The sequence below is a fragment of the Nostoc sp. genome, assembly GCF_036917355.1.
In the GTDB taxonomy this organism is placed as follows: domain Bacteria; phylum Cyanobacteriota; class Cyanobacteriia; order Cyanobacteriales; family Nostocaceae; genus Nostoc.
In genome coordinates, this window is sequence record NZ_JBALDP010000012.1 from 1 (window position 1) to 57,671 (window position 57,671).

General features: G+C 41.3%; 46 protein-coding genes and 1 pseudogene (1 of these 47 running past the window's edge). 25 read left to right on the forward strand and 22 right to left on the reverse strand.

The genetic code is table 11. The features are described 5' to 3' along the window. Nucleotides 1-72: 72 nt before the first annotated feature. The 5 genes from V7K53_RS03165 to V7K53_RS03185 all read right to left on the reverse strand — a co-directional run bounded on the left by V7K53_RS03165 (nucleotide 73) and on the right by V7K53_RS03185 (nucleotide 4,514). Nucleotides 73-627, reverse strand: a complete 555-nt coding sequence (locus V7K53_RS03165; protein ID WP_335196200.1) for a hypothetical protein — start codon at nucleotides 625-627, stop codon at nucleotides 73-75. 3 nt (nucleotides 628-630) lie between these two features. Continuing rightward, a complete protein-coding gene (locus tag V7K53_RS03170) occupies nucleotides 631-1,839 on the reverse strand; it encodes a DNA methyltransferase (protein ID WP_335196201.1) in 1,209 nt (402 codons plus the stop codon). A gap of 235 nt (nucleotides 1,840-2,074) precedes the next feature. Then, nucleotides 2,075-2,425, reverse strand: a complete 351-nt coding sequence (locus tag V7K53_RS03175) for a DUF1257 domain-containing protein (protein WP_094350625.1) — start codon at nucleotides 2,423-2,425, stop codon at nucleotides 2,075-2,077. Nucleotides 2,426-2,566: 141 nt separating this feature from the next. After that, nucleotides 2,567-4,078 (reverse strand): stress-responsive protein Ycf46, encoded by a 1,512-nt coding sequence (ycf46, locus tag V7K53_RS03180; RefSeq protein WP_104906609.1) that lies wholly within the window; start codon nucleotides 4,076-4,078, stop codon nucleotides 2,567-2,569. 82 nt (nucleotides 4,079-4,160) lie between these two features. Then, nucleotides 4,161-4,514: a hypothetical protein gene (locus V7K53_RS03185; RefSeq protein WP_335196202.1), complete on the reverse strand. Its 354-nt coding sequence runs from the start codon at nucleotides 4,512-4,514 to the stop codon at nucleotides 4,161-4,163. A gap of 314 nt (nucleotides 4,515-4,828) precedes the next feature. Between V7K53_RS03185 and V7K53_RS03190 the strand changes: the two genes are divergently transcribed. From V7K53_RS03190 to V7K53_RS03205, 4 genes are all read left to right on the forward strand, one after another. Further along, entirely contained in the window at nucleotides 4,829-5,347 is a 519-nt protein-coding gene (locus V7K53_RS03190) for a hypothetical protein (protein WP_335196203.1), read from the forward strand. 195 nt (nucleotides 5,348-5,542) lie between these two features. After that, nucleotides 5,543-6,697: an NAD-dependent epimerase/dehydratase family protein gene (locus V7K53_RS03195; protein WP_335184941.1), complete on the forward strand. Its 1,155-nt coding sequence runs from the start codon at nucleotides 5,543-5,545 to the stop codon at nucleotides 6,695-6,697. Nucleotides 6,698-6,938: 241 nt separating this feature from the next. After that, nucleotides 6,939-8,069, forward strand: a complete 1,131-nt coding sequence (locus V7K53_RS03200) for a glycosyltransferase family 4 protein (protein ID WP_335196204.1) — start codon at nucleotides 6,939-6,941, stop codon at nucleotides 8,067-8,069. A 198-nt stretch (nucleotides 8,070-8,267) separates the two neighbouring features. Further along, nucleotides 8,268-10,868 carry a GAF domain-containing protein gene (locus V7K53_RS03205; RefSeq protein WP_335196205.1) on the forward strand — a complete coding sequence of 867 codons (2,601 nt, stop codon included), beginning with the start codon at nucleotides 8,268-8,270 and terminating at the stop codon, nucleotides 10,866-10,868. Between the two features lie 68 nt (nucleotides 10,869-10,936). On the opposite strand, the gene V7K53_RS03210 is transcribed toward V7K53_RS03205, so the two are convergent. Further along, entirely contained in the window at nucleotides 10,937-11,212 is a 276-nt protein-coding gene (locus V7K53_RS03210; RefSeq protein ID WP_335196206.1) for a DUF7219 family protein, read from the reverse strand. A gap of 636 nt (nucleotides 11,213-11,848) precedes the next feature. Here V7K53_RS03210 and purC point away from each other — a divergent pair. The 7 genes from purC to V7K53_RS03245 all read left to right on the forward strand — a co-directional run bounded on the left by purC (nucleotide 11,849) and on the right by V7K53_RS03245 (nucleotide 20,949). After that, on the forward strand, nucleotides 11,849-12,586 hold the full coding sequence (purC, locus tag V7K53_RS03215; RefSeq protein ID WP_335196207.1) for a phosphoribosylaminoimidazolesuccinocarboxamide synthase: 738 nt from the start codon (nucleotides 11,849-11,851) through the stop codon (nucleotides 12,584-12,586). 176 nt (nucleotides 12,587-12,762) lie between these two features. Beyond that, a complete protein-coding gene (locus V7K53_RS03220; protein ID WP_335196208.1) occupies nucleotides 12,763-15,306 on the forward strand; it encodes a BamA/TamA family outer membrane protein in 2,544 nt (847 codons plus the stop codon). A gap of 251 nt (nucleotides 15,307-15,557) precedes the next feature. Further along, complete coding sequence (gene lpxC, locus V7K53_RS03225; protein ID WP_335196209.1) at nucleotides 15,558-16,430, forward strand: UDP-3-O-acyl-N-acetylglucosamine deacetylase; 873 nt, start codon at nucleotides 15,558-15,560, stop codon at nucleotides 16,428-16,430. A gap of 98 nt (nucleotides 16,431-16,528) precedes the next feature. Further along, the gene (gene fabZ, locus V7K53_RS03230) at nucleotides 16,529-17,059 is read left to right on the forward strand and encodes a 3-hydroxyacyl-ACP dehydratase FabZ (RefSeq protein WP_335196210.1); all 531 of its coding nucleotides are present in this window, start codon (nucleotides 16,529-16,531) and stop codon (nucleotides 17,057-17,059) included. A gap of 311 nt (nucleotides 17,060-17,370) precedes the next feature. Then, nucleotides 17,371-18,189, forward strand: coding sequence for an acyl-ACP--UDP-N-acetylglucosamine O-acyltransferase (gene lpxA / locus V7K53_RS03235; protein ID WP_194046773.1), 819 nt, complete (start codon nucleotides 17,371-17,373; stop codon nucleotides 18,187-18,189). Between the two features lie 133 nt (nucleotides 18,190-18,322). Next, nucleotides 18,323-19,489, forward strand: coding sequence for a lipid-A-disaccharide synthase (gene lpxB, locus V7K53_RS03240; protein WP_335196212.1), 1,167 nt, complete (start codon nucleotides 18,323-18,325; stop codon nucleotides 19,487-19,489). Between the two features lie 185 nt (nucleotides 19,490-19,674). Then, the gene (locus V7K53_RS03245; protein ID WP_335196213.1) at nucleotides 19,675-20,949 is read left to right on the forward strand and encodes a DNA cytosine methyltransferase; all 1,275 of its coding nucleotides are present in this window, start codon (nucleotides 19,675-19,677) and stop codon (nucleotides 20,947-20,949) included. A 48-nt stretch (nucleotides 20,950-20,997) separates the two neighbouring features. On the opposite strand, the gene V7K53_RS03250 is transcribed toward V7K53_RS03245, so the two are convergent. The 4 genes from V7K53_RS03250 to V7K53_RS03265 all read right to left on the reverse strand — a co-directional run bounded on the left by V7K53_RS03250 (nucleotide 20,998) and on the right by V7K53_RS03265 (nucleotide 24,329). After that, nucleotides 20,998-21,258, reverse strand: a complete 261-nt coding sequence (locus V7K53_RS03250) for a DUF6887 family protein (protein ID WP_335196214.1) — start codon at nucleotides 21,256-21,258, stop codon at nucleotides 20,998-21,000. 35 nt (nucleotides 21,259-21,293) lie between these two features. Beyond that, complete coding sequence (locus V7K53_RS03255; RefSeq protein ID WP_335196215.1) at nucleotides 21,294-22,259, reverse strand: aldo/keto reductase; 966 nt, start codon at nucleotides 22,257-22,259, stop codon at nucleotides 21,294-21,296. Between the two features lie 204 nt (nucleotides 22,260-22,463). After that, nucleotides 22,464-23,627 (reverse strand): hypothetical protein, encoded by a 1,164-nt coding sequence (locus V7K53_RS03260; protein ID WP_335196216.1) that lies wholly within the window; start codon nucleotides 23,625-23,627, stop codon nucleotides 22,464-22,466. Nucleotides 23,628-23,807: 180 nt separating this feature from the next. Further along, the gene (locus V7K53_RS03265) at nucleotides 23,808-24,329 is read right to left on the reverse strand and encodes a hypothetical protein (RefSeq protein WP_335196217.1); all 522 of its coding nucleotides are present in this window, start codon (nucleotides 24,327-24,329) and stop codon (nucleotides 23,808-23,810) included. Between the two features lie 242 nt (nucleotides 24,330-24,571). Here V7K53_RS03265 and nfi point away from each other — a divergent pair, with 242 nt between their 5' ends. The 3 genes from nfi to V7K53_RS03280 all read left to right on the forward strand — a co-directional run bounded on the left by nfi (nucleotide 24,572) and on the right by V7K53_RS03280 (nucleotide 27,958). Continuing rightward, nucleotides 24,572-25,237 (forward strand): deoxyribonuclease V, encoded by a 666-nt coding sequence (nfi, locus tag V7K53_RS03270; protein ID WP_335196218.1) that lies wholly within the window; start codon nucleotides 24,572-24,574, stop codon nucleotides 25,235-25,237. Nucleotides 25,238-25,344: 107 nt separating this feature from the next. Beyond that, on the forward strand, nucleotides 25,345-25,893 hold the full coding sequence (locus V7K53_RS03275; protein WP_335196219.1) for an FHA domain-containing protein: 549 nt from the start codon (nucleotides 25,345-25,347) through the stop codon (nucleotides 25,891-25,893). Between the two features lie 106 nt (nucleotides 25,894-25,999). Continuing rightward, complete coding sequence (locus V7K53_RS03280) at nucleotides 26,000-27,958, forward strand: FHA domain-containing protein (protein ID WP_335196220.1); 1,959 nt, start codon at nucleotides 26,000-26,002, stop codon at nucleotides 27,956-27,958. 42 nt (nucleotides 27,959-28,000) lie between these two features. On the opposite strand, the gene V7K53_RS03285 is transcribed toward V7K53_RS03280, so the two are convergent. Together V7K53_RS03285 and V7K53_RS03290 are read right to left on the reverse strand one after the other, a co-directional pair. Then, on the reverse strand, nucleotides 28,001-28,267 hold the full coding sequence (locus tag V7K53_RS03285; protein ID WP_335196221.1) for a hypothetical protein: 267 nt from the start codon (nucleotides 28,265-28,267) through the stop codon (nucleotides 28,001-28,003). Nucleotides 28,268-28,464: 197 nt separating this feature from the next. Next, nucleotides 28,465-28,713 carry a hypothetical protein gene (locus tag V7K53_RS03290; protein ID WP_335196222.1) on the reverse strand — a complete coding sequence of 83 codons (249 nt, stop codon included), beginning with the start codon at nucleotides 28,711-28,713 and terminating at the stop codon, nucleotides 28,465-28,467. Between the two features lie 134 nt (nucleotides 28,714-28,847). Here V7K53_RS03290 and V7K53_RS03295 point away from each other — a divergent pair, with 134 nt between their 5' ends. The 5 genes and pseudogenes from V7K53_RS03295 (at nucleotide 28,848) to V7K53_RS03315 (ending at nucleotide 35,046) form a co-directional block, all read left to right on the forward strand. After that, entirely contained in the window at nucleotides 28,848-31,232 is a 2,385-nt protein-coding gene (locus V7K53_RS03295) for a tetratricopeptide repeat protein (protein WP_335196223.1), read from the forward strand. 392 nt (nucleotides 31,233-31,624) lie between these two features. Then, a complete protein-coding gene (locus V7K53_RS03300) occupies nucleotides 31,625-32,155 on the forward strand; it encodes a hypothetical protein (RefSeq protein WP_335196224.1) in 531 nt (176 codons plus the stop codon). Nucleotides 32,156-32,256: 101 nt separating this feature from the next. Beyond that, nucleotides 32,257-32,496, forward strand: a pseudogene (locus V7K53_RS03305) (UPF0175 family protein). Continuing rightward, on the forward strand, nucleotides 32,486-32,998 hold the full coding sequence (locus V7K53_RS03310; RefSeq protein WP_335196225.1) for a DUF3368 domain-containing protein: 513 nt from the start codon (nucleotides 32,486-32,488) through the stop codon (nucleotides 32,996-32,998). Before V7K53_RS03305 ends, V7K53_RS03310 begins: the two are co-directional and overlap by 11 nt. Before the next feature lie 281 nt (nucleotides 32,999-33,279). Beyond that, nucleotides 33,280-35,046 carry a tetratricopeptide repeat protein gene (locus tag V7K53_RS03315; RefSeq protein ID WP_335196226.1) on the forward strand — a complete coding sequence of 589 codons (1,767 nt, stop codon included), beginning with the start codon at nucleotides 33,280-33,282 and terminating at the stop codon, nucleotides 35,044-35,046. Between the two features lie 195 nt (nucleotides 35,047-35,241). Here the strand turns inward: V7K53_RS03315 and V7K53_RS03320 are convergent, their stop codons facing one another. Further along, complete coding sequence (locus V7K53_RS03320; RefSeq protein WP_335196227.1) at nucleotides 35,242-35,739, reverse strand: pentapeptide repeat-containing protein; 498 nt, start codon at nucleotides 35,737-35,739, stop codon at nucleotides 35,242-35,244. 321 nt (nucleotides 35,740-36,060) lie between these two features. Between V7K53_RS03320 and gcvT the strand changes: the two genes are divergently transcribed. The 3 genes from gcvT (at nucleotide 36,061) to gcvP (ending at nucleotide 40,792) form a co-directional block, all read left to right on the forward strand. Continuing rightward, nucleotides 36,061-37,197, forward strand: coding sequence for a glycine cleavage system aminomethyltransferase GcvT (gene gcvT, locus V7K53_RS03325; protein WP_335196228.1), 1,137 nt, complete (start codon nucleotides 36,061-36,063; stop codon nucleotides 37,195-37,197). A 125-nt stretch (nucleotides 37,198-37,322) separates the two neighbouring features. Then, the gene (gcvH, locus tag V7K53_RS03330; RefSeq protein WP_289797706.1) at nucleotides 37,323-37,712 is read left to right on the forward strand and encodes a glycine cleavage system protein GcvH; all 390 of its coding nucleotides are present in this window, start codon (nucleotides 37,323-37,325) and stop codon (nucleotides 37,710-37,712) included. A gap of 167 nt (nucleotides 37,713-37,879) precedes the next feature. Further along, nucleotides 37,880-40,792: an aminomethyl-transferring glycine dehydrogenase gene (gcvP, locus tag V7K53_RS03335; protein WP_335196229.1), complete on the forward strand. Its 2,913-nt coding sequence runs from the start codon at nucleotides 37,880-37,882 to the stop codon at nucleotides 40,790-40,792. 152 nt (nucleotides 40,793-40,944) lie between these two features. Here the strand turns inward: gcvP and V7K53_RS03340 are convergent, their stop codons facing one another. Further along, nucleotides 40,945-42,531, reverse strand: coding sequence for an alkaline phosphatase D family protein (locus V7K53_RS03340; protein ID WP_335196230.1), 1,587 nt, complete (start codon nucleotides 42,529-42,531; stop codon nucleotides 40,945-40,947). Nucleotides 42,532-42,858: 327 nt separating this feature from the next. After that, on the reverse strand, nucleotides 42,859-43,407 hold the full coding sequence (locus V7K53_RS03345; RefSeq protein WP_335196231.1) for a PEP-CTERM sorting domain-containing protein: 549 nt from the start codon (nucleotides 43,405-43,407) through the stop codon (nucleotides 42,859-42,861). 302 nt (nucleotides 43,408-43,709) lie between these two features. Between V7K53_RS03345 and V7K53_RS03350 the strand changes: the two genes are divergently transcribed. After that, nucleotides 43,710-43,871: a hypothetical protein gene (locus tag V7K53_RS03350; RefSeq protein ID WP_335196232.1), complete on the forward strand. Its 162-nt coding sequence runs from the start codon at nucleotides 43,710-43,712 to the stop codon at nucleotides 43,869-43,871. A 126-nt stretch (nucleotides 43,872-43,997) separates the two neighbouring features. Here the strand turns inward: V7K53_RS03350 and V7K53_RS03355 are convergent, their stop codons facing one another. After that, nucleotides 43,998-44,870 (reverse strand): SDR family oxidoreductase, encoded by an 873-nt coding sequence (locus V7K53_RS03355; RefSeq protein WP_335196233.1) that lies wholly within the window; start codon nucleotides 44,868-44,870, stop codon nucleotides 43,998-44,000. Nucleotides 44,871-44,948: 78 nt separating this feature from the next. Beyond that, complete coding sequence (locus V7K53_RS03360) at nucleotides 44,949-45,692, reverse strand: tetratricopeptide repeat protein (protein WP_335196234.1); 744 nt, start codon at nucleotides 45,690-45,692, stop codon at nucleotides 44,949-44,951. 642 nt (nucleotides 45,693-46,334) lie between these two features. Here V7K53_RS03360 and V7K53_RS03365 point away from each other — a divergent pair. Further along, the gene (locus tag V7K53_RS03365) at nucleotides 46,335-48,053 is read left to right on the forward strand and encodes a trypsin-like serine protease (RefSeq protein WP_335196235.1); all 1,719 of its coding nucleotides are present in this window, start codon (nucleotides 46,335-46,337) and stop codon (nucleotides 48,051-48,053) included. Nucleotides 48,054-48,137: 84 nt separating this feature from the next. Here the strand turns inward: V7K53_RS03365 and crtO are convergent, their stop codons facing one another. The 3 genes from crtO to V7K53_RS03380 all read right to left on the reverse strand — a co-directional run bounded on the left by crtO (nucleotide 48,138) and on the right by V7K53_RS03380 (nucleotide 52,441). Then, a complete protein-coding gene (gene crtO, locus V7K53_RS03370; RefSeq protein WP_335196236.1) occupies nucleotides 48,138-49,832 on the reverse strand; it encodes a beta-carotene ketolase CrtO in 1,695 nt (564 codons plus the stop codon). A gap of 107 nt (nucleotides 49,833-49,939) precedes the next feature. Further along, entirely contained in the window at nucleotides 49,940-50,695 is a 756-nt protein-coding gene (locus V7K53_RS03375; protein ID WP_335196237.1) for an LmeA family phospholipid-binding protein, read from the reverse strand. Nucleotides 50,696-51,058: 363 nt separating this feature from the next. After that, nucleotides 51,059-52,441: a cytochrome P450 gene (locus V7K53_RS03380; protein ID WP_335196238.1), complete on the reverse strand. Its 1,383-nt coding sequence runs from the start codon at nucleotides 52,439-52,441 to the stop codon at nucleotides 51,059-51,061. A gap of 186 nt (nucleotides 52,442-52,627) precedes the next feature. Here V7K53_RS03380 and V7K53_RS03385 point away from each other — a divergent pair, with 186 nt between their 5' ends. Continuing rightward, nucleotides 52,628-54,841, forward strand: coding sequence for a phosphoketolase (locus V7K53_RS03385; RefSeq protein WP_335196239.1), 2,214 nt, complete (start codon nucleotides 52,628-52,630; stop codon nucleotides 54,839-54,841). A gap of 66 nt (nucleotides 54,842-54,907) precedes the next feature. Here V7K53_RS03385 and V7K53_RS03390 read toward each other — a convergent pair whose 3' ends face one another. Continuing rightward, nucleotides 54,908-55,648, reverse strand: coding sequence for a type I restriction enzyme HsdR N-terminal domain-containing protein (locus V7K53_RS03390; RefSeq protein WP_335196240.1), 741 nt, complete (start codon nucleotides 55,646-55,648; stop codon nucleotides 54,908-54,910). Between the two features lie 100 nt (nucleotides 55,649-55,748). After that, nucleotides 55,749-57,671, reverse strand: partial view of a hypothetical protein gene (locus V7K53_RS03395; protein WP_335196241.1) — the 3' portion only. The gene runs 117 nt beyond the window's last position; the window shows 1,923 of its 2,040 coding nt (coding positions 118-2,040); its start codon lies beyond the right edge, outside the window; the stop codon is at nucleotides 55,749-55,751.

The following is a 57,671-nucleotide window of genomic DNA, read 5'->3' on the forward strand; positions in this document are numbered from 1 at the left end:
CTTTTTTGGCTAATGATGTCTATTTTGATTCTCACTTTACTTTTTTCTCTCCGTAATTTCCCTTTGTGACAGTTAGGGGTGCGGAAAGTAGGCTGTAGTATAGCTTTCATCAGGAGTATCTTCATCAAAAGCAACATCAAAATCAATTACTTGAAATGCTGATATTACACCTTTATATGGAATATAAATAACTGCAAAGCCATTATTTTTTAGTTGTTCTAACGCTGGCTTTGTGAAATCTCCAGCTAATACTACCCCATAAAAGGGTGCAGATAGATGATGAAGCTCAATAATTGGTAATATCGCCCCTTGAATTTCCTGAGCTTTATTCTTTGAGTGTTTTGTATATCTACGCCATGCAGATTCAATAAATGCAACAGGTCTGCCAAGCTTATTATCCGTACCATCGACTTCAATTACAAAATCTAGATCGTGCTTATTTCCATATTTATCCTCCCAAGTAACCTTTTTACCACTTCTAGCAGGACGCGATCGCTGCCAGTCAAGATAGTAGTTTTTGACTTGGGCAAATTGCTCTAGTCGAGGTTTCAGAATATCGTAAAGTACGATATCTTCAAGAAGTTTGCCTAGTTGCTGACCAAACTTGTGTGATGGTGACTGCGCCATAATCTAACTTTCTATCCAAAGCCTTCCTTCATGTAAAGGAATATTATGTTTTCTGTTTTTCCACTTGACATTACGTTCTCTAATTTTCTCAAAAGACCATAAGCAAAACCCTGCCTCATTTGCTAATTTTCCCAACCACTGCTCAACTGGAACATACACCCCATAAGGGGCTGAATCTCCAACTACAAAGCAAATCTTGCAATCAGATGTTGTAACTCGACGAAGGGCATGGAATACAGACCCCATATCAATAAAGTATGCGGCGATCATTGTGTGATAAGCTTTGTTGCCGGCTTTAGTCTCTCGGACTTTTTCTAGCTCTTTACAAACAGGAATTAGCTCATCTCGAATTGGCTCAAGGATAGGATCAGTTATTAAAGCATCCAATTGCAATCGATCCTTTGACACATGTTGCGAACTTGAACGAATTAGAAACTTGCGAACTATATCATGTAAATCCCCCCAAGAGTTAACCTCACCCCAAAAGGTCATTTCGAGACGCGTGGCATCAGCATAATCATAGTTATTTGCATACGGTGGAGAGGTTATTACTAAATCTATTAACTTATCGGGAATGCTTTCTAAAATCCTTGCATCTTCTCTAAGAAAAGTAGCTTGGCTTGCTGCTCTAAGGCACTGCATACAATGCATATCTTCTAACATCAAAGCGACTTGCATATCTAGTGCATTAAGTGGTTTAGAAATCTTGGCTTTTCGTTTGTTTGGAAGAATATATTGCCACTGCGCCGTACCTACATAGCTTGACAATCGTAAAGTAGCAGAGATTGCTAGAAAAGTGAGATATTGTAACTCTTCAGATAGGGTTGGAGCTAGCTCTAAATAGGCTTGCCTGATTTTGAAGAGATATATTAATACATCCTCGGTGTAGCATTTATTTAGTAACAGTGGCATTTTGTCTGGAAACTTTGGCTGAAGACTAGCAGCAAGGTTTTTAATCTCAGCGATCGCTTCCAAAAACTCATCAGTATTTATCTCCCATGAGAGCTTCCCTTGTGCAAGCCGATAAACAAAAGGGTGCGCTTCAATGCCGTAGGAATTCACACCAAGTTTATCAGCAGCAATACAAACAGTGCCCGATCCTGCAAATGGATCGAGGACAATTTTCGGTTTCAGTTCTGCGATTACTCCTTCAACCCAAGTTGCTGAAAATCCAGCAGAATACCTAAACCATCTATGAATAGGTAATTTCATATTGTCAGTAAATGTGCCTGTTCTTTCTGTAATAGCTCTTGATTGAAAATCATTGCAAAGTTCAGGCATCAAATTTAAAAGCTGAAGTTAATAGGGCTTACTTATTTTAAATTAGTATTGACTAGACTCATAAAAAATCGGGACTGAGAAATAAATCTCAGCCCCGATAAAAAAGCGGGCTAACCGCTATTTATATGGTTAACCCGTGCAGCTTTGGGAACGCGCAGAGAAATTGTTATTGCAATACCAACTTCACATTGGCGTTTTGCAGACCGCGCTGTTTCACTTCAGCCAAAGTTTTGTTAACGGCATACTTTTGGTTGATTGAGTTGATCAACTCGGTTTGGTTGTGCTTCTTAGCAACGCCCCACAGGTCAGCGATTAGGTCAAAAGAACCATCGCCATTGCGAGACCAGCCGAGGTCATATTCGCCTTCCAACACGGCAACGATGTCAGAACGGACACGCTGACCGTTATAACCACGGACATCAGCTTCAGTCTTTACGCTGATACCGAGGTCGCGCAAGGAAGCCTTGAGGATTTCGGCATCGGTGATTTTGGTACGCAGGGTGCTAAAGTGAGACATTTGGGTTTCCTCCAATGAGAAGATTGAGAAAAACGACAACGGTTTGTTTTGGGCGAAGCCGCGCTTAACAGGATGCGGCTTTTCTTATAACTGCTAGCATTTTCAGCTAGCCTTTCCCCCTGGGATGGCAGAGGAAAGCTTTTAAAACTCCATTCGCTGATATTCAGCTACGGAGGATGCTGCGGGGCGTGCGCGCTGTCTGGCCCAATCTCTCAGAGCCGTTACTTGTTCTTGCATCGTTCGAGACAGCGGCAATGTTGCCTTCAGTGCAGCAATAATATCTAGTTGGGTGAACTCCCGATCTTGGGCAAAAGCTTCATACATTGCCGCAACGATCGCTTGCTCAACTTCTGCTCCAGAAAAGCCATCAGACATCTTGGCTAATTGCTCAAGATCGAATCGAGAGATGTCTTCACGGCGCTTGGTCAGATGAATATTGAAAATATCCTGCCGTTCTTCCGGTGTTGGCAGATCGACAAAGAAAATTTCATCAAAGCGTCCTTTCCTCAAGAACTCGCCAGGTAAGCGTTCTACTCGGTTGGCGGTTGCCATCACGAACACTGGTGATTTCTTATCTTGCATCCATGTGAGGAAGGAGCCGAAGATTCTACTTGAAGTACCCCCATCAGAATCAGATGAACCTCCGCTACCAGCAAAGGATTTATCTAATTCGTCGATAAACAATATCGCTGGGGAAATAGATTCTGCTGTTTTCAGGGCGTTTCGCAGATTTGCCTCACTTCGTCCCACCATTGAGCCGTCGTAGACTCGCCCCATATCTAACCGCAACAGTGGTAAACCCCACAGCCGGGAAGTAGTTTTAGCAATTAATGACTTACCGCAACCAGGAACTCCTAAAATTAGCATCCCCTTTGGTTGAGGCAAACCATACTCTCTCGCTCTTTCTGTGAAAGCGTTAGAGCGTTGCTTGAGCCATCTTTTTAACTCTTCTAAGCCACCTACAGCATCAATAGTTTCATCTTCTTCAATGTATTCTAAGATGCCATTGCGCCGAATTAGTTGCTTTTTCTCAGATAAAACGATGTCTACTTCATCTTCCGTCAAACGCTCTTTAGTTACCTGTGCCTTACGGTAGACTTTCTCAGCTTCGTCTTTAGTTAGACCCAAAGCAGCTCTGAGAAGTTTTTCTCTGGCTTCTGTTGTCAGTCGCCGACCACGATTTTGCTCTATATGGTGAGTTAAGACTTTATTCAACTCAGCCATATCTGGCAATGTAAAGTCGAGAACAACAACTTCTTTTTCCAGTTCTATAGGTACTTGCTGCATTGGGGACATCAAAATGATGTTCTTTTGCATACCTTTAAAACTAGCGATCGCATCACGCAGCGATCGGTTAGTTGCAGGCGCATCTATAAAGGGATGTAAATCTTTAAGAATAAATATACTTGGTTCTTTCTGCCGGATGATCCACTCAATCGCCGCCTCTGGAGATACAGTATTATGTTGGGTAACATTGCGGGGTTGACCATACTCAACAATTCCGTGTGTTACTGTCCAAACAAATACTCGACGCTGGGGCTTTAATAACTGGGCGATTGTGGAAATTGCTTGCTCGGCCCGCTCTTCCTCGGAGGTCACAAGGTAGATTAAAGGGTATTGAGCTTGAATTAGGATTTTGAGCTCTTCGTTCATACTTCGACCTACTTGAGACCTTATAGAGACAGTAGAGACATTGCTTCTGGTAAAGACAACCGAATCATGAATATCTATTTATTTAGCAAGGAACTAACTCTTCCTCACCCTTGGGATTGGTTTCATCTTCATCAATCTCATTAAGAGAAAGATGCTCTTGACCAACTACTCCTGGTTGATTGCCTAAAGTAACCAGTTCCCCATCACGTAAGACTAGTGAGCTATCACAAGTTGGGCATGAATAAACTCTATGAGTCCGCCCATAAGTAGAATTTTCTAACTCGTCAACTAACTCTTGATTAGATAGGTAAAAACCAAGGGCACGTTCGGCAAGTTCTGACATTGGCTCGGAATCAACTGCTGAACGAATCTTCAGTTTTCTGTGCAACTCTGGCGATAAATACAAAGTGACCTTTTGCTTAGTTTGCGTTTGCATATAACTCTTTAACGGTCTTACCCGGGTATGTATATCAAGTTATCTGTTCTTTTATTGGTTGTCAAGACAGTAAAACGTTTTAACGTCTATTTCGTTACATTTATTTATATTTGGGTTTGCTGGCATCATCACATTTGATGGGTTGTACTTGATTATTAGTGGCTCTAGTCCTTGAAATTGAGCGATAAATCGCTCACTACGAATCTCTTAAAATTGATGTGGCAGACTACTAGTTAGCTGATTGAGAATAGTGCAATATCAGAGTTTCTGGTATTTCTATAGAATCAGTAACTTTGGCAAAATGTGTGATGTAAATGGCTACTGCTAATACAATCTGTAGTTTGGGGCGAAGAATTTATCGGTTTGCCGCCAGCGTTAGCGGAGTCATTGCCCTGTTAATCATGCTGTGGGGTTGTACTGCAAATGATTTTAACGCCGGGGCGATCGCCTGGAAAACTTATAGTAACTCTCGTTATGGCTTTGAATTTCCATATCCGAGTAATTGGACTTCTTTAGTAGCCTCAGAAAATGGTGATGGAATTGCGTTGATTCCAGCACAGGATAACTCAGTGGAAATTCGCGGGTGGGCAAGTCATCAGCTGCCAAACGATCCAGAGTCCATGAAAAAGAGCAAATCCAACTTTCAGACCGCTCAAGGAGTACCTGGGGTACTGCTTGTAGAAGTCGAACAAGGAGTAAGTTCGATGACACTGACGCTAACTCAGAATCAAGTGAAATACCATTTACAGGGACGGAGTAAGAGCCAAGAATTTCAAAATTACTATCGTTTGTTTTATTACATTGCCCAGCAGTATCGGATTTCAAAGTTTTAATGGAGCATTGGGCATTGGGCATAGGAAGAGGCAGAGGTGCAAAGGGTCAGAGGGGAAAGGCTTACTCCTACTTCTCCCCTGCCTTCATCTCCCGACTTCCCACTCCCCCTAAAATCCACATCTCTCCCAGAATAATGATTGAGAGGGTACAGAAACCTGATAGATTTAGCTATCAGCGAGTAAAAACTGGTGAAGATGAAAGTCCTGGTTATTGGTGGTGATGGATATTGCGGTTGGGCAACTGCTCTTTACCTTTCCAATCGAGGTTATGAAGTTGGAATTCTAGATAGTTTGGTGCGGCGGCATTGGGATAATGAACTTGGTGTCGAAACTCTCACTCCGATCGCACTAATTCAACAACGTCTCCAGCGCTGGCAAGATTTGACGGGTAAATCTATCGATTTGTTCATCGGCGATATTACAAATTACGAATTTCTCCATAAAACATTACAGCAATTTCAGCCAAATGCTCTGGTGCATTTTGGCGAACAGCGTTCGGCTCCATTTTCCATGATTGACCGAGAACATGCAGTTGTTACCCAGGTCAATAATGTAGTTGGGACGTTGAACTTGCTGTACGCCATGCGGGAAGATTTCCCCGACTGTCATTTGGTGAAGCTGGGGACGATGGGCGAATACGGTACACCCAACATCGACATCGAAGAAGGGTATATCACCATTGAACACAATGGACGCAAGGATACCCTACCTTATCCCAAGCAACCCGGTTCGATGTACCATTTAAGCAAAGTCCATGATAGTCATAACATCCACTTTGCTTGCCGGATTTGGGGATTGCGGGCAACTGATTTAAATCAGGGTGTAGTTTATGGCGTCTTAACCGAAGAAACGGGGATAGACGAACTATTGATTAATCGGCTGGATTACGATGGTGTGTTTGGTACTGCACTGAACCGCTTTTGTATTCAAGCAGCAATTGGACATCCGTTAACTGTCTACGGTAAAGGTGGACAAACTCGCGGATTTTTGGATATTCGGGATACAGTCAGATGTGTGGAATTAGCGATCGCTAACCCTGCCGAAGCTGGTGAATTCCGCGTATTTAACCAATTTACCGAACAATTCAGCGTCGGCGACTTGGCATTGATGGTGAAAAAAGCTGGTAACGCTATGGGATTGAACGTAGAAATCAATCACCTAGATAATCCCAGAGTTGAGAAAGAAGAACATTACTTTAATGCTAAAAACACAAAATTGCTCGATTTAGGTTTACAGCCTCACTTACTTTCTGATTCTCTACTCGATTCTCTGTTAAACTTTGCCATCAAGTATCAAACGCGAGTCGATCGCAAACAAATTCTGCCTAAAGTCTCTTGGCACAGAAATTAAAATAAACCCCAGTAAATCGTGGGTCTAAAAATGGTCGTCGTATTTTAGCACAATATGACGACCAACTATTTATTATTTATCAGGTGTATCTTCCAGCTACTACTAAATTTACTGTTTACTGTTTACTACAGTTATTTTGATTGTGCAGAATTGATTACAGGACGCGAGAAAGTTTACTCTGTGTTTAATAGCAAAATGCACTCTTAAGCTGAGATTATCTGCCTGGACTGAATAGTTTTTTATGAGAATTGCCCTATTTACCGAAACCTTTTTACCCAAGGTTGACGGCATTGTAACGCGCCTGCGCCATACTGTCGATCATCTCCAGCGCAGTGGTAATCAAGTATTGGTGATTGCCCCTGATGGAGGCATCACAGAACACAAAGGCGCTAAAGTTTACGGCGTTACTGGCTTTCCTCTGCCATTGTATCCAGAATTGAAAATGGCACTTCCTCGCCCAGCCATTGGATACGTTTTAGAAGAGTTCAAGCCTGATGTTATTCATGTCGTGAATCCAGCAGTTTTGGGTTTGTCTGGGATATTTTATAGCAAAATCCTCAAAATCCCCTTGGTGGCCTCTTATCACACCCATTTACCCCAATATCTCCAGCATTATGGCTTAGGGATGTTGGAAGGTTTTCTTTGGGAACTACTCAAAGGCGCTCATAATCAAGCTGCTTTGAATCTGTGTACCTCCACAGCAATGGTGGAGGAACTGACAGCACATGGTATTGAACGTGTAGATTTATGGCAACGTGGGGTAGATACAGAATTATTTCACCCCGATTTAGCTAATGTAGAGATGCGATCGCGCTTATCACAAAATCATCCAGAAAGTCCATTGCTACTTTACGTTGGGCGGCTTTCGGCTGAAAAAGAAATTGAGCGTATCAAACCAATTTTAGAAGCAATTCCCGAAGCGCGGTTGGCATTGGTTGGAGATGGACCGCACCGTCAAGCATTGCAAAAACACTTTGCTGGCACAAACACTTATTTTGTTGGCTATCTTATGGGGCAAGAGTTAGGTTCTGCCTTTGCGAGTGCTGATGCCTTCATCTTTCCTTCCCGCACAGAAACACTAGGCTTAGTGCTACTAGAAGCGATGGCTGCTGGCTGTCCGGTGGTAGCAGCCCGTTCCGGGGGAATTCCTGATATTGTGACAGATGGGGTAAATGGATATCTTTTTGAGCCAACAGCAGATGTTCAAGGAGCGTTAGCTGCTACTGTTCGACTCTTAGAACAAAAACAACAAAGAGATATCATCCGTCAAAATGCCCGCCAAGAAGCAGAAAGTTGGGGTTGGGCAGCTGCCACTAGGCAGCTACAAGATTACTATCAAAAGGTGATATTTTCTGAACAGTTGGCAGAATAAGAGGTAGGGAGTGGGGTGATGAAGAAGCAGGGAAGGCAGGGGAAGAAGAATTAATAACTATGCCCTATGCCCTATGCCCAAAATCTAAAATCTAAAATCTAAAATTCCCATGACCGAAACAGACTGATGATACAAGCCCATTTATTTATGGGGATTATTAATTTTGAATTTTGAATTTTTAATTCGGAGCGAAGCGACGTGACACTCCCCAACCCTGGCAGCGTCTTGGCTACATTAACTGAACTGACTCAAGTTAATCGTACTCACGCCCTACTGCGTCGCGTCAAAGAATTATCTGTTAATGAATTCGTTTGCTTACTCGACTTTATAACTGCTGAGTTCCAGCAATTTCTGAGAGCTATTGAACTGATCAATAATGAAGCTCTAGAAACTATGTTGGAGAAAGTATTAGAAGCTATCACCCTCAAAATTGGTCAAATTCTCCAAGCAGAACATACAGCCATTTTTTTAGTTGACTATGACAAAGGTCAATTGTGGTCAAAAGTTCCTCAAGATAATACCCAAAAATTCTTAGAAATTCGTACTCCCATTACAGTGGGTATCCCTGGCCATGTTGCTAGTACAGGTCAATATCTCAATATATCTGAAACTTATACTCATCCCCTATTTAGCCCAGAACTTGAAAAACAAATGGGCTATAAAATCCGTAATATTTTATGTATGCCCGTTATCAGTAGCAAAAACCAGACTGTAGCGGTAGTGCAATTAGCTAATAAAACCGGGAATGTTCCGTTTAATCATGATGATGAAGAACGTTTTCGAGACTTTGCGGCTTCAATTGGGATTATCCTGGAAAGCTGCCAATCTTTTTATGTAGCGGCTCGTAATCAAAGAGGTGCAACAGCTTTGTTGCGGGCAACTCAGACACTGGGGCAAAGTTTAGATTTAGAAGCAACTTTGCAGATAGTCATGGAACAAGCTCGAATTTTAATGCAAGCAGACCGCAGCACACTGTTTTTATATCGTAAAGAGCTGAACGAACTCTGGACGAAAGTTGCAGTAGCAGCAGATGGCACAAACTTGATAGAAATTCGCATTCCCGCTAACCGTGGCATAGCGGGATATGTAGCTTCCACTGGTGAAGCCTTAAATATTTCCGATGCTTATAAAGACCCCCGCTTTGACCCGACTATAGATAAAAAAACTGGTTATATAACTCGTAATATCTTATGTTTACCAGTATTTAATTCTGCAAATGAATTGATTGGTGTTACACAATTAATTAATAAGCAGCAAAACAGTTTTACTGCTTCTGATGAAGAGTTTATGCGGGCTTTTAATAATCAGGCAGGAATTGCCTTAGAAAATGCTCGGCTGTTTGAAAATGTACTGTTAGAAAAACAGTATCAAAAAGATATTTTACAAAGTCTGTCAGATGCTGTGATTTCTACAGATATGGCAGGACAGATTGTCACGATTAATGATGCAGCCCTAGAGTTGCTGGGTTGTCCGATAGGAGACGCTAATAGTAAAAACAACAAGATTTTGTGGGAACAAAATTTGATTGGTCGTTTCGTTTGGGAAGTTGTGCCAATTGAAAATCTCCAAATGCGACTAGAAGATAGTCTAAAAACTGGAGCTAAACATTATGTGCCAGAGCAAAGTTTGATGCTGGGACTTTACCAAGCGCTGATTGAAAATCAAGACTGGCTCAACGCTCCGCTACCGCTAACAGGACTTAGGAATCAGCACTCAATTTTAGCACTACGCGATCGCACTAACCCCGATATTTTTATTCCCTGGAATCAACCTCTGACTCCCCAATCTGAGTTTCTCACTTCTAATGAGGTACAAACATTAGAACGCAATATCAATCTTACTGTTAATCCCCTGACTAACCCAGAAGGTAGTGTACGCGGTGGTTTGGTGGTCTTAGAAGACATTACTCAGGAAAAACGGATGAAAACTACCATGTCCCGCTACCTGACGCCCCATGTCGCTGAACAAGTTATGGCACTAGGGGAAGATGCTTTAATGGTAGGCGAACGGAAGGAAGTAACTATCTTGTTTTCTGATATCCGGGGCTATACAACACTTACGGAAAATCTTGGTGCAGCTGAGGTGGTATTGCTGCTCAATCAATATTTTGAAACGATGGTGGAGGCGGTTTTTAACCACGAAGGCACTCTTGATAAATTTATTGGTGATGCCTTAATGGCGGTATTTGGTGCACCGCTACCATTGACAGAAAATCATGCTTGGAGAGCTGTGCAGTCAGCGTTAGATATGAGACGCCGCTTAGAGGAATTTAACCAACGGCGAATTATCCAGTCCCAGCCGCAAATTCGTATTGGCATTGGGATTAGTTCTGGAGATGTGGTTTCGGGCAATATTGGTTCTCGCAAACGGATGGATTACACAGTCATTGGAGATGGTGTAAATTTAAGTTCGCGCTTAGAAGCGGTAACTAAAGATTACGGTTGTGATATTGTTTTAAGTGAATTTACTTACCAATTGTGCAGCGATCGCATTTGGGTGCGCCAGTTAGATAAAATCCGAGTCAAAGGGAAACACCAGGCAGTTAATATCTACGAGTTAATTGGCGATCGCACTACTGAGTTAGATGCCAACACTCAAGAGTTTTTATTTCATTATCATACTGGACGTGCTGCTTATTTATCGCGCAACTTCTCACAAGCGATCGCTTGTTTCGAGTCCGCCAAATCTATCCAACCCCAAGACCAAGCTGTTAATATCCACCTAGAGCGTGCGCATAATTACCAACAAACGCCGCCTCCAGAGTCCTGGGATGGTGTCTGGACAATGCTTACTAAGTAGTCATTTGTCATTTGTCATTGGTCATTTGTCATTTGTCAGTTCCCAATGCTCCGTACCCCATTCCCCATTCAACCTTGAGTCTCTCCCTGGTCATCTTGAAACGGCTCTTCGCCAATTCCTAGCTCTTTTTTTGAGCGTTTCAACTGTTTCCACAAATCCTTTATTTGTTCGTAAGCTGCACCTGGAGGCACTTTTCCACCTGTTTCTAAGTTGCAAATGTAACTTACCCGTTGAGCAAATTCCTGGAGATTTGCATTAAAAACCAAGTTTTCTGGCTTAACTTGACCGTAGTAGCGACCGCGAGGGAAGAGAAAATCATCCTTGTTCACTATTTTTTTATCCATTTATTCAATTCACCTTGTGTTTGGGTTTCTGAAGCTAAATTACTAGCTAACCTAATCTTTACTTTTGTCAGATTAGGGGAAATCAGATCGTCCGACTTCTTTTCCAATTGTTAATCGGGAATTGGTTGATTCAGATTTCGAGACTAGAAGATAAAGCTTGAAATGTTTTGTGTATTAAATGTTACAAAAAAATCGCTAAAGTAACTAGAGAGAATATCTGATTTTCCTCACGGTTGTCAATTTATCTCATCTTAATTTATGAAGTTCAAATTGTAATTAGCTTCAATCGAAACCTTTAGGTACAAATTATTATGACATACCAGTATGTCTTGGTAACTTATTCTCTCAAAACTAATTAAAATCCTGATAGTAAAACTACTTAGGTGAGGATACTAGATACGAAAGCTAATTGTCCTCTGTTAAAAGTTAGAGATTTAGTTCTAAATATTTGGCAATTAGCTATTAAGCAGCGATCCAGAGGAAAAAATTTGGCTAGGTATTTGGTTATTAATTATTTTAACCTGCCCCTGCTTCCTCTTAAATAATCACCAATGGTTAATAGTTAATAACTAAAGATAAAATGGTGAAGCCTCAAAGGACAATTTTTGTCCATCGCCTAAAACACTACCTGCCACCATGTCTGTTAATTCCAAGTTATACGAAGGCAAAGCAAAAATTCTTTATACAACGGACGATCCCGAAGTCTTGTTGGCTGATTTTAAGGACGATGCCACGGCGTTTAACGCCCAAAAACGTGGCAACATCGAAGGTAAAGGAAAAATTAATTGTAGCATTTCCAGCCAGCTTTTTAAACAGTTGGAAGCTTATGGTATAAAGACTCACTTTATCGACAGCCCTGCCCCGAATCAAATGCGGGTGAGGACAGTAAAGATTTTACCCTTAGAAGTAGTGATCAGAAATATTGCTGCTGGCAGTTTGTGTCAGCAAACAGGTTTACCAGTGGGTACAATTCTGAAACAGCCTTTGGTTGAGTTCTATTATAAAAACGATCAGTTAGGAGATCCTTTGTTGACACGCGATCGCCTGTACCTGCTAGAACTAGCGACTGCGGAACAAGTAGACGCAATTACACATCTAGCATTGCAAATCAATGAATTTCTCAATAACTTTTGGCAGCGGTGTGGCATTACCCTAGTAGACTTCAAACTAGAGTTTGGTTTGGACTCACAACAGCAGTTGCTCTTGGCAGATGAAATTAGCCCCGACACCTGCCGTTTGTGGGATACCGCAGAAAAAGACTCAAACCGCCGGGTAATGGACAAAGATCGCTTTCGCCGAGACTTAGGAAATGTAGAGGATGCCTACCAGGAGGTCTTACAAAGAGTGTTAAAAGCGGTAGAAACTATAAGTTAACCAGGTAAAAACCAAAAGGTCAGAAGGAATTATATTTAACTTTTGCCTTTTGCCTTTTGCCTTGTAAAGTAAAAAAGCAAAAGAAAAAAATTATGTTTTGAAATTTTACCTTTGGCATAAGGGCATTATTGCCTTGTGATGGTGTGTGTGTGGTCGTGAAGAGGAATATAAGTAAAATGCGTTTATCTCCCGTATTGCTGGCAGCAGTAGCAATTGCAGCTCCATTGGGTGTCTCATTAAGTGCAAATGCAGAAACCGCCAACAGTTCAAAACAGACAACAGAAGTTTTGACACTAGAAACAAATCAGCAGCCAGAAAAGGACACTGGTCAGGTTAACTCTAGTAAAAGTCTAGAATCTCGACCTAAATCCACAGGAGTTATAGAGGCGGAGCGTCCCCAATCCCGCGTCGTTGCAATTTACCCTGCCAACCCAGCAGCGAGCGCGAATCCAGAGGTAATTGTGCCAACCTCCACAACGCCAACAACTGCACAAACTCCTGAAATCAATCCCAGCCCTACTCAACAGCCGTCTCCGGCTCCAGACATTCCAGCGCCAGAAATTCAACAACCAACGCCTTCCCCAACTCCTGAAACCACTCCAGTCCCAGAAAATGTCAATCCACCGACAACGGAACCTTTATTACCCACAACTCCAGAACCATCAACTGCTCCAGAAATTCCCCCCCCAGCTAGTCAAGAAAGAACACCTGCGCCATTCCCAGGAACTACTCCCAGTCCCCAGAATGTTAATCCACCGACAACTCCGGGCAATACTCCATTCCCAGGCACTACTCCCAGCCCCCAGAATGTTAATCCACCGACAACTCCGGGCAATACTCAACCCAACACAGCCCCAGAAGCCAACGATCCCCGCGTACTGGTATCGGAAGTTGTAGTTAGATCCCAAGCTGGCCAACTATCACCAGAACTGGAAAGCCAAGTTTACAGAGTAATTCGCACCCAACCAGGACAAACAACCACCCGCAGTCAACTGCAAGAAGATATTAACGCCATCTTTGGTACTGGCTTCTTCTCCAATGTCCAAGCAGCGCCAGAAGACACCCCCTTGGGAGTGCGAGTTAGCTTTGTTGTCCAGCCTAATCCCGTCCTCAGTAAAGTAGAAGTGCAAGCCAATCCTGGCACTGGTGTCCCTTCTGTACTACCAGCTAACACTGTGGATGAAGTCTTTCGGGAGCAGTATGGCAAAATTCTCAATTTGCGTGACTTACAAGAAGGCATCAAGCAGTTAAACAAGCGGTATCAAGATCAAGGTTACGTCCTAGCCAACGTGATTGGAGCGCCACAAGTCTCTGAAAACGGAGTTGTTACCTTACAAGTAGCAGAAGGGGTAGTAGAAAACATTAGAGTCCGGTTCCGCAATAAAGATGGTCAAGAGACAGACGAAAAAGGACAACCAATTCGCGGACGGACACAGGAGTACATCATTACCCGAGAAGTGGAGTTGAAGCCAGGACAAGTATTCAATCGCAATACAGTACAAAAAGACCTACAGCGCGTGTATGGATTGGGACTGTTTGAAGATGTGAATGTGTCCCTTGACCCTGGTACCGACCCCAGCAAGGTGGATGTAGTAGTAAATGTAGCTGAACGAAGCAGCGGTTCTATTGCGGCTGGGGCAGGGATTAGTTCTGCTAGCGGACTTTTTGGAACAGTTAGCTATCAACAGCAAAACCTGAACGGTAGGAACCAAAAACTGGGGACAGAAATACAGGTAGGAGAACGAGAACTGCTGTTTGACGTGCGGTTTACCGACCCCTGGATCGCTGGAGATCCTTACCGGACTTCCTACACAACCAATATTTTCCGTCGCAGTTCTATTTCGTTGATTTTTGATGGTAAAGATGAAGATATTAGGACGTTTGATCCGGGTAATCCCACCGATGTAGATTCTCAGGATCGTCCTCGTATTCTCCGTCTAGGTGGTGGTGTCACCTTTACCCGTCCCCTCTCTGCCAATCCTTATAAAACTTCTGTCTGGACTGCCTCAGCGGGTTTACAGTATCAACGAGTTTCCGCTCGTGATGCTGATGGCAATCTGAGAAAAACAGGAGCGGTATTTGATGACGATACTGGAAACCGCCTGAGTGATGAAATTCCACTGACCCTCTCTAGCAGCGGTCAAGACGATTTACTTCTGTTCCAAGTGGGGGCACAGCGCGATCTCCGTAATAACCCCCTGCAACCCACTAGTGGTTCTTATCTCCGCTTTGGAGTCGATCAGTCAGTTCCTATCGGGCTAGGCAACATCTTCCTCACCAGATTGCGGGGTAGCTACAGCCAATATTTACCCATTAAGCTAATTAGCCTCAGCAAAGGGGCACAAACCTTAGCATTTAACCTGCAAGCAGGAACCATCCTCGGTGACTTGCCTCCCTACGAAGCTTTTACTCTTGGGGGTAGTAACTCCGTTCGGGGTTATGAAGAAGGAGCATTAGGTAGTGGACGCTCTTATGTGCAAGCATCAGTTGAGTATCGGTTTCCAGTTTTTTCAGTAGTTAGCGGCGCACTATTTTTTGATCTCGGCAGCGATCTGGGAACTAGTACTAGGGCTGCTGAAGTATTAAACAAAAATGGCAGTGGCTATGGTTATGGTCTTGGCGTTCGCGTCCAGTCTCCACTGGGGCCAATTCGGATTGACTACGGTATCAACGATGATGGTGATAGCCGGATTAATTTCGGTATTGGCGAAAGATTTTAATTAGTCATTAGTCATTGGTCACTTGTACTGAGCTTGTCCTGAGCGTAGTCGAAGGGCGTAGTTGAAGTATTGGTCATTAGTGAATCACTAAGGACTAATGACAATTCTCTTTCTAAATTAGCTTGCTAATTTTTACATTTACCTCAATACTGTTCCGATAAAGGGATTAATGAGATTTTTCAGGGAATATCAGGGATTTTACCAAAACAGATGATGAACAATACTAAAGGAAATATATTGACTTTTCGGCTATGCGACAGCACACTCTAGCTGCCCAAATCACCCAAACAGGGGTGGGATTGCATAGCGGTGTAAATACCCAGGTGCGGATATTACCAGCCGAGGCCGGCAGTGGACGCTACTTTGTACGGGTGGATTTACCGGATTTCCCGATCGTTCCAGCCCAAGTTGCAGCAGTTAATCACACTGTTCTCTCAACTCAGTTGGGTCAGGGTGAGGTATATGTTCGCACGGTAGAGCATTTGTTGGCAGCACTTTCGAGTCTGGGAGTGGATAATGCCCGGATTGAAATTGATGGCCCAGAAGTTCCACTTTTAGATGGTTCAGCAAGTGTGTGGACAGCCAATATTGCCCAAGTTGGCTTAGTCTCACAACCTGTTAACAACCAAGTTCCCTTGGCTATTACAGAACCAATATGGGTCTATGAAGGGGATGCCTTTGTATGTGCCCTCCCAGCACCAGAAACCCGCTTTAGTTACGGTATTGATTTTGACCTGCCTGCCATTGGTAATCAATGGCATAGTTGGTTACTAACCGCTGAACTAGAAAACGCTTCTGCTAGCTTTGCTGCGGAAATTGCTCCTGCGCGTACTTTTGGGTTACTGCATCAAATTGAACACTTACAAAAAACAGGGTTAATTAAAGGTGGCAGTTTGGATAATGCACTCGTTTGTGGGCCAGAAGGCTGGCTAAATCCACCGCTGAGATTTGCAAATGAGCCAGTCCGTCATAAAATCTTGGATTTAGTAGGAGATTTGAGTTTACTAGGAACTTTTCCTCGTGCTCATTTTTTAGCGTATAAAGCAAGTCATAATTTACACATTCAACTGGCTCAGAAAATTTTAGATTTTGGACTTCGGCTTCGCTCAGTCGAACGATTTTAGATTTTAGATTCGATCTAAAATTTACATCCAAGATTATTAAGGCTTTGGATCTACGCCTGCCTACTCAACTTTTAGATAAAAAATCAACTACACGGCCAATGTCAATCCTCACTGAAGTGAATACCATCGATACGACTACACCTACATCTACCGAACCACAGGGTATAAATGAGATTACAATCAGTTCTGAGATTAAAACAACTTTCACATCTGAAGAAATTCAGAAATTGCTACCCCATCGCTACCCATTTTTACTTGTAGACAAAATCATTGACTACGTGCCAGGTAAAAAAGCTGTTGGGGTTAAAAATGTCACTATCAACGAACCCCATTTTCAAGGACATTTCCCTGAACGTCCACTGATGCCAGGGGTGCTAATTGTTGAAGCAATGGCACAAGTTGGAGGCATTGTCCTAACTCAAATGTCTTCGGTAGAAGGCGGGCTGTTCGTCTTCGCTGGTATCGATAAAGTTCGCTTTCGTCGCCAGGTCGTGCCGGGGGATCAACTAGTAATAATGGTGGAACTGTTATGGGTAAAACAACGTCGTTTCGGTAAGATGCAAGGTCGTGCCGAAGTTGATGGTCAACTTGCTTGTGAAGGAGAATTAATGTTTTCTTTAGTTAGCTAAAAGTTTGCTTTCGTGGTATGGGTATAGCCGTGAAATGCCCCTACTGAATCCTGTTTCAGGATAACAGTTAAAAAATCCACAATAGCATCTGAATAATTTCTTGATTTTCGCCGCCCTCTTTACGAGACGCACTCACAAACACACTTAACTTGCTTTGCCCGACACTTTCGTTCACTGAAATATTTCACACTCAACAACGCCAGTCGCCTCAATGGTGCGGTAGTCGGTACAACTCTCTTAACCAGAGTAACGCGCTGCCTCAAAAACCCCGCCTGGCGCTGGATTATTAAGACAGTTCTGGAGATTCACCCTTGAAAACGCTAATTCATCCAACTGCTGTAATTCATCCGAAATCGGAACTCCACCATACAGTGCAAGTCGGTGCCTATGCTGTGATTGGAGCGCATGTCAAAGTGGGCCCTGAAACAATAATCGGTGCTCATGCAGTGCTAGAGGGACCTTGTGAAATTGGGGCGCAAAATCAGATTTTTACAGGTGCAGCCATCGGCATGGAACCCCAGGATCTGAAGTTTGTAGGAGAACCAACCTGGGTCAAAATTGGTGATAACAACTTAATTCGTGAGTACGTTACCATTAACCGCGCTACCGGTGCTGGTGAAGCGACGGTAATTGGTGACGGTAATCTTTTGATGGCTTATGTCCATGTGGCTCATAACTGCGTTATTGAAGACCAAGTAGTGATTGCTAACTCTGTGGCGTTGGCTGGTCATGTCCATATAGAGTCACGCGCTAGGCTCAGTGGAGTTTTAGGTGTCCATCAATTTGTGCATATTGGTAGACAAGCAATGGTGGGAGGTATGGCACGTATTGACCGGGATGTGGCCCCATATATGCTGGTAGAGGGAAATCCAGCGCGGGTGCGAACCCTCAATCTTGTCGGACTCAAACGGTCTGGTATGGACTCAGCAGATTTACAAATGCTGAAAAAAGCCTTCCGCATTCTTTACCGTTCTGATTTGTCTTTTAAGGATGCTTTGGAACAGTTGGAATTATTAGGGGATAGCGAAGAATTGCAGCATCTGCGCCGCTTCCTTCTACTTTCTCAGATGCCTGGAAGACGTGGTTTAATTCCAAGTAAAGGCAAAAAAGGCGCAAGTGATGAATCGTGAGTTAGAAGTTAGGAGTTAGGAGTTATGAGTTATGAGTTGATAAATTAATTTTTTTAACTCTTCACTCCTCATTCCTAACTCTTCACTTTTAATTCCTCACTTTTAATTCCTAACTCCTAACTTTAATTATCAAATGCGGATATTTATCAGCACTGGCGAAGTATCTGGCGATTTACAAGGGTCGCTACTAATTTCAGCGCTGAAGCGTCAAGCTGTGGCGATTGGGTTGGAATTAGAGATTGTGGCGCTGGGTGGCGAAAAAATGGTAGAGGCTGGGGCAATTCTGTTGGGAAATACCAGTAGTATTGGCTCAATGGGTATTCTAGAAGGACTGCCTTATATTTTACCGACTCTCCAGGTGCAACGTCAGGCGATCGCTTCCCTAAAACAAAATCCACCGGATTTGGTAGTGCTGATCGATTATATGACTCCCAATCTGGAAATTGGGACTTATATGAAACAGCATCTGCCAAATGTACCAGTAGTGTATTACATTGCTCCCCAAGAGTGGGCTTGGTCATTAAGTTTGCGGAGAACTAACCGGATTGTTGGTTTTACAGATAAGCTGTTGGCAATCTTTCCACAAGAAGCCCGTTACTTTCGCGAGAAAGGCGCAAAAGTTAGTTGGGTGGGACATCCTTTGGTTGACCGAATGCAAGATGCTCCTAGTAGGGAAGCAGCTCGTGCAACATTGGGGATTGCACCAGAAGAAATTGCGATCGCACTCCTCCCCGCCTCTCGCCGCCAAGAACTAAAATATCTTTTACCAGTAATTTTTCAAGCTGCCCAAACTATTCAAGCGAAATTACCTGAAGTTCGCTTTTGGATTCCCCTGTCGCTAGAAGTTTATAGACAGCCAATTGAAGAGGCTATTGAGCGTTACGGTTTACGGGCGACAGTTCTATCAAGTCAACAAAAGGAAGTTTTTGCCGCTGCTGATTTAGCTATTAGCAAATCTGGTACTGTCAATCTAGAACTTGCTCTGTTAAATGTGCCACAGGTTGTAGTTTATCGCCTCAGTCGTTTGACTGCGTGGATAGCTCGTAAAATCCTCAAAGGTTCAATAACCTTCGCATCGCCACCTAATTTAGTCGTGATGAAGCCGATTGTGCCAGAATTTTTACAAGAGCAAGCCACAGTAGAAAATATTACCCAAGCAGCGATGGAACTGTTACTCAATCCCAGTCGCAGAGAGCAAACTTTGCTAGATTATGAAGAAATGCGGCAAAGTTTGGGAGAAGTTGGGGTTTGCGATCGCGCTGCTCAAGAAATTTTGCAAATGCGACCAAATAATTCGTAGTTCGTAATGACGCTCGAAGACTCGCTAACGCTGCGCTAACGTAATTCGTAATTAAAAATAGAGAATCAATCAGTTTATTTATGAGTAAAATTAAGTGCAAAGTATCTGTTTTTGCCGAAACCCCTATTTCTGCGTCAGATAATTACGAATTACGAATTAACAATTACGAATTATCTTGAGGTGTCATGGCTTATGAGATGAAAAAACAAAGAGCGATCGCAGTTGACTTATTCGCTGGTGCGGGCGGTATGACTCTTGGCTTTGAGCAAGCTGGTTTTGATGTGCTAGCGTCTGTAGAAATCGACCCGATCCACTGTGCAACACATGAGTTTAACTTCCCTTATTGCTCAGTGTTATGTAAAAGTGTTGTGGATACAACCGGGGAAGAAATTAGGAATCGTTCTGAGATTGGCGATCGCGAAATTGATGTGGTAATTTGTGGCTCACCATGTCAAGGATTTTCCCTAATTGGTAAACGGGCTGTTGACGATCCCCGAAACTCTTTGGTGTTTCACTTTCATCGACTGGTTTTTGAACTAAAACCGAAATTCTTTGTGATGGAAAATGTTCGGGGGATTACAGTTGGCGAACATAAACAAATCCTCCAAACACTAATTAGCGAGTTTAGAATTCACGGCTATAAAGTAGAAGAAAATTATAAAATTCTCAACGCTGCAAATTACGGAGTACCACAGTCCCGTGAGAGATTATTTCTTATAGGTGCAAGGGAGGATGTAGAGTTACCGAAATATCCTGAGCCGATTACTAAACAAGCATTACCAAATAATTTAAATTCTAAAAAAATATCTGACATTCCATTGAGTCCTACAGTATGGGATGCAATTGGAGATTTACCTGAAATAGAAAAATATCCAGAGTTATTAACAAGAGATTGGGTTGTTGCAGACTATGAAAAGCCTAGTAAGTATGCTCTTATACTTCGCGGTATCAAATGCCTAGATAATGATTATTCTTACAAACGAGAATATGATTTACGAATACTTTCTTCAAGTTTAAGAACCAAACATTCTGCGGAAACTATTCAACGTTTTCAGGATACTCAACAAGGCGAGAGAGAAAAAATTAGTCGTTTTCATAAGCTACATCCTGCTGGTGTCTGTAATACTTTAAGAGCCGGAACAGATAAGTATAGGGGTTCCTTCACATCTCCGAGACCGATTCATCCATCTACACCGCGCTGCATCACCGTCAGGGAAGCGGCGAGATTGCATTCTTACCCCGATTGGTTTAGATTTCATGTAACCAAATGGCATGGATTTCGACAAGTTGGTAACTCTGTACCACCGTTACTAGCAAAGGCTGTAGCGTTAGAAATTATTCGCAGTTTGAATATTTCGCCTTTTAAGCCGAGTTTGGGATACAAGTTGCCAGAGGAGAAGCTATTACAATTTAATATGTCGCAAGCAGCACAATATTATCAGCGGGACTGGCAAATGTAACATCTGCAAGTTTTACTATCTCAACCCATTGTAAAACCTTTCAACTAGTTAGACAGCCTCTCCACTACTACCCAGTTTTTTCTTGAGTATCTCTTCCATTTCTCTTAAATCCTCATTCGTCTCAGGGAATGGATATGTCGGACTATTAGGACTTCCCCGTTTGATTAATGCCTCAATCGCTTCATCATCTTCACGATGAGCCAAAATATATGCTCTAAGTTCTTGACGGGACATTTTGCTAAAGTCGGGCTTCATCATCGTTAAACCCCCATTGACCATCGGAAAATGAATTTGGGCAATGTACACCATACAATTTGGCTTGATTTGGACATTTTTTAGTTGGGCTAAGTCCAAGCACGGAAGAATGTACTATCTTCCCAGACATTAGCAGCCCGCCCTGCGATCGCTGTTAATTCTTCCTTTTTCAGAGACACAAAAGCCCGCGCTATCTTGACATTATTCTCTAACTGTGAAATATTTTCTGCCGCAATTACACAAGAATGAACTCCAGGCTGAGACATTGTGTAACCTAAAGCTTGCTCCATACCTGTCAACCCACCTGATTTAAACAGCCGACCATAAGCCGGGACTTTCATTGCAATCACACCGACATTTTTTTCTTGAGCAACTGGTAAAACTACTGGGATAAATGGACGTGGGTGGTGTTTGTCGGCAGCATTTACAGGAATCAGTGTAGTGTGGAAAGGATAGCGACGCAAGCCTTCGGCAATCACTTGAGGGTCGTGATGTCCGGTAATACCTGCGAACCTCACCAATTTTTGTTGTATGGCTTCTTCTAAAGCTTTAATTGCGCCAGATGGACTAAAGATGGTGTCGAGTTCTTCAGAAAAAGAGACGTGATGCAACTGCCACAAATCGAGATAATCTGTATTGAGACGTTTAAGCGATCGCTCCAATTCTCGCCAGGCTCCATCACGATCTCTTTGATCGGTCTTGCTTGCTAGAAACACCTTTGAACGATGAGATGGTAGCACTTTGCCTAAATAGTCTTCACTCGGCCCATAACTAGACGCTGTATCAAAGTAGCGGATGCCAAGTTCCAGCGCTCTTTGAATAATTGCTGTAGCATCATCCTCTTTTCCTTCCCAGGATAACGGCGTTTGTCCTGCTCCTCCTAACCCGAAGATCGGAAGTTTTACTTCCGTGCGTCCCAGCATCCGTTCTGGCATAGTTGCTGGTGGTGTGGCGGTGTTGGTAGTATTTTGCTCAAAAGCATTAGTTGCCACAATACCTCCAGTTACAGCAATGCTGGTAATTAGGAAATTACGCCGTGTTTTTCCTTCTGTCATGATTAGCTTCGGGGGCGAAATAACTTTTATTATAAAATTTTAGCTAGGGAGAATTAATCTCAGAAAGCAAAATTACAGATAATTTAGGTTTATCCTTATTAATGTCGAACATCCCATTTCATCAAGATAGGTGAAAATCAGGGCGATGCCTATGGCGGCAAGCAACACACTGGTTTTTATAGTTTAGCGTTGGGTGCGATCGCTTTACTTCTTACTAAGGGAATTTTTCTCAGCGTAGTTGAGATTTCTCTGATATTCTATGATTTTTTGCTGGGCTACTACATAATTTGGGCTAGAAGATGGCACAGTTTTCATAAGTGCGATCGCATTTTCCCACAGACTCACAACTGTTTTCCACTCATTTGGATATTTTGCTGATTGAGTCAGGTTAGCTGCATTAATTGCTTTACTTACTGCCTCTTTGAATGTATCAGTTTGAAGTAACATACTCGGCGATTCTGAAGCTACTGTTGAGGGTGTAACTAATATAGGATTTAATGGTATTTGTGTTGAACTTTGAGAAGTTAAGGAGAGTATTTCTGAAAACCTTGAAGAAAAGTATATTCCTAAAGAAATTGAAAATATTATCAAAAAGAACAATAACTTTTTATCTAAAATACGATTCTTCCGTCTAGTCTCGATAATCGTATTTTGTTCATTATTCGATAAAATATTTGATTTTATTTTGTGCAAACCCATTTCCCCGCGCAATTCATTAAGGTCTTGATCTGGATTTAAATTAGTATTTGATTTGCTTGGATCTTTTTCTTTATTGCTAGAATAAGCATATATTATTCGGTGTCTTACCAAATATTCTACTTGATAAATCAGTGCACTAGCAGAAATATAGAATAATCCAAATATTAATCCTATATTATTATTGATATTTTCTATTTGTGTATAGTATTCAATTTGTCTATCGTAGCTAGGATAAAATAATGGTAGAAATATTGTAGAAAAAAACGCTGCTATCAGTATAGAAATTACAATTACAAGCCAAGCGTACAATCCTTCCCACCAACTCATTATTCCTGGTAATAATCCTTGTATTCTACCTATTTCGGGTGCTTGAATTTCTGATATAAACCGACTAATAAGTAAGTGTAAGCAATGATGAGTCAAAGAAATTATAGGAATTGGAGATAAGATTAACAATATTGTAAATATAACAAATAATTGCGGGCTGTGTATAAAATATACGATATCATAGCCTAGCTTTCCAGTATTTTTGACTATAAATATAATAACTCTCAAAAATAGAGTCAAAATCAATGCTTTTAACCAAGAACTAGGATAAGGAAACCATAAAGGCCAGTAAAACTTTTGTAATTTTTGCTTAATAACTTCCTGATTATTCGGATGCGTCATAACCTATAAATGCAAAAGATAAATCATTGTCTATCTTATAATTCCCTATTTACACTTATAAGCAACACGATCAGAATTTTTATATTCCTATATTTAAAGTTTAGCTGTATTTTTCATATCTCTTATAAAAATTCAAATTTGAGAGTATTGACTACATGATTATGTAAGGTAAATTAAATACTAACGTTCCTTTGTAATCACAGAAGTGCCATTACTAATACTTACTTTTTGAATAAAAACGTCAGTACAAGAAGATAAAATATCACTACTGATTTGATTAGCAATAAATTCAAAATCTTGGTTTGTTAATCCCTGTGCTGTATCGCCATTTAAGTTAATACAAATAGTTAGGATTTGAGGATTGTTAGAAGACTGTTCATTATCTACTGTTTCTAAATCAGCTTCTACCATGCCCAAATCAAACTCTTTACTCCAAGCTGGAAAATCCTTACCTGTTTGTTGTCCATAAACTTTGACTCTTTCAACAGATGCAGCCCCTAAAGCGGTTAAACCTTTGCGGATAAATGCAACTAAAATTTGCTGATTTGGTACTTGGGCAGATTCTAGCATTACCTCTAAGCAAGCATCTTGTAAGGTAACTTTTGCGTTGATCCTTTTGGGGTGTAAGTGGCGGTTCATCAGAGATGCGATCGCTTCTGCATCTCCCTGTTTTGCAAGTTTTAGAATATTTGGCTGTGTCATAACCAGTAAAAGAGAAAATCTAGAAAAATAAACTTATATTCTCAGGATTCCCTCTTGACAGCCTTAAGTAACATTGTGATGCAGAATATCAGCTAACTTGGGCTAAAATATTTAGTATAAAGATAGTCATTCACAGACTTTTACAAAAATATATTTTCTCTGTATCAACATCAAAAACTTTTATTTTTGTGCTTGCTAAATTAACAAGATTAATATTAATCAGTTAAATTCCAATTTTCAATATGAAATTTTACCGAGATCATGCTTGGCCTTCAACGCTAGAAGAAGCCATAGTTATCCAAGAAACGCTGCGAGATCGAGTAATTACTGAGGATCAACTGCAAGAACCTATCCAGTATGTTGCTGGGGTGGATATGGGTTTTGAAGCTGATGGAACAATTAGCCGTGCTGCTGTCGCAGTCCTGAGTTTTCCTGATTTACAAGTAATCGAGACAAGCCTAGCACATCGTCCTACAACCTTTCCTTACGTTCCCGGATTCCTCTCATTTCGAGAAATTCCAGCTGTCCTCGATGCCCTGGAAAAGATTAAAACAACACCAGATATCATTCTGTGTGATGGTCAAGGAATTGCCCATCCCCGCAGATTAGGTATAGCTAGCCATTTAGGGTTACTTATAGATATGCCGACAATTGGTGTAGCTAAGTCGAGGTTGATAGGTAAGCATGAAGAATTGGCAGAAACCAAAGGCAGCAGGCAACCACTAATATATAACGGTGAAACCATTGGGGCAGTTTTGCGATCGCGCACAGGAGTAAAACCTCTGTATATTTCCAGTGGTCATCGAATTAGTTTACCGACAGCCATTGACTATGTGTTGCGCTGTACGCCCAAATATCGACTGCCAGAAACTACACGTGTTGCTGATAAATTAGCGTCGGATAGATAAAGCTTGTTGAAGTTTTTTCTAAATACTTGCTTCCACCTACTCAATCATGTTAGGAATCGCACAGGAAGATGTTGAAGTAGCTAAATACGATTTACGAAGTTAGAACAATGAACGCACTAACTTTACAATGGCACGATGCAGGTCAAGATAAAACTCAGAACATTTACGAACAACAGCCAAGTCAAAATCATGGCACTGTCCGCATCGGTCGCGACCCCCACCGGTGCGATATTGTTCTGAGTCATCCTACTGTGTCTGGACTCCACATTGAAATATTTTTTCATCACCAGCAACAGCGCTTTTATATCAGGAATTTGCGATCGCAAAATCCCCCCGTTGTCGATGGACGGCAATTAGTTCAAGGTGAAATGCCTTTAACTGAGGGCACTAGCATCTCTTTAGGACAAATAAAACTCAATGTTACAAGCGTTTTCACAGGTAGCATTCCAGCAACAATTTTGCTACCACCCAATCCAGCAGTAAATCTCGGACATCACCATCATCCACAAACACCCCCCGCACCACCGCCAGGAGTTTATGGCTTAGAATGCCCCAAATGTCATAAAGTTTCTCCAGGAGAGAATCTACAAATTGGCTGTCATTGGTGTGGGACATCTTTAGCTGCGGCTGTGAGTGTGTTGGTAGCAAGGAATTAGGGAGCAGGGGAGCATGGGAGCAGGGGAGCAGGGGAAGAATTCCTAACTCTTGACTTAATGACCAATGACAAATGACAAATGACAAATGACAAATGACAAATGACAAATGACAAATGACCTACAAATCCAATTGAGTTGGGAAGAACCAGCGACGGGCGAACGGCGAGAACCACTGTTAAATGTGCCGATCGCTTTTGGTCGAGAATTTGCTCGCTTACCTGCTGAACTCAGGGGAATGCGGATTTCGCGGATGCTGCTTAACAGTAATGAAGTTTCTCGCTACCATGCCCTAATTGACTGGGAACAAGACCATTTAGTAGTGATTGACCAAGGTAGCGTTAACGGTGTCTATGTCAACGGTCAACCACAAACGCGTAGTGTCCTGGTTAATGGCGATACGTTGCAAATTGGCCCGTATTTGATTGCAGTGACATTTGGTGCTAACGCCTCTGCACCAGATACTAGCCCCCCTTCAACGATTCACTTCAACGCAAATACCAATCGCCCAGACCCCAGCTTGCCTGTAGTTCAGCCGTTAGCGCCCGTGGCAAGTAATTTCCCGCCATTGGCGTTTCAGGCACAAAAAGTCTCTGTGCAAGCACTTCATGCTACAGGATTACCAGTAGATGAATCTGATTATCTAGCGATCGGGGCGGGATTGGGTAGCTTCGTTTGGGCTGATTTGTTGCGAATTAGTGGTGTACGTGCTGACAAAATTGTGGCTTTGGGATTAGAGGCGGAACCTTATGCCCGTTACAAACGCCTCTGTCTGAATTCGCAAATTCCTTTATATGAAAGACTGCGTTCTAATTCTGACTCTTGTCCTGATAATATTTGGGGTTGGCCTAGTTATGCCTTGCGTGAAGCTTGGGGAGACTTAACCAAGGGAGAGATAAAGTCAGCATTCAAGTATTTATGGCAAGTGTTTGCTGAACCAACATTTGCAGAAACTTATACTCCCCGTGCGGGTAACGTCTTTGATTCCATAGACCGGGAAACGAAGCGCATAGGCTGGAATCAAATTTATCGCTATGGGCGAGTTAGAGTAATTCGCAAAACTGATGATGGCAGATATTGCGTAGCCTATTCTCGCGGCCCGGGAAATTATGCTTTTTTAGTTAGTCGTTATTTACATTTAGCTACTGGGTATCCAGCAATTCAGTTTCTCCCAGATTTGCAAGCTTATAGGGAAAAATATCAAGATTTTAAATCTGTCGTCAATGCTTATGAAGCCCACGATCGCGTTTATGAGCAACTAGAGCAACATGGTGGTACGGTATTGATTCGGGGGCGGGGAATTGTGGCTTCGCGGATTGTGCAGCGGATTTATGAAGCCAGAAAGCGAAATCGGAATATTGCAGTATTGCATTTAATGCGATCGCCTAAACCCCAAGGTAACAAATTTCAAAATACCCAGCGCCTAGTCAAAAATCATTACGAATTTCAACCCTTTAACTGGCCAAAAGCCTGTTGGGGCGGCGAACTCCGGGCAATGTTAGAAAAAGCCACCCCCGATGAACGCAAGCGTTTACTAGCAGATTGGGGTGGAACTACCACCGCCGACCGCCGAGATTGGCAGCAAATTACTGCCCAAGGGTTAAGCGAAGGCTGGTATCAAATTACCTTCGGTGAGGTGCTGGATGTGGAACGAGATGCTCAAAACCGGACTATTACCCGTATCCGAGAGCAAAGCTTTGGGGAAATGAAATTGCTAGCTGACTTTATTATTGATGCTACTGGACTGGATGCCAAGGTAGATGCCAATCCCCTGTTAGCAGATTTGGTGAAGCATTACAATCTGCCAGTGAATCATTTGGGGCGATTGACTGTAGCGAACAATTTTGAATTGGTAGAAATGCGTAGCGATCGAGGTCAAATGTATGCTGCGGGAGCGATTACTTTAGGTGGCCCTTATGCCGCAGTTGATAGTTTCTTGGGCTTGCAATACGCCGCATTAGTTGCCGTTGATGGACTTGCCGCCACTCGTGCGCCTGGAGTTCAAAGGTTGAATGTTGTAAGTTCCTCTAGTCAGTGGTTGAAGTGGGTGTTAAATCAGTCACCTTAGTATTAGGAGGCAGGAGGCAGAAGGGATAGAGTATTTATCTAGCTATTTTGAGTAACAAATCCCAACTTCGAGGATAAAAGGTGCAACTTCGAGGATAAAAGGTGCAACGTTGGAGTTCAAAGGTTCAACGTTGGAGTTCAAAGGTTCAACGTTGAAGTTCAAAGGCTCAACATTCAAGTTCAAAAGCTCAACATTCAAGTTCAAAGGCTCAACATTCAGGTTCAGAGGTTCAACGTTGAGGTTCAAAAGCTCAACATTCAAGTTCAAAGGCTCAACATTCAAGTTCAAAGGCTCAAAGTTGGAGTTCAAAAGCTCAAAGTCTCAAGTTACGGGCGATACCTTCAGCCTGCGTGCGATTCAAATCGCAGGCTAACACCATAAGTCAGTTAAAACTGACTCAAATTAACTAAAATTAAGTCCGTTTCAACGAACTTAGGCTATTAGCCTCGGAATTGATTCCGAGGCGGGATAGCAACGAAGCGAAGAATTTGCCTTTGCCAGTACCCCTACTTTGTTTTTTCGCTTGTCGGGCGTACTAAAGTTTTAACTAAACCCGTAATCGCCACAATCACAGAGGCAATTCCTCCAATCGATAATGAAGTTAAAATTGCCGCCGCCAGAATAATTTCAGTCGGACTGTATCCATCTCGCATCCAAGTAGATGGATTTTCTACCGATGTTGGCGACGCGGGGATTAATTGCGAAGTTTGGGTGATTTGATTGGAGTTGACAGGAGTTGTTAAAGCAGTTTTCATGGCTAAACCTCTTCTAAATGTTTCTATGCAAATGGTATTTCTGCCAGAAGAAGAGGAGATTCCCTAGAAATGGAGACAAAGTAGAGAGAAAGTAGAAATTAAGTAGAATCGAGAAGAAATCTCACAAGCTGTCTATGCAATGGGCTGATTTTCTAGCCAATGAAGCTGCTATTTATGGCTTATCCTCAGAGCAAACGGTAGCTTTTGTAGAGCGTTTGAAGACTGAAAACTCAGGAAAGAGTGAGGCAAAAGTTGCCCGCGAATTGAACATCAGTGCGGCTGCTTTGAAAAAGCGCATGACTGAGGTTTATGACAAATTCGCCCAGAGTTATCCTGAGTTAGCTGCTTTTAAAAGTCGGGGAAGACTAGAAAAGTTACGGGCTTGCCTGACAAGGAAATATAATGGCGGGCAAGATGCCCAACCCACAATTAAAGAAATTCATCAAAATATTCCCCCTGCTGTCCCATTTGAAAAATTTGTGGGACGTGAGGCGGAATTAGAAGAACTGCACCAGGAATTACAAACATCTCGGCAAGTTGCCATTGTAGCTGTAGCGGGTATGGGTGGAGTCGGCAAAACTGAACTCGCTACCCAATACGCCAAACAGTATTTGCAGAATTATCAAGGTGGGGTTTGCTGGTTATCTGCACAGGGAATCGATGTCGGAATTCAGATTCTCAGATTTGCTGAATTGAAATTCAACAGAATTGCACCGGACGATTGGGAATTAGCAGATAGGCTGAGATACTGCTGGCAGAATTGGCAACAAGGTGAAGTACTGCTGGTGTTTGATAATGTCACTGACTACAAAAAACAGGTTCAGCCTTATCTACCCCCAGAATCACCCCGGTTTAAAGTATTGCTAACAACGCGGCTGGGGTTTGATAGGACTTTGCCGCAATTACCTTTGAGTGTTCTCAAACCATTGGCGGCGATGAAATTATTAAAATCACTAGTTGATAGAGAACGGCTTAAAAGCGAACCTTGGATTGCGAGAAAAATTTGTAAATTTTTGGGATATTTGCCTTTGGCGTTAGAGTTAGTGGGGCGATATTTGGATACAATGCCAGATTTGTCTCTGGAAACACTGCTGAAGCGGCTAGAGAAAAAGCGATTGGAACATGAAGCAGTAGCCAAGGCTAACCCATTGATGCGTTATGAATATGGCGTTGCTGAAGCTTTTGCATTGAGTTGGGAACAGTTGGATGAGAAAGCACAAAGCTTAGGCTGTTGGCTGAGTTTATATGCCTTGGCTGATATTCCTTTTTCTGTTGAGGCGATAAAAGATGACGATGAACAAGAACTCTGGGAGAAAGCTATAGCAGAGTTGCGGAAACTGCATTTAATACAATGGCAGGCTAAAGAAATATATCGTTTACATCCACTGATTCGGCTATTTTTCCAAATGAAGTTGGATGAGTCAAGTAATGCAGTTGAGGTGAAAACTGCTTTTGTAGCGCAGATGGTAGAGGTGGCAAAGCGAATTCCTCAACAGCCTAACCGTGAAGATATTTTCAATTTCACTCCACATATCGCCCATCTTGCAGAAGTTGCAACCCACTTATCCCAGTATCTAAGCGATAGGGATTTAATAAGAGCGTTTACAGGCTTAGGCTGGTTTTATCAAGGACAAGGACTTTATAAGCAAGCAGAACCTTGGTTGCGGCAGTGTGTAAAAATTGCTGAAAATCGCCTGGGTTCGGAACATCCCGATATTGCTACTAGCCTGAACAATCTAGCAGCACTTCATAAATCTACAGGACGCTACAGCGAAGCCGAACCTCTGTATAAGCAGGCTTTAGAACTGACAAAATGCCTGCTGGGAAACAACCATCCTATTGTTGCCACTAGCTTGAACAATGTGGCAGAACTCTACCGTTATACAGGACGTTACAGCGAAGCCGAACCCCTGTATCTGCAAGCTTTAGGGATGAGACAACGCCTACTGGGAGATAACCATCCCGATGTTGCCAATAGCTTGAACAATTTAGCATTACTCTACGGTTCTACAAAACGTTACAGGGAAGCCGAACTGTTGTTTCAGCAAGCTTTAGAACTAAAAAAACACTTATTAGGAGACAACCATCTCGATATTGCCATTAACCTGAACAATCTAGCAGCACTTTATAAATCTACAGGACGCTATAGCGAAGCCGAACCGTTGTTTCAGCAAGCTTTAGAACTGAGACAACGCTTGCTGGGAGATAACCATCCCGATGTCGCTAATAGCTTGAACAATTTAGCATCACTTTACTGTTCTACAGGACGCTTCAATGAAGGCGAACCTCTATTTCAGCAAGCTTTAGAACTCCACAAACGCCTACTGGGAGACAATCATCCCGATGTTGCCACTAGCTTGAACAATCTTGCAGGACTTTACTGTTCTACAGGACGCTTCAATGAAGGCGAACCCCTATTTCAGCAAGCTTTAGCAATTTGTGAGCAGACTTTAGGTGTAGGTCATCCCGATACAATTGCGGTTTGGGGAAATTATGCCAGGTTTTTAAGAGAAGCATAACCCTAACGATCGCACCCTTTCACAAAACCATACCAAAGTTGTAGTTCAAATTTTAGTAGCGATCGCTTTCTACACACCAAATAGTACAGTTAATAATAAGGCGTAGCCTGTCGTAGACATTGTATAGCCATTTTGAGTTCAAAGGTGCAACTTCGAGATTCAAAGGCTCCAGTGCGATCGCTTATGAACTGCAACACCACTTAATATTGTCATCAGAAATTTATTTTTATCTAACTGAAGAGTTAAAAATCAACAATTGGTATTTTAATTACCTTGCTAACTGAATAATCTAGAATCATATTAGCGCTCGTCGCGCTCTATATCGGATAGCACAATCTTAATCTCTTTCTAGGAATAGAAATATATCTTTATCAATGGTTTAAATTACGATTATGAACCTTAAAGACATATCCTCAAAATTTCCCCGTCGTCAAGTTCTCAAAACTGCTCTCACTTTTGTGACTGGCTTAACCACGACATCACTATTATCTTTTGTGATTACCAAATCCACCAAGCCAGCACAAGCAATTGTTGTGCAACGACCAAATGAATTTGAACTTGAAGGTAAAGATACTAACATCAAGTATTCAATTATCAATGGAGTTCCACAGCTTGATTACAAAACTCAAAAAATTTCTGAGCATTTTAGTGGCGATCAAATTCAGACATTAGCTACTGATATCGGTACGCTACTGACGATAATTATTAGCAGACCACTAAACCCCGATCTAGGAGGAAATATAGTTAAACTGAGCTTACTCTTACCAATTATCAACCTAGCGATCGGAACACGAGAAACTTCTGTCCAAACCGAAGCCATTTTAACTACTCAAAGAACATCAGGATTTATTCGTACTCCCCTATTTGGACAATTACAGTCATATCAAACTATGGTACTCACCGGAACTGCTAGATACCGCTAGATACGGTCTAATTTCTGAAATTAATTCTTTTGGAAAACCAATTATTATCAATTATCCCTTGACTCGCAATACGGTTCAGTTAAGAATATTTGTAAGTTGAGTTGAACGAAACAGTATTTTCAGCACTTCGTAAAAATCCTGAAGAATTTATCCAATAAATGCGAATTGCCGCCGCAGTTAAATGGTATAAATTAGGAGACATCTCACAAGCAAAAGCAGCAGAGATTGCTGGACTAACTCGTGCTGAATTTATTAATGCTTTATCACGCTACCAAGTAGATTTTATGCAATTACTAATTACTGCCCAAGAGTTAGCCCAGGAACTGGCAAATGTCGATTAATCGTGTAATTATTAACTCTTCATCTTTGATTGTTCTTCTGAAAAGCCAGCAAACACAATTACTTCCACAATTATTCACAGAAATTTTAGTTCCATTAGGTGTTTTTGAAGAAGTCACAACAAAAGATGATGCGGCATCAACACAGTTACTTAATATTTCTTGGATACAAACAGTAGAAGTTAATACTATTGCCCCTGTTGTAGCAGCTTGGGATTTGGGAAAAGGAGAATCACAAGTATTGAGTTTGGCACTAAAAAATTCCGACTGCGCCGCTATTGTTGACGATAGAGCAGCACGGCGTTGTGGTCAAGCTTTAGGTATTATTACTATCAGAACCGGAGGTTTGCTGATATTAGCAAAAAGACGTGGATTAATCCCAAGCATATCTCCTGGAATTCAAGCTTTGCGTGACGCTGGTTTGTGGTTATCCGATAGTTTGGTCAATTTACTGAAAACTTCAAGCAGGAGAATAGCGATCGCCACCAATTTTAACTTAAAATAGCTTTTGTTCCCTCTTCTCTCTTCCTCCGTGCCCTTTGCACCTCTGCGGTTAGATTCTCATGCTAAGTGACAAAGAGCTTAGACGTAGCCCATCGTAAACATCGCATAGCCATTTTGAGTACAAAACTCGAAACTTGAACTTCAGAGGATCAAGTGGCGATACCCAAAGCTAAGCTACTGCTTTTAAATATTTTTATCCAAATGGTATTTTTACCCCAAAGAGAGAATATTTATTAATTTAAAGACAAAGCTAGAATAAAAATAAACTTCACAAAGCTGTTTATGCAATGGGCTAATTTTCTAGCCAAAGAAGCTGCTACGAATGGCTTATCTCTAGAGCAAACGGTAGCTTTTGCAAAATATTTTCAGACAGAAAACTTAGGTAAAACTAAAGTTAAACTTGCCAGCGAATTAAACGTTGATATTACTGCTTTCACAAAGTGGGTGGGTGAGGTATATGACAAGTTTGCCCAGAATTCTCCTGAGTTAGCGACTTTTAACAATCGAGACAAACTAGAAAAGTTACAAGCTTATCTGAGCGCAAAATATAATAGCAAATTAGATGCCCTCAAACCATTGGCGGCGATGAAATTATTCAAATCGCTAGTGGTTCGAGAACGACTGCAAGAAGAAGCTTGGGTTGCGAGAAGAATTTGTAAATTTTTGGGATATTTACCTTTAGCGTTAGAGTTAGTGGGACGATATTTGGATAAAATGCCAGATTTGTCTCTGGAAACACTGCTGAAGCGGCTAGAGAAGAAACGAGTGGAACATGAACCAGTAGTCAATGCTAACTCATTGATGCCTGATGAATACGGTCTATTTGAAGCTTTTGAATTGAGTTGGGAACAGTTGGATGAAAATGCCCAAAGCTTTGGCTGTTTGCTAAGTTTGTGTGCTTTAGCTGACATTCCCCTATCTGTTGAGACAATAGAAGATAACAAAAAACAACAACTCAATGAGAAAGCCATAGCTGATTTACTAGAATTAAATTTATTACAACAGAAACATAAAGGAATTTATCGTCTAAATCCACAGATTCGGCAACTTTTCCGAATGAAGTTGGATAAATCAAATGAGGCGGATGAAGCAAAAACTAAATTTGCAGCCATGATGTTAGAGGTAGCAAAGCTAATTCCGCAACAGCTTAACCCAGAAGATATTCCCAACCTCACTCCACATATCCCGCATATTACAGAAGTTGCAACCCACCTATCCGAATATCTAGACGATGAAAATCTAATCACTCTGTTTACTAAATTAGCCTGGTTTTATCAAAGTCAAGGACTTTATCAGCAAGCAGAACCTTGGTTGCAACGGTGTGTAGAACTAACTCAAAATCGTCTTGGTTCAGAACATATCCATGTCGCCACTAGTCTGAACAATTTAGCAGCACTCTACGAAACCACAGGACGCTACAGGGAAGCCGAACCATTGCTTGAGAAAGCTTTAGCACTAAGAAAACGCCTGCTAGGAGAAGAACATAACGATGTCGCCACTAGCCTGAGCTATTTAGCATTAATCTACGAATATACAGGACGCTATAGCGAAGCCGAACCTTTGTATCAGCAAGCTTTAGAACTGTGGAAACGCCTAGTGGGAGAACAACATCCCCATGTTGCCACGAGTCTGAACAATTTAGGAGCATTGTACTGTTATACAAAACGCTACAGCGAAGCTGAACCCTTGCTCAAGCAAGCATTAAAACTGAGAAAACGCCTGCTAGGAGACAACCATCCCGATGTTGCCACCAGCCTGAACAATTTAGCACAACTTTACGAATCTACAGGAAGTTACAAACAAGCCGAACCTTTGTATGAGCAAGCTTTAGAACTGAGTAAACGCCTGCTGGGAAATAACCATCCCGATGTCGCCATTAGCCTGAACAATCTAGCAGCACTCTACCGTCATACAAGACGCTACAGGAAAGCCAAGCCCTTATTTGAAAAAGCTTTGAAAATTTGCGAACGGACTTTAGGTATAAGTCATCCAACAACTATGACGGTTCGGGCAAATTATGCCAGCTTTTTAAGAGAAGCATATGACTAGCGATCGCTGGGCGTAATTCGTAATACTTTGGCTCCCTTCTCTACGAGAGGCTGCGCCAACGGCTTCTCCTAACGGAGACGCTGCGCGTTAGCGGAGCTTTCGCTTTAGCGATACGCTCAGGGCAAGACGCTCAGTACAAGTTCGTAATTCGTTAAAAAAATATACCCCTCTCCACTAGCGAAGAGGGGTTAGGATTTACTTACATCCTAGAGACTTGCGAGTATCCACACCAGTTTTAGAATTCACACCACTTGCTTTAACACAAAGCTTTTTCACTTGTATCCCATCTAAAATTGCATTCGTAAAATCGGTACCTGTGATATCCACGCCATCAAAAGTAGAACGCAGCATCATTGCATCAGTCAACACCGCATCACTTAAATCAGCATCCTTAAACCTGCTTAGATAGGCTATGCCTTCACTAAAATCAGCACCATGCAGATTTACTCCGTCCAATACGCTACCGTTAAATACGCCACCACGTAAGTCAGCATTGCTAAAATTAGCATTCTCTAATTTGAGATTGGTAAACTCAGTACCAATTAAACTTTGACCAGAGTAATCCTTGCCCTTGAGTTCATCATTACCCACAGAACGGGTAATACTAGAAGAACTTGCAGCTTGCGCCGATAGGGGAAACAAAAAAAGAACCATAGCTAAGACAAAGCTAGCTAACAGTTGCCAATATTTCATAATCTCTTCTTAATAAATCTCAACACTTCTACTATTAACTATTAAACCTTACAGAAGGGGACAAAGGGGATGGGGGAGTGGAGAGCAGGGGAGCAGCACTTCTCTACGAGAGGCTTCGCCTTAAGCGTAGCTATGCCGCAGGCTTTACGGCTACGCTCAGTGACCGAGGAGCAGGGGAGAATTAGTGGTAGTAAGTCTTTTTCCTCCGCCCCTGTGCCTTGTGTACCCCTGCCCAATCCCCTAATTCGATATACAAAACTGTAAAACCAGAAAGCATCTCGTAGGATGATAGATGTTGAGGTGCGATCGCAATAATTACCTGTGGCTAATCAAGAAGACAACGCCCAATCTCTGGCGCGAACCCCTTTATATCAATTGGGTGTAGAACTCAAAGCACGCCTTACCAGCTTTGGCGGCTGGGAAATGCCTGTGCAATTTAGTGGAATTAGCCGCGAACACGAGGCTGTAAGAAATACAGCCGGAATGTTCGATATTTCCCACATGGGCAAATTTACCCTCCAAGGTAAAAACCTGATTTCCCAACTCCAGGCGCTAGTACCTTCTGACTTGAGTCGTTTGCAAGCTGGTCAAGCACAATACACCGTATTGTTAAATCCCCAAGCGGGAATTATTGACGACATCATTGTTTATTATCAAGGTGAAGACACCAGTGGTACACAAAAGGCATTCATCATAGTCAATGCGGCAACTTCTGGTAAAGATAAAGCATGGCTATTGCAACACCTTGACTTGGATAACGTGCAATTCCAAGACCTTTCACCAGATAAAGTCTTAATTGCCGTCCAAGGGCCAAAAGCGATTAAATATCTCCAGCCATTAGTGCAAGAAGGCTTACAACCAATCAAAGCTTTTGGACATTTAGAAGCAACTCTACTAGGTAAACCTGCCTTTTTGGCCCGCACAGGTTACACCGGAGAAGATGGCTTTGAGGTGATGGTAGACCCGGATGTGGGAGTAGAATTGTGGCGAAGTCTCCATAAAAGTGGTGTTGTCCCCTGCGGACTCGGTGCCAGAGACACTCTGCGCCTAGAAGCAGCGATGGCACTTTACGGACAAGATATCGATGACACCACCACACCTTTAGAAGCAGGTTTAGGGTGGCTAGTTCACTTAGATACTAAAGGCGATTTTATTGGTCGGGAAGTTTTAGCAGAGCAAAAATCCAAGGGAGTGCAGCGCCGATTGGTTGGTTTGCAAACCCAAGGACGCAACATTGCCCGTCATGGCTATCAAGTGTTATCCACAGGTAAAGTTGTGGGAGAAGTTACTAGTGGCACCCTGTCACCTACACTTGGTTATCCTGTTGCATTAGGCTACGTTCCCACCCAGCTAGCAACTGTTGGTCAGCAGCTAGAAGTCGAAATTCGCGGCAAAGCTTATCCAGCAGTTGTAGTTAAACGTCCCTTTTATCGGTCAAAAAATCGTGTTGCCAACTGATAAGCGCTGAGGTTTTTGAGGAATAATGTGTTGTGAGTTATTCAATCTACAGTCAGGTTCATTACCAAATATGGCTTGGATGACTATTGGGGCAATAATTTTTTTAATAAGGGAGAGGAAGTGATATGTCTTTTGAATATCCTCAAGATTTCAGATACCTGGATTCTCATGAATACGTGCGAATAGATGGTGAAATTGCCACCATTGGCATTACTGAGTTTGCCGTACATGAATTGGGTGATATCGTCTTTTTGGAACTACCAGAAATTGGCGATGCTCTTACCAGGGGAGAAAACTTTGGCACAATTGAATCAGTGAAAGCCGTTGAGGAACTGAATTCACCAGTGACAGGCACCGTTATAGAACGGAATGAAGCCCTAATTAGTTCTCCCGAAGAAGTGTCAGAAGACCCTTATGGGGAAGGGTGGTTTTTGAAAGTGCGCGTCAATGACCCTGGCGAAGTTGAAGATGCCTTGACAGCAGATGAGTATCGCGCCCAAGTAGAAGGAGAGTAGGAGTGCTGAGTGGGGGAGTGGAAGAGTAAGGGAGTAGGTGAGTGGAGGAGGTAATTAACAATTACTCTTATTCACCTATCCAATATCTTCCGAATCCCCAGTCTCCAGCCCCCAGTTTAAGAGTATTTATTGCAAAATATGAAATAGTACCATCTGGAGAGTAATTTGTGGTATTGAACGCCCCTATTCTCAAGTCTCATGAGCAGCAAGTGCTGGACGAAAAAAGTCAAAAGTTAAGTAGTTTTGCGCCAAGACACATTGGCCCTAACTCCGATGACATCAAGCAAATGCTTAAGGTTTTGGGATTTCCCAGCCTGGACGCTCTAATCGACCAAACAGTTCCACAGGCAATTCGGCTGAAGCAACCGCTAAAGTTACCAGAAGCAGAAAGTGAGTATGCAGCACTGGCATCGTTAAAAAAAGTTGCTGCCAAAAATCAGGTTTTCCGTTCATACATTGGTATGGGCTATTACGACACTATTACCCCACCTGTGATTGGGCGTAATATCTTAGAAAACCCAGGTTGGTATACTGCCTACACTCCCTATCAGCCAGAAATTGCCCAAGGGCGACTAGAAGCGCTGCTGAATTTTCAAACGTTGATTATCGACCTCACAGGTTTAGAAATTGCCAATGCTTCATTACTTGATGAAGCCACAGCAGCAGCAGAAGCGATGAGCCTAAGCTACGGTGTCTCCAAAAATCAGGCAGATGCTTATTTTGTCTCTCGTGATTGCCATCCCCAAACCATTGATGTGTTGCAAACACGCGCTAAACCATTGGGGATTAAGATTATTGTTGGCGATCATCAAACATTTGATTTTGATCGACCAATTTTTGGGGCTGTTCTGCAATACCCTGCAAGTGATGGCACTATTTACGACTACCGCGCTTTTATTGAAAAAGCCCATGCTAAGGGTGCATTGGTGACGGTAGCAGCAGACCCTTTAAGTTTAACTTTGCTGACCCCTCCTGGGGAATTTGGCGCTGATATTGCTGTCGGAAGCACTCAGCGGTTTGGTATTCCGTTGGGATTTGGGGGGCCTCATGCAGCATACTTTGCTACGAAGGAAGAGTATAAGCGACTGGTTCCAGGGCGAATTGTGGGTGTATCAAAAGATGCCCAAGGTAAGCTTGCATTACGTCTCGCCTTACAAACCCGCGAACAGCACATCCGCCGGGAAAAAGCTACTAGTAATATCTGTACTGCACAGGTGCTGCTAGCGGTAATGGCGAGTATGTACGCCGTCTATCATGGCCCTACTGGATTGAAGCAAATTGCTGAAAATATCCATTCTTTGACAGTATTGCTGGCGGAAGGACTGAAGTGCTTGGGTTACAGTATCAGTTCCCAAGATTTCTTTGATACGTTGCGAGTAGAACTGGGAAGACGCAATTTAGAAGATATTCTGGCAGCTAGCGAACAACTTCAAATTAATCTGAGGGTTTTTGATGCAACTGCTGTTGGTATTTCGCTGGATGAAACAACTACACCAGAAGACTTAATCGACCTTTGGCAGATTTTCGCTGGTACAAATGATTTACCCTTCACTTTAGAAGAATTAACATCTTCCTCATCCTCACATCTTCCTCTTTCCCGTACAAGTACATATCTCACTCACCCAGTTTTTAACCGCTATCACTCAGAAACTGAGTTGTTGCGCTATCTGCACAAGCTAGAAAGCAAGGACTTGTCGCTAACAACATCGATGATTCCTTTGGGTTCTTGCACAATGAAGTTGAATGCAACTGCTGAGATGATTCCGGTAAGTTGGGAAGAATTTGGCAAGATTCATCCATTTGCCCCCGCGTCGCAAACGCAAGGTTATCAAATTCTGTTTGAGCAACTTGAGGCATGGTTAGCTGAAATTACCGGATTTGCGGGAATTTCTTTACAACCAAATGCTGGTTCTCAAGGCGAATATGCCGGACTTTTAGTGATTCGTCAATATCACGAAAATCGGGGTGAAGCACACCGCAACGTTTGTTTGATTCCCACCTCGGCACACGGGACAAACCCAGCAAGTGCGGTGATGTGTGGGATGAAGGTGGTGGCTGTTGCCTGTGACTCCCAAGGTAATATTGACGTTGCTGATCTGAAGGCGAAGGCAGAAAAACATAGCAATGAATTAGCTGCTTTAATGGTGACATATCCCTCAACTCATGGTGTATTTGAGGAGCCAATTCAGGAAATCTGCGATGTTGTCCATAGTCACGGTGGACAAGTTTACATGGATGGGGCAAATATGAACGCCCAAGTGGGAATTTGCCGTCCTGGAGATATTGGCGCGGATGTTTGTCATTTAAACTTGCACAAAACCTTTTGTATTCCTCATGGTGGCGGTGGCCCTGGTATGGGGCCCATTGGCGTTGCTTCTCATCTTGTACCTTTTCTCCCCGGTCATCCTGTTGTCACTATCAACGACTCAACTCAGCATTCACATATTGGTGCGGTTGCTGCTGCGCCTTGGGGTAGTGCAAGTATCTTGGTGATTTCTTGGATGTACATCGCCATGATGGGTGCAGATGGCTTAACCCAAGCTACTAAGGTGGCGATTCTCAATGCTAACTACATTGCCAAGAAACTGGAATCGTATTATCCGGTTTTGTATCAGGGGAAAAATGGTCTAGTTGCACATGAATGTATTTTAGATTTACGATCGCTCAAAAAATCAGCTGCGATCGAAATCGATGATGTCGCCAAGCGTCTCATAGATTATGGTTTCCATGCGCCGACTGTCTCCTGGCCTGTTGGGGGTACAATCATGGTGGAACCTACAGAAAGTGAATCTAAGCAAGAGTTGGATCGTTTCTGTGATGCGTTGATTGCTATTCGCCAAGAAATTGCCCAAATAGAAGTTGGCAAGGTGGATATCCAAGATAATGTTTTGAAGAACGCACCCCACACTGCCGAAAGTCTGATTACCGGAGAATGGAATCATCCTTATTCTCGCGAACAAGCTGCCTATCCTGCGCCTTGGACTCGTGAATATAAGTTCTGGCCTGCTGTTGGTCGCATTGATGCAGCCTTTGGCGATCGCAATTTTGTTTGTTCTTGTCTGCCAATGGATGCTTATTAAACTGAAGTGAAGAGTTAGGAGTTAGGAGTTAGGAATTAAAACCCTTAACTCCTTTTTATGAAAATGAAAACACAGATAGAAATAGACAAACACTTATGATTTACCTATTTCTATCTGTGATTGTCTGGTTTCAATACCTGGGAATTAAACGATTAGGCTTGTTGTATTTCTGGACGACCATCTTCAACCACAAATGAAGCCCGCTTACTAAGCGTGCCATTCGGGGTTGTAACGTTTGATAAAACTAGATAGTCTGTCTTGTAGGTTGTGGGAGTCACCGCACAGCGAACATATCCCCGTTGACCGTTGAAAAACTTAATGTGTGGGTTATCGGGCAAGTAAGCTTCAACATTTGGACTGGTATCTGCCCCATCTCCACCGGAGGTTATTGAGGTACAGACAAATTCACTGCCAACCGTAGCAGATTTTGGGTTATTAAAGTCAGCCTTTAAATTTATTGCCCAGTTGGAATGGATATCGCCTGATAAGACTACTGGATTAGATGGTTTGCGCTGTTCTAAGAAACGCATCAGGCGATCGCGCGAAGCCACATAACCATCCCACTTATCCATGCTGTAGGTTTCGCCAGGCCCTGCTTTTGTGTCTATCTGAGCAACTATAACTTGCTGGGCTAAAACGTTCCACTTAGCCTGTGAGCGATCTAAACCATCATATAGCCAATCTTCCTGACGCTTGCCAGTAATGGTTCCATTGGGATCTTCTCCACAAGGACGTTGTTTAGTACCATCACCGCAGGGCTGATCGGTGCGATATTGGCGGGTATCTAAGACATGGAAGTTAGCTAAGTTACCAAAAGAAAGCCGACGGTAAAGTTGCATATCGGGGCCAACGGGACGCGATAAGGGGCGCAGTGGCATGTGTTCGTAGTAGGCCTGATAAGCAATAGCTCGCCGTTGGAGGAAAATAGCCGGATCTTGATCTGGTTCAGTATCAACTTCTGAAATATAGTTGGCGTAGTTGTTTTCTACTTCGTGGTCATCCCAGGTAACAATCCAAGGAAAGGCTGCATGAGCTGCTTGCAGATTGGTATCGGTTTTATAAAGGGCGTGACGGTTGCGATAATCTTCTAAAGTCAAAATTTCTGCACTGTTGTGCTTTCTGGGACGATTATTTGAGATTCCTCCTTCATAGATGTAATCGCCAACATGAACTACTAAATCGAGGTCATCCTGGGCAATATATTTGTAAGCAGTATAGTATCCCTGCTCGTAGTGCTGACAGGAAACAAGGGCAAAGTTTAATTTATTTAAGTAGCCACCTGCTAGAGGCGCTGTCCGAGTGCGACCAATGGGGCTAGCGTCTTGACCGACAAGAAACCGATACCAGTACCAAGTATCAGATTGCAGTCCTTCTACGATAACTCGAACTGAATGAGCTAGTTGTGGAGTTGCAAGTACCGTACCTCTGGAGACAATACGCTTCATGTCGGGATCGGTTGCTATTTCCCAGCGAATTGGTACATTCACAGGTGGCATTCCACCTCCATTTAAAGGTTCAGGTGCGAGACGAGTCCAAATCACTACGCTGGTAGGATAGGGATCGCCCGACGCTACACCCAAAGTGAAAGGATAATTGGAAAATCTGCTGGTGGCAATTGCTCTTTGAGAAGAAAATTGGTTAGCGATCGCTAAACCAGACAATGCTCCTGCCCCGATAATTAAGTTGCGTCGTTTCATTCGACTGTGCAGGAACTGCTCAAAATTCCGGTAATCTACCATTCTCTACTCCTAGCTAACAGGTAAGTTAAAGTACAGCAACAGCTAACACAAAGAAGGTGGAGTAATTGGAGGAAAATTTCGCAATTCTTCCCTTATGGCAATTCTTTATTAAGACCCATATAAATAACCCCACCACCCTTGTTAAGGAGAGGTTAGGAGGGGTTATAATGTGCAGCTTCATAGAGAATTGCTATTATTAAAATCAGATTTTAATTTCCAATTTTTACCTTTGTTATCAATGTGTTAGATGTTGTTTCTCCACAGAAAAGCTTACTAATAAGAGATTAATCCTTGGCAAAGAAATTGTTAATATCAACTTAACCAAGGTTAGAGTTTAATCTTTTTCATTGATGCTACCTTTCTCTTCATCATTGAGCCAAGGCTGCAAGCAAAAAGAACACCAACTAAAGGTGTAGATTCAGGTACTTGTCTATAAGAAACTGTACCTGATATAAGTTCAACATTGGGAGAAGTTTTAGAGTAAATTGTAAAATCCTCACCAATAATTTCATAACTGATAGAACTGGAAGGATTAGCTTCATCATTAAACTGATAATCTAATCCAAAATACGTTTGTCCTGCTAAGGAAGTGGTTTTAAAAACAAGAGGAAAATCTGGGTAATTTGCATCATCTTGTTTGGTGTAAATGGTAGAGTCGCCATCAAAGTTGAAAGAAAGTGACTTAATGGGAGCTTCGGGATTATAGTCATTGCTGAAGGTTGAGTCATCAAAGCTAAAAAAGCCATTCCCCTTTGTTAATGCGCTATCAACGGTGAAAGCGTAATTAAGAATTGCAGCAGATGCAGATTTTACATCTACGGTAGCAAAACTTAAAGCAATAGTAGCAGTAACCAGTAAATTTGGAAACAATTTCATTTCAATTTCCCTTACCATCAACTTCTGTAAGCAATGCAATTACAAGCTACAAAAATAGCTTTTACCTAACTTCCTTATTTTCCCAATTGAAATTTCTAACTGTTAGATCCAGTTATGAAATCAATATTTTTCTCTTTTTCAATCAGAAGCAAACAACTGCCCAAATTGTTTTGAGATACCCCATTTTAAAATTAGGAGTTTAAGCAAACTTTAATCAAAGGTAAAAATAAAATTTAATTGTAAGTTTGCTAACTAAAAAATTAGCCGATAACTATAGGGCAAGCACATCTAAATAAATAGTAATGAGCCTGAATAAGAGTGGAATGCAATCAGATATGACTTTCACGAAATTAAATTTTCACTTTTACAGTAATAATTCTCATTTAGGAGACGAGAAAGTGAGAGAAAACCGTCGCTTGACTGCTAAAGAAGGGAGTAACGTGATTTTGTCCGTTCAAGGTTAAATTATCAATTACATTACTGAATTCTCAATAAAGCAGGTTTTTCCGTTGCGATGCCTACGCGTAGTGTACCAGAGGTAATCGCATTCCAAAATAGCCTATTCCTGTTTTTAGTTTTAACACTTAGTCTTAACTGAATTGTATTGCCTCTAATTCTTCCCTTACAGATAAAGGCTGATACCCCAATGAAAATGCTTTAGAACTATCTAAAGAAACATCTGTTGGTCTAGGTGCTGCCATTTTCACATCTTGTTGTCGGCAGGATTTAAGTCCGGTAGCGGGAAGTTGGAATACTTCTACTAATATCTGTCCAAAATCATAACGCGAAATCCGCTCTTTGCCGCCTAAGTGAATGATGCCGTTAACTTTTTCTAATGCTAATAAAAGTCCTTTGGCAGCAGTTGTTCCACTTACTGGTGTGCGAAATTCATCTATAAATAAACTTAGTTCTTCTTCGGCTTGTAAAGTCTCAATAAATGGCTGAATAAAGCTTTTAGCTGTGGGTGTTGCTGCACCAAACATCAAGGGCATCCGACACACTGCGGTCATAGGATATCTTTCTAGCATATCTGCTTCTGCGATCGCTTTTTGCTCGCCGTAAAGATTGACAGGACACACGGCATCTGTTTCTTGATATGGGGCATTTAAGCCATCAAAAACTAAGTCGGTTGAGGTAAAAGCACAAGGAATGGAGTTATCCGCGCAAAGTGCGGCAATATTGCAGGATGCGATGACGTTAATTGCGTGCGACTCTTTAGGGTTTGTTTGACAAAAATTTGGTTGCGAATGTGCAGCAGTATGAATAACTGCTTCTGGTTTGACATCATTAAAGATACGTTTCAATTCCTGAAAATTTGTTAAGTTCGCTTTTAAAATTTTCATGCCAGGAATCTCTAAAGGATGGGATAAATAAGTCCCATAAATATCCCATTCTTGTTTGGCAAGCTGGCAAAGATGCCATCCTAAAAAACCACTTGCCCCGGTGATTAACAATTTTTTCATGTTTAATCGTAAACCGCTCAAGAAAAAATACTTTCTACAGCAGGCTTATATTTTACACTGAGAGGTGGCGATCAAATCTTATTGCAGTAATTCCTGAAACTGCTTTTCATTACGCACTTTGCTAAAGTCTGGGTCAGTTTTTGCTAACTTCTTGTATTTATCAGGAACAAGCTCAATTGCTTTGTCAAGGTTCTGAATTGCCAATTCCAGATTGCTTTGTAAAGCATAAGAGCAAGCTTTATTGTAATATGCTTGGTGCAAATCTTGCTTGATGGCGATCGCTCTATTATAAGATGCGATCGCATCTTGGTAGCGGTGCAGCTTTGTCAGAGCTATGCCTCGGTTAATTAAGGCTTCATATTTCTTGGGTTTGATGGCGATCGCTCTATTATAAGATGCAAAAGCATCTTGGTAGCGTTGCAACGATGTTAGGGCTATGCCACGATTATACCAAGCTTCATATTTGTCAGGTTTGATCGCGATCGCTCGATCGTAAGATGCAAGAGCGTCTTTGTAGCGTTGCAACGATGTTAAGGCTATGCCACGGTTAATCCACGCTTCAGGACTCTCAACTTTGATGGCGATCGCTTTATCATAAGCTTTTATGGCATCTTCATAATTTTGTCTATCTAATAAATTATTGCCTTGATGAAAGTAATCTTCTGCTTTTTGCGTAGCCTTCGCTTCTATGAAAAGTTGGGTTACATTGCTTTCTTGGACAACCTGTGTAGTATTTTCTGCCGATGAGTTTGCCCCACCACTACAGCCAAATGCCAAGAAAGCTATCAAGCCAGATGCAACGAAGCAGTACCGAAAAACCATGCTGTACCTACAAAAATTATTAGATGATGTTAAAATTTGTTAGTTTTTTGAGTATTATCAAAATACACTAGTTTTTACCCATTAATTTACTTATATTTATTTTCCTAAAGAGTCTTGTTGACAATGCATAAAACTTTATTAAAATCAAGAGTGTATAATATTATCATAATAAATACACATAAAGCAATCGCTTAGAACCTACTTTACTCAAAAAACAATTATTTGTGTTGCTATATATATTGCCTAGCTGGGACTCGTCCTAAACATCGTACTCGTGTAGTAATTCACCCTGATAAAAACCTTATTCAATCCGCCAATACCGACGGTATAAATCAGCGAGGATTATAGGGATGAGGATGGATGTAATATCAGAATCGCTAGTTTTTACAACCTTTATCTCTATTAATTAGTTTTATTTTTTCTTCAAGACAAAACAGAAAGTCAACTCTATATTATTGATAAACCGTAGACATAATTTATATTAAAAATATGGCATTTTATTGGTTTGATATTAATTGAAAACGTAGTAAAAGTAAATGTTTTTAATATAATTTTCTAGTGTATTGCTAATGCCATGAAATAATTTCTGGCATTAAATTTGTATATTTTGTATCCATTATTTTCTATTAAGGATCTAAAACTATGTCTGTTTTCTCCCCTGATGGTCGGACAAAAGTTAGCAACACCACAACTTTTCCGTTTAGTGCTATAGGAAAGATAAGGGTACATTGGAAAGGTCCAGATGGGGTTATTGATACTGCTGATGATATTATCATCAACGGTTCTGGTGCCATGATTGATTCCTACCACTTTTTAACAGCAGGACACTGTGTGTATGACACGAGATATGGGGGTTGGGCAGATAAAATTGAGGTGATGCTTGGCTCTAAAGGAAATATTATTGCTGGTACAAATCGGGCTGACTATGAATACTATAGTGAAGCCAAATCTGTTTATACACGTTCTTTTGAAGGATGGACTCAAGGAGATCAAACTAAAAGCGAAACTTTTCAATACGATATAGGATTGGTTACTCTTGACCGCAATATTGGAAACTTCACTGGCTGGTTTAACTATGGATATGACGATAATCTTAGCAGTGGAACTTTAATGAATGTCACTGGATACCCTTCTGATAAGTTTGATTCCAATAGCGATGGGAAGTTTGATAACTATGATATGTGGACTCAGAGTGGACAAATCACAAGTACAACTGACTCAATCTTGCGTAGTAATCAGCTAGATATTGTAAATGGAAATAGTGGCGGCCCTCTCTGGCTTAATAATTCCAACACAAATAAACCGACTATTTATGGAGTAGCTTCAAATGAGACAACCAGCAATCAAACTCCGCTTTACAACGAGTTCGCCCGAATTACAAGCACTCGATATAATGAGATTCAAAACTGGATTGACGAAGACACTACTACACGCAAACCCACTGACAAAGCTGATTTAGTAGACTCTGATGTGTGGTTTAACACAACTCTTGGAAGTTTTAGTAATAACACTATTAAAAATGGGGAAAATTTTAGCATCACAGTCTATCCTCGCAACAATGGTACAGCTGCAACAGGTAATTTCTCGGTTTCTTTTTACGCTTCCACTGATGCCAATGTCACTAATAGTATTGGCTCTCATTACTTAATTGGTAATACAACTATTTCTTCGATTAATCCATTCAATTCGGGAACAGCAACTTGGAATGGTGCGTTTCCTAATATCCCAATTGGAAATTACTATGTTATTTCATTTCTAGATCCAGCTAATTCAATCCAAGAGTTTGATGAGAGTCTAAGCAGCAACCAAAAGGTATTTAGAACTTTACTCACTGTTGCTAATAGTGCAATATTACCTCTGACCATTTCATCAACTCTTAGCTCCCCTTTATCAACCCGTGAAGAAAATCTCAACACAGGTACAGCCAATATTAATGAAATTGGTAATAACCAGCTAAATGGTGGAAATAGCAATGACATCCTTATAGGGGGAAGTGGTAACGATACTTTCGTTGGAGGTTTAGGTAATGATACCCTAACAGGAGGAACTGGATCTGATGTTTTTATTATTAATACCCCTTCTGAAGGAATTGATAACATTACAGATTTTTCGTCCTTAGATGACACAATTTATGTTTCTAAAATAGGGTTTGGAGGTGGACTTAGTGAAGGTATACTTCAAGCCACGCAATTTTTTATTGGTTCGCTAGCAGAAGATAGCAGCGATCGCTTTATCTACAACAATAATACAGGAGGTTTATTCTTTGATGCTGATGGTACAGGCGCATCCGGTCAAATCCAAGTTGCTCAACTAGGAATGGGTCTAGCCATGACTAATACAGATATTTTTGTGATTGCCTGATAAATAAAGACGCGATAAATCGCGTCTCTACATGAGGATTTTGGGTTTATCTGAATGTATTACTCTATTTTATCTGTGCAAGGCTTAATTAATGCCAAACACTGACTCGACAGTGGACTTAATCGAATCCCGCGCATCCTTCAAAGTTTGGCTAATGGGATGTTTTGCCTGCAAAAATGCGCGCGCACAATTGCGTCCCGGCATTCCTGAAATCGAACCACCCGGATGAGTTCCTGCACCAGTCAAAAATAGATTATCAATTGGCGTTTTGTAGTTGGCTATTTCTGGCAAGGGACGGAAAAATATCATTTGATCTAAAGTCATGTCAACATGATAATAATTTCCTTTGTACGCACCTAATCTTTCTCCTAGTTCTGCTGGACTTTCTACCCGACGAGCGATAGTTGCATTTTTCACATTGGGTGCATAGTCTGCCAATTTATCAATCACCCGATCTGCAACTTTGTTTTTCAATTCATCCGTCCAACCAGTTCCTTTTAAACCAGTGCCTTCTGCACCAGCAATTTGATAAGGGGCAAAAAACTCAATCCATAGGGTGTGCTTGCCTGGTGGTGCTAATGTAGGATCTAAATAACTAGGCATCACTAAATACATTGATGGGTCAGCATCAGGAATTTCTCCTAAAGTGCATTTACTATGAGCCTGTTCTACATGAGCCACAGAATCAGCAATCAAGATAGAACCAACGAGATATTCGTCCTTGTGAGCGTGGTGTGGAAAGCGCAGTGGTTCGTCTAAAGCTAAATCTATCTTGAGGATGGTTTCGTTGTTGTTAACGATGCGGCGTTCTAATCTTTCCCATAAATCTGGGTCGGCTGCATTAACATCGCTTTTATCTGTCATTTGTAAGAACAACCGCTTGGCATCAATATTAGAAATAACCCCGTATTTAGCGCGATATTCTTTACCACCAGCAACCCGCACACCTACAGCTTTGCCATCATCAATTAAAACTTTTTCAACATGCTGGTCTGTAAGAATAACGCCACCTTTACTTGTGACTAAATTCACCAACGCTTGTACAAGTGCGCCTGTTCCGCCGCGAGGTCTGGCCATCCCCGGATTATGACGCATTGCCATCATAATTGCACCAATGGCAAGGGTTTTTTGTGATGGCGGCGCACCAAGTTCTGATGATAGTCTGGCTAATGGCGCTTTCAGAAATTCTTCATCAAACCACTCGTTAAGTAAATCTTCAGCGCTGGTTAACATTGTGCGAATGAAGTCCAGGGTTTTGTTAGGGGAACCAATAACTGAGACTAAATCTTTCAGTTTGGTGATGTCGTAGTTACCAAGGATGTCTATAACTGATTTTGGCGGTGCATTAAACATGGGAATCATTGCACCTAGCGATCGCTGCCAAAAATTTACAAATTCTGCGTATTTTTTGGCATCACGTTCGTTGTAACGGGCGATTTCTGCACAAGTCTTTTCCACTGACTTATGTCCTAAGAAATACTTACCATCAGGATGAGGACAGAAAACAACTGGATCGCACTCCAAATAATGCAAGCCGTATTTTTCTAGTTCTAATTCTTCAACAACTGGCCCTAAGTGAATAAATTCATGATCGATAGCACACAAATTGAATTTAAATCCAGGTGCTTCTTGGGGTAAACATTCTTCAGTTGTTGCTGCGCCACCTGGTACGGAACGCTTTTCTAGTAACAGAACGCTATAACCAGCTTTTAGCAAATAAGCTGCACAAACTAGCCCATTATGTCCAGCACCGATTAGGACAACATCATACTCTTGCATAGTTGGAATTTAGAAATAATCAGTAACTTTCCAAATGTTAGAAAATTTTTATTACATTTACATCATCCCTCAGTAACAAAAATTATCTTTAACTAGTGTCAATCCTACTAAGGAGAGATTAAACTTGATGAGGGTATTTGCTTTATCTGAGCTTCTAACATAAGTATTAAAGTACCTTTTTGTACTTCTATATCTTTGATAGAAAAAGCTATATCCTCCCATTTAAAAGATGGTATATTCATCAGTTCTTTAGCTTTCTGCATGAACGCTGTAATTAATTCTATTGAAATCCCTTCTCCCTCAGTGCAGTTAAAACCCTCCAGCATCGCGGGTTGTGAATGAGTTCGTGGACGAGCGATCGCAGTGTAAGCTAAAGGGCGAGTATTTCCCTTTTCCTTTAACAGTACCTTTCCCCTAAATTCTAGTTTGCCATCACCAGGTAAAAATACCTGAATTTCTTCTGGCTCAAAACTGACAATTTCTCCATCTACATTCAACTCAAAGTTTTGCATCTGGCTAAGAATAAACTCTGAAGTCAAGGCGCGGTTAATATCTACTTCTGTGAGTAGAACGCGAATAATCGTATTTACTGGCTCATTAAGTTCTATTTGACCAAAAAGAGCGCTAAAGGGATTGATGGCTATACTATCTGTTTGCAGTTTTATTTCCTGTACGCGAATGTCTTCTTTAATGACTAATCCTTGACCTGCAACCGCAACTCCATCGGCCTGTCCCTGAAGTATTTTTAACAGATCGGTTTTTACATCTATTTCTATTTGTTCTACTTCATTTAGCCGATCGGATATTTGTTTTTCAGCTTCTTGGGATAGAAATTGTTCTTCTAACCGATGTTCATCAGGCATGAATTACTAATTCTCCTAAATTTCCTCTTACTCGTAACTGTAAAGGCTAATTCTGGAGAGGAAATCTATATTGGGGTATAGGTAATTTGTGATTTAGAAATAAGACTGCGATCGTTATGCAGCGATCGCAAACCCTTTTAATTAATTATTCATTAAGTTTAAAATCTATCTAAATAGATATAGCACTTCTTGTTTATATGCAATAGATTTTGACCTCACTCCAAACTAGGAGAGAGGCTTTGAATTTTACTCTCCTTCCCTTATAGGGAAAGGGTTGGGGTTTAGGTTTGTATTGAACTCAATCAAGAAATCCTATAGATGGAAGTTGAAAATTTGCTGAACGCAACCATCAACCCCCCAGCATCAAACAGTGGTTGTCTGTAAAATGGGAGACTTCACCTGACGTTGACTCTTAACAACCATCTCAATAGGACGATCTGGGCCTGTCACCAAACCACGGCGTTTAGGTCGCACTTCACCTTTATTAACTAGTTCTAATTCCTTACTAGAAAGGATTTGAGCAAGTGCTAGCTTCATTTCCAACTGGGCGAATGCTAGACCAATACAGCGCCTAGCACCACCGCCAAAGGGTAAGTATTCATAGGCAGAAAATTGCCGTTCTAAAAAGCGTTCTGGCTTAAACTGCTTAGGTTCTGGATAAATATCTTCCCGTTGGTGGGTCAGATAAATTGAACCAAGTACGACTGTACCCGGTTCTAGTTCATAACCACCTAGCGATATCGGGGTTCTGACTACCCTTGACAAAGTTAGTATAGCTACTGGGTAAATCCGCAATGTCTCGGAACAAACAGCGTTGAGATAAGGTAACTTGAAAACGGTGCCGGGATCTGGGTTGTCGCCCAAGCTATCTAATTCTTGCAGTAGTTTTTGGCGCACTGATGGTATTTTGTGAATCCAGTATAATGCCCATGCCAAGGCTGTTGCTGTGGTTTCGTGACCAGCGACTAACAGAGTCATCAATTCATCGCGCAACTCTTCATCAGTCATGGGTTGATCTGCTTCATCTCTAGCAGCCATGAGTAAGCTAAGAATATCTGTGCGTGATGAATCTGGTTGTTCTCGACGTTCCCGAATTTCCTCATAGATGAGTTGGTCAGCTTCTTGTTGAAGACGCATCTGGTTTCCCCAGAAGTTAATTGGCCCAAAATCCCTTTGTAAACCTGGAAAATAAAGCAAAGCCACACTTAAGCGAGAACTGGCCTTTTCTAAAAGATCGCCCAAAAAATGCTGGAGTTTTTCGGCGCGAGGCCCTTCATATAGACCAAATACAGCTTGCATAATCACCCGTAAGGTAATAGCTTGAGTTGCAGACCGAATATTAAAGCGTTTACCTATTTGGTATTGGCTGATAACTTGCTTGGTGACATCGGTAATCACCTGGCTATAGTTCCGCATTCTTTCGCCATGAAATGGAGGCATTAACAACTGACGTTGGCGCTGGTGTTCTGCGCCGCTGATGGTAATCACAGAATGCTTGCCCAATAAAGGTTCAAACAGCTGATTCAGATCGCCAGGTGCTTCCAATTCCTTGGTATCATTTGTCAAAATTTGCTGTTGCGCTTGGGGGTTGCTGACAATCACTATAGGAGGCAGATTTTTGTCTAATCGGAGAGTAAAAATCTCGCCATAGTCTTTGGCACAAGCCTCCATAAATGACATCGGATTAACAACCCAGCGCAGCATCTGTACAACTGCTGGAGTTTGCGGCCCATTTGGGAATTTCATAAACTTTTTCCTACTAAATATTTTTTTGCTACTTCAACTAATTGAAATCTTGGTTGCGTAACTATTTAAAGTACTTATTCTAACGTTGCAAAAAAGCAATAAACTGTTACAACCTCGAAGATGTAAAATTTTGGTTAAATTCAACGAGCATCTACAGTTTCACCTCATCGTCAAAAGGTACTCAGCATGACTGCAATCTCCGCAAAGGCATCTTCAGCGCTTCCCAATTTTTCTGAAGGAATTCAATATTTTGGTGAAGCACTACCAGATTTTGAAACTTATGGTGCAACACCTGCTATTGAGTCGGGCAAAACCGCGATCGCATCGACCACAGATAAAGCAGCAGTATATCAAACTTTACTTACTGCCGATGCCTTACGCTACCTGACTTTGCAAGTTACCGGTAGTAAGGCTTCTGGGCATCCCGGCGGATTCGCCAGCCAAGCAGAAGCTTACGCATCTCTTGTCATGCTGGGATACAAGAACATTATTACCGAAGTCGGACACCACGCCCCCGGATTTTATAGTGCCATGTTCTTGGATCGTTCGCTAGAAGACATGGGAATTTTTACAGTCCAACAATTGCGCGATCGCTTTCGAGAAAAGCACGGACTTTTAGGACACCTTTCTGGTTTCATTCCCGGTATTCTCGCACCTGCGGGGCCTTTGGGACAAGGGCAACACTTTGCAATGGCGGCTGCACTGTTACATAAAGATAAATTATTCCCCTTTACAGTTGGGGATGGTGGATTGGGTGAGCCTTATATTGTAAGTGCGATCGCACATTTCCATACTGCTTATCCTGCTGTCACCAACTTCTTACCAGTGTTGGTGTGGAACGGTTACAGCCAAGAACATCACAGCATGGTTTCTCTCAAAACCAACGAACAGATGCAAGCATATTGGCAAGGTAACGGTTTTGATGAAGTGGTATTAGTGGATGCCAAAGATTTCGACGATCAAAACCAACCAGGGGATTACGTTGATAGCACCGCCTTTTCTTTTGAGAAACGCCTAGAATTTACTCAAGCAGTACTTTCGGGTGTAGATAAAGCAGCGCGATCGGCACTGGGTGGTAAACTTACCGTCTTCATTATTAAACAACTCAAAGGTGCAGGAGTCCACGCGCGGGGTGCAAAATCTCACAACTTGTATCCTAAAGATACGTTGGACGCGCCACATATTATTAGTGCATTGCAAACCCGTGCTTTGTCAGCAGAAGCTTGGCAATTAGTCAGAACAAATGCCGAACGTGCCGGTGGTGGCCCAGCAGCAAAAACTGTGGTGACAGAATTTGAATTCCCATTGCCAGAATTAGGCGAATTACCTTTAGAAGAATATGCAGTCGGTGGCGAACCAAAAGTTTCCACAACCGCAATGGGACGATTGGTAGGAATAGTTGGAAATAAAGATCGGAATTTCCTTGTCACCAATGCCGATGGTAACGAAGCATCTGGAATTGCTAATATCAACCAAGCGTTAAAGATTATCCACCCCACAACCGACGACTTATACAACCAAGCGCCAAATGGACAAGTTTATGAACCATTGAGTGAAGATGCTTGTGCCGGTTTAGCTGCGGGTTTGGCGTTAATGGGCGCGAGAACTTTGTGGTGTTCTTACGAATCTTTTGCCATCAACGGATTACCAATTTGGCAAACTGTAACCCAAGCAATGGCAGAATTGCGCCGTCAAACTCCTTCGACTATTACTTTATTCACAGCAGGCGCATTAGAGCAAGGGCGTAACGGTTGGACTCACCAACGTCCTGAAATTGAAGCTTACTTTGCTTCGTTGATGCGAAATGGTAATGTTTTCCCATTATTTCCGCCTGATGCTAATAGTATTCAAGCTTGTTATGACTGGGCATTGAAAACTAAGAATAAGGGAATTGTGATTACAGCTAGTAAATCGCCATTGCCAATTCGCACAACTTTAGAACAAACTCATCAAGGGTTGCGCGATGGTGCGGTGCTATTACATGAAGTTGCTGGTGATAAGCAAGTTGTATTTGCTGTAATTGGCGATATGACATTAATGCCAGTATTTGAAGCTGCTGCTTTCTTAGAAACTGAAGGTATTGGTGCGAAGATAATTTCTGTTATCAATCCTCGGCAATTGTACCGTAGCCATGATACTGCATGGGATACCTGTTCTGAACCCGAAGGCGGTTTCTTGGATGATGCAAAATTTGCCGAATTATTTGATGGCGATGCGTTAATTGCCGTTACTGGTGGTGCTGCGGGGATGCTGGAACCAATTCTGTTACGGAGTACAGCCAAGCGCGACACCTTTGCTTGGAAACGTGGCGAAACTACAGCTAGTGCTGGTGAGTTGATGGCATTTAATGGATTGACTGCTGAAGCGTTAACAAAACGTGCGATCGCATTAGTTCATTAAAATTAAGATTTGAATAATTAACCGCAGATGAACGCAGATAAATATTGGTGTGCATCTGTGGTTTTTTTAATAAATGATAGAAATTAATTTTTCAAAATCTTGGCAATCAAAATTTTGTAGTTTTTTAGAATTTTGACCACATATCTTATAAAAAATTTTATTTTCTTCTACATTAAATAAATATCCTTCTATTGGGGATATTTGATGTTTCAATTTAAAATCTACTGTATGATTAGTATATTCCCCATACTTATTAATAAGATAAATAAAACTTTCAATGTTTCCATTTTGAGCATGGACAAATTCTAATAAATCATCATCAATACTGCTATTTGCCTGTAAAATCAATTCTTGTATGTCTATCAAATTTTTGGGATAATAAATTTCAAATTGATTATATTTTTTAAAAACAATAATAATTTCATGATAATTATATAAGATTCCAATATTGCAACCAGAATTTGTTAAATATCTTTGTATTTGATTATAGTGATTTTGCAAGTTCACATCTTCTCGTTTTACTTCCACAATTATTAAAGGACTTTGATGTGGTTTGAAGTTTTCATTTGTTTGTTTTTTATATATTTCTATATCATGATTATTGGCTTCAACCTTAATATTGATTTTTTCTGACAACAATGTACTTTCTTTAATAAGGAAATGAAGAAATATTTGCCTCACCAACTCTTCTGGTCTGCCATTAATTGGTATTTCTATACCCCTAATTAAACATTTTATATGTTGGTGGTTATATTTTTTAATATATATATCTAGTTTTTTCTGTATTTCTTCATTTAAATATGTCATCACTATTTTATTAGAATTAACTAATGGTGGATACAATTTTTTAGAAGCGCAATATAATTGCGCTCTAAGCTGTGTGTTAACTGTGACATAGCAAAATTTTCTATTTTTGTCCAAAGAAGCTTAGAATTTTATTAACTAATTCTTTCCAATGTTCTTCAGCTTTACTCTGGTAAAATTTATTCAAATTTATCTCAGATGTAAGTTCTCGCTTAAATATCGCACATACATTATCTGTATATGTTTCTCCCTTGCTGCGCTTTTCTTTGCCTTTCTCAGCAATTAGCGCATTCCAAAATTTAGAATCTTCACTTTGAGGTAATAACTTTCTTGTGAGTTCGTCTTGAATTTCTGTCCCTACATTGTATATAAACTCGTCATATAATGAATGAAACTCTTGTATTAATTCAGGAATTAGAGTCTTTAAAGATTCATTTGCAGAAGTAAGCTCACACAATATATTCTCTAATTCCTGCTTGACTTCTCTAGTGAATTTTTTCAACATTTCATTTTCGCCTATTCCCTCAGCAACAACTTTCGCATCATAATATATATCTATATCTCTTGGTTCATAGTAACCAAAATTCCTATGGATAGCGTGTTTAGTGTTCCACGCTTTATGGGTAGTGCGATAGTATTGAAGATACTGATCAATCAAGCTAAAGCTTTCTTCTTTTTCAGGAGAACCTTCATAAACAAAACTACCTACTCTGTTACGTAACTCTCGTATGTTTTCTATCTTCTGAATTGCATTTTCAATCGCTTTGATTTCTGATACTGTCAAAGCCTCACCATTTTTGATGTTTCTAAAGCTTTCTCGAATATTTTTTATTTCGTCCAACACAATATTTTTTCTACGTTCTATTACATCCGTTATAGCTCTAATTAAGTCATTTTTATCTTCCTGCACCTCTTCGTTATATTCTTCATATACTTTGACTATATCATCACGGTAGTATCGCAAAGAATCGTAGAACAAAATATTTTCTTGGAAGAATTCTAAATTTAAATTTCTGAATGTAGAGTGAACTTGATCCTGTCTAATTTTTATTCCTAATTCCCTATCTCCATCAGAGTCAGTTACTTTTTCAGGCTCGCCTTTGTGTGGTAACACCAAAGTAACAAATCTATGATGAAATTCTTTGGATTTTGATGTCAAATGATAACCTATTAATTTTGTAATATTAGCTTCAGGAGCAGCACTAAAGGGGGTTACAAAAAGACAGATACTATCCTGACTGTCAATATATTTCTGCAAGTCTTTACGGATTGGATTCTCATCAAGTCCTTTAGTATCAACAACGGAATCGAACTGAGATAAGTTTGATCCAGACAAAACGTCATGGCTTACATAAAGATAAATTTTTCTTGGAATAGCAAAGTCTTTCAAGCGGGCATTATTAATATCAGCAAAGTTATTTTTTATCCAATCTTGCTCTTTACTTTCATTATCGAACTCAATTTTAGTGTAAGTTCTTGATTCTAGATTGGCATTATTCAATGCAGTCTTTTTCAATACCTCTATTCCTGCTTCATCAAATAATTCCTTAGCTTTATCCAAGGTAATAGATTTTGTTTTTTCACCGTCGGGAACTGATTTAGTAATTTTTTTCAGTTCTATAACATTCCTAATGGCTCTCTGAATCTCTTCTGAAATAATTATTCTCTGTTCAGATTGAGGATTTTCTTTATTGGCAATGTAATCGCAAAATTCAAAGATAAGGTTCTCCATCTCATCAACTGTATAAGGCTCTATCTCTATATAAGTTTTATCAGCCGCTTTGATAATTACTTCACATATAGTAGTTCTGCCTGCTCCAGTTGATAGTAACTCTTTTGTTTCGATTACATCTCTAGGTTTGCCATTAATAGTTTTGGAAACCTTGAAGTCACTTATTAAATTAAAAAGATGACAAATAGCGGTCGTTTTACCTTGCCCAATAGTACCTATAAAAACAATTTTATATTTTTCTATACTCAGAATTTTATCAATTTCTTCTAATCGTTCTAGCTTAGATTTTAAGTT

Bases quoted from the DNA above. Each gene is read 5' to 3' on its own strand.
- V7K53_RS03200 (WP_335196204.1), top strand. From the start codon at position 6,939: ATGAGAATTGCCCTATTTACCGAAACCTTTTTACCCAAGGTTGACGGC.
- purC (WP_335196207.1), top strand. From the start codon at position 11,849: ATGTCTGTTAATTCCAAGTTATACGAAGGCAAAGCAAAAATTCTTTAT.
- V7K53_RS03210 (WP_335196206.1), bottom strand. From the start codon at position 11,212: ATGGATAAAAAAATAGTGAACAAGGATGATTTTCTCTTCCCTCGCGGT.
- ycf46 (WP_104906609.1), bottom strand. From the start codon at position 4,078: ATGAACGAAGAGCTCAAAATCCTAATTCAAGCTCAATACCCTTTAATC.
- V7K53_RS03280 (WP_335196220.1), top strand. From the start codon at position 26,000: ATGACAAATGACCTACAAATCCAATTGAGTTGGGAAGAACCAGCGACG.
- V7K53_RS03220 (WP_335196208.1), top strand. From the start codon at position 12,763: ATGCGTTTATCTCCCGTATTGCTGGCAGCAGTAGCAATTGCAGCTCCA.
- V7K53_RS03300 (WP_335196224.1), top strand. From the start codon at position 31,625: ATGAACCTTAAAGACATATCCTCAAAATTTCCCCGTCGTCAAGTTCTC.
- V7K53_RS03355 (WP_335196233.1), bottom strand. From the start codon at position 44,870: ATGAAAAAATTGTTAATCACCGGGGCAAGTGGTTTTTTAGGATGGCAT.
- V7K53_RS03255 (WP_335196215.1), bottom strand. From the start codon at position 22,259: ATGACAGAAGGAAAAACACGGCGTAATTTCCTAATTACCAGCATTGCT.
- V7K53_RS03275 (WP_335196219.1), top strand. From the start codon at position 25,345: ATGAACGCACTAACTTTACAATGGCACGATGCAGGTCAAGATAAAACT.
- lpxC (WP_335196209.1), top strand. From the start codon at position 15,558: ATGCGACAGCACACTCTAGCTGCCCAAATCACCCAAACAGGGGTGGGA.
- V7K53_RS03290 (WP_335196222.1), bottom strand. From the start codon at position 28,713: ATGAAAACTGCTTTAACAACTCCTGTCAACTCCAATCAAATCACCCAA.
- V7K53_RS03245 (WP_335196213.1), top strand. From the start codon at position 19,675: ATGGCTTATGAGATGAAAAAACAAAGAGCGATCGCAGTTGACTTATTC.
- V7K53_RS03190 (WP_335196203.1), top strand. From the start codon at position 4,829: ATGGCTACTGCTAATACAATCTGTAGTTTGGGGCGAAGAATTTATCGG.
- V7K53_RS03390 (WP_335196240.1), bottom strand. From the start codon at position 55,648: ATGACATATTTAAATGAAGAAATACAGAAAAAACTAGATATATATATT.
- gcvH (WP_289797706.1), top strand. From the start codon at position 37,323: ATGTCTTTTGAATATCCTCAAGATTTCAGATACCTGGATTCTCATGAA.
- nfi (WP_335196218.1), top strand. From the start codon at position 24,572: ATGAAATTTTACCGAGATCATGCTTGGCCTTCAACGCTAGAAGAAGCC.
- V7K53_RS03265 (WP_335196217.1), bottom strand. From the start codon at position 24,329: ATGACACAGCCAAATATTCTAAAACTTGCAAAACAGGGAGATGCAGAA.
- V7K53_RS03295 (WP_335196223.1), top strand. From the start codon at position 28,848: ATGCAATGGGCTGATTTTCTAGCCAATGAAGCTGCTATTTATGGCTTA.
- V7K53_RS03260 (WP_335196216.1), bottom strand. From the start codon at position 23,627: ATGACGCATCCGAATAATCAGGAAGTTATTAAGCAAAAATTACAAAAG.
- crtO (WP_335196236.1), bottom strand. From the start codon at position 49,832: ATGCAAGAGTATGATGTTGTCCTAATCGGTGCTGGACATAATGGGCTA.
- lpxB (WP_335196212.1), top strand. From the start codon at position 18,323: ATGCGGATATTTATCAGCACTGGCGAAGTATCTGGCGATTTACAAGGG.
- V7K53_RS03345 (WP_335196231.1), bottom strand. From the start codon at position 43,407: ATGAAATTGTTTCCAAATTTACTGGTTACTGCTACTATTGCTTTAAGT.
- V7K53_RS03360 (WP_335196234.1), bottom strand. From the start codon at position 45,692: ATGGTTTTTCGGTACTGCTTCGTTGCATCTGGCTTGATAGCTTTCTTG.
- V7K53_RS03195 (WP_335184941.1), top strand. From the start codon at position 5,543: ATGAAAGTCCTGGTTATTGGTGGTGATGGATATTGCGGTTGGGCAACT.
- V7K53_RS03175 (WP_094350625.1), bottom strand. From the start codon at position 2,425: ATGTCTCACTTTAGCACCCTGCGTACCAAAATCACCGATGCCGAAATC.
- V7K53_RS03320 (WP_335196227.1), bottom strand. From the start codon at position 35,739: ATGAAATATTGGCAACTGTTAGCTAGCTTTGTCTTAGCTATGGTTCTT.
- V7K53_RS03385 (WP_335196239.1), top strand. From the start codon at position 52,628: ATGACTGCAATCTCCGCAAAGGCATCTTCAGCGCTTCCCAATTTTTCT.
- V7K53_RS03310 (WP_335196225.1), top strand. From the start codon at position 32,486: ATGTCGATTAATCGTGTAATTATTAACTCTTCATCTTTGATTGTTCTT.
- V7K53_RS03340 (WP_335196230.1), bottom strand. From the start codon at position 42,531: ATGGTAGATTACCGGAATTTTGAGCAGTTCCTGCACAGTCGAATGAAA.
- V7K53_RS03250 (WP_335196214.1), bottom strand. From the start codon at position 21,258: ATGGTGTACATTGCCCAAATTCATTTTCCGATGGTCAATGGGGGTTTA.
- V7K53_RS03375 (WP_335196237.1), bottom strand. From the start codon at position 50,695: ATGCCTGATGAACATCGGTTAGAAGAACAATTTCTATCCCAAGAAGCT.
- V7K53_RS03380 (WP_335196238.1), bottom strand. From the start codon at position 52,441: ATGAAATTCCCAAATGGGCCGCAAACTCCAGCAGTTGTACAGATGCTG.
- V7K53_RS03165 (WP_335196200.1), bottom strand. From the start codon at position 627: ATGGCGCAGTCACCATCACACAAGTTTGGTCAGCAACTAGGCAAACTT.
- V7K53_RS03185 (WP_335196202.1), bottom strand. From the start codon at position 4,514: ATGCAAACGCAAACTAAGCAAAAGGTCACTTTGTATTTATCGCCAGAG.
- V7K53_RS03170 (WP_335196201.1), bottom strand. From the start codon at position 1,839: ATGAAATTACCTATTCATAGATGGTTTAGGTATTCTGCTGGATTTTCA.
- V7K53_RS03315 (WP_335196226.1), top strand. From the start codon at position 33,280: ATGCAATGGGCTAATTTTCTAGCCAAAGAAGCTGCTACGAATGGCTTA.
- V7K53_RS03365 (WP_335196235.1), top strand. From the start codon at position 46,335: ATGTCTGTTTTCTCCCCTGATGGTCGGACAAAAGTTAGCAACACCACA.
- fabZ (WP_335196210.1), top strand. From the start codon at position 16,529: ATGTCAATCCTCACTGAAGTGAATACCATCGATACGACTACACCTACA.
- V7K53_RS03350 (WP_335196232.1), top strand. From the start codon at position 43,710: ATGAGCCTGAATAAGAGTGGAATGCAATCAGATATGACTTTCACGAAA.